Raw genomic sequence first — 49,824 nt, forward strand, 5'->3', positions numbered from 1 at the left:
CTACCGGATCAAGCCTGCCTTCCCTACCGGATCAAGCCTGCCTTCCCTACCGGATCAAGCCTGCCTTCACTTAGATAACGGATGGCACCGTTGTCATCTCGTTAAGGATTTACTCCTTGACGCTCGCCTGGCGGCCGAGTTGACTTCCAGCCACCTCGGCCGCAACGACGCGGCCTCGTCAGGGAGGCACCCCGTATGGCACCCCGTATGAACGCAATGACGCGCCGCGTCGTCATAGGCACCGCGACGGTTTCCATGGCACTCGCCATGACCGCCTGCGGCAAGGCCGGCGATGGCGAGGGCGGCGGCAGCGGCGGCGACAACAAGACCATTGGTCTGCTCCTTCCGGAGAACAAGACCACGCGCTACGAGACCTTCGACCGCCCGATCATCGAGGGCAAGATCAAGGACCTGTGCGCGGACTGCAAGGTCGACTACAACAACGCCGCGCAGGACACCGAGACCCAGAAGAAGCAGTTCGAGGCGCTGCTCACCAAGGGCGTCAAGGTCATCATTCTCGACTCCGTCGACTACAAGGCCACCAAGTCCTGGGTTAAGCGGGCCAAGGACCAGGGCGTCAAGGTCGTCGCGTACGACCGGCTCGCCGAGGGCCCGCTCGACGCGTACGTCAGCTACGACAACGAGAAGATCGGCCGCCTCCAGGGCGAGGGCCTGGTCAAGGCGCTCGGCGACAAGGCCAAGGACGCCAATGTCGTCATGATCAACGGCTCGCCGACCGACCCGAACGCCCCGCTGTTCAAGAAGGGCGCGCACAGCGTCCTCGACAAGCAGGTCAAGAAGATCGTCTACGAGCAGGACATCCCGGACTGGTCGCCGGACGAGGCCAACAAGAAGATGTCCGCCGCGATCGACGCGCTCGGCAAGGACGGCTTCGACGGCGTCTACTCCGCCAACGACGGCATGGCCGGCGGCATCATCTCCGCCCTCGGCAAGCGTGACGTGGACGTCCCGGTGGGCGGCCAGGACGCCGAACTCGCCGGTCTCCAGCGGATCCTGAGCGGCAAGCAGGCGTTCACGATCTACAAGCAGATCAAGCCGGAGGCCGAGACCACCGCCGAGATCGCCGTCCGCCTGCTCCAGGGCAAGGACTTCACCGACCTCACGCCCACCAAGGTCGACTCCATCAGCGGGGACTTCAAGGGCATCCCGGCGATGCTGTACGACGCGCAGGTCGTGACCAAGGACGACATCGCGGGCACGATCATCAAGGACAAGGTCTACAAGGCGAGCCAGATCTGCACGGCCGAGTTCAAGAAGGCGTGCGCCGACGCGGGCATCAAGTAAGCGTGGCGGGACAGCCGTTGCCCGCGTGCTCGGTTCTGCCCCACGCCCGGGGCCGTCACTGACCGGCGGCCCCGGGACCCCTCAGGCGCAAGCCTTCTAGCCCTAGCACCATCCCGCCTGCAACCAGGCGGTGAAGGAGATGATTCACGTGCCCGCTACGCCCGTGCTGGCGTTGCGTCGGGTCTCCAAGCGGTTCGGCGCCGTTCAGGCGCTCACGGACGTCGACCTGGAGGTCCATGCCGGTGAGGTGGTCGCCCTGGTCGGGGACAACGGCGCCGGCAAGTCCACGCTCGTCAAGACCATTTCAGGCGTTCACCCCATCGATTACGGGACCATCGAATGGGAGGGCAGGCCGGTGCAGATCAACCGGCCGCACGACGCCCAGGACCTCGGAGTCGCCACCGTCTACCAGGACTTGGCGCTCTGCGACAACCTCGATGTCGTCGCCAACCTGTTCCTCGGCACCGAGATGCGCCGCGCCACTGTCCTGGACGAGATCGCGATGGAGAAGCGCGCCAAGGAACTCCTGGACACGCTCTCCATCCGGATCCCCAGCGTCCGCATCCCGGTCGCGGCGCTCTCCGGCGGCCAGCGACAGGTCGTCGCCATCGCCCGTGCCCTGGTCGGCGACCCCAAGGTGGTCATCCTCGACGAGCCCACCGCGGCGCTCGGCGTCGAGCAGACCGCCCAGGTCCTCGACCTGGTGGAGCGGCTGCGCGAGCGCGGCCACGCGGTGATCCTGATCAGCCACAACATGGCCGACGTCCAGGCCGTCGCGGACCGGGTCGCGGTGCTCCGGCTCGGCCGCAACAACGGAGTCTTCGCCGTCGCGGAGACCAGCCACGAAGAGATCATCTCCGCCATCACCGGCGCCACGGACAACGCGGTCACGCGCCGACAGGCCCGTACCGCCGCGAACGGCAACGGCACGAACGGCAACGGCACGAACGGCAACGGTGCGAACGGCACGGTCACGAAGGAGGACGCGAAGTGAGCGACCTCACCAAGCAGTCGACCCCCGTCAGCGACGAGCCCGCCGAGACCGGCGCCGCCCCCGCCCCCGCCCCCGCCGCCGTCGACCCGCGGCTGCTCGTCCGCGAGCAGGGCATCAAGGGCTACTGGACCGAGTTCAGCCGCAAGATCCGCGGCGGTGAGCTCGGCTCGCTGCCCGTCGTCATCGGCCTGATCGTCATCGCGGTGGTGTTCCAGTCGCAGACCGACAGCTTCCTGTCGGCCAGCTCCCTCACGAACATCGCCGTCTTCACCTCCGGCCTCGGCATCATGGCCGTCGGCATCGTCTTCGTGCTGCTGCTCGGCGAGATCGACCTCTCCGTCGGCTCCGTCGCGGGCATGGGCGCCGCCGTGTGGGCCGTGCTCAATGTCAGCAACGGCTGGGGCGATCTGCCGTCGATCCTGGTGGCGATCGCGTCCGGCATGATCATCGGCGCCCTGCACGGCTTCTTCTTCGCCAAGGTGGGTGTGCCCGCCTTCGTCGTCACCCTAGCCGGGTTCCTCGGCTGGAGCGGCCTGCAGATCTGGCTGATGGGCCAGGAAGGCTCCATCAACACGCCCGAAGGCGGCCTCGTCGCCAAGCTCACCGGCTACTACTTCGAGGACAAGGCCGCCGCGTACGCCCTCGCGCTCATCGCCCTCGTCGCGTACGCCGCCTCGCAGCTCCTCGACGCCAAGCGCCGCAAGGCCGCCGGACTGCTCTCCCGCCCGCTCGGCGAGATCGTCACCCGCACGGCCCTGCTCGCGGTCCTGGTTCTCGCCGCCGCGTACGTCCTCAACGAGCGCGAGGGCTCCCGCGGTCTGCCGCTCGCCCTGGTGCTCTTCCTGGCCGTCCTGGTGATCGCGGACTTCGTGGCCCGCCGCACCACCTTCGGCCGCCAGGTCTTCGCGGTCGGCGGCAACGCCGAGGCCGCGCGCCGGGCCGGTATCAACGTCGACCGGATCCGGATCACGGTCTTCGCGATCTCCGGCATGCTGGCCGCCTTCGGCGGGCTCTTCATCGCCTCGCTCGCGGGCGGCGCGACCAAGAACCTCGGCGCCGGTAACACCCTGATGCTGGTCATCGCCGCCGCGGTGATCGGCGGCACCAGCCTCTTCGGCGGCCGCGGCAAGGTCTGGTCCGCGCTGCTCGGCATGCTGGTGCTCCAGTCCATCCAGCAGGGCCTCAACCTGCTCGGCATGGCCAGCGAGATCCAGTACATGATCACGGGTGCGGTGCTGCTCGCCGCCGTCGTGATCGACTCGGTCTCGCGCCGCACCCAGAAGACCGCGGGACGTACGTAGCGGGGCTCGTCCTCCGACGCCGGGCGGGCCTGACTGCGGTCGGGCCCGCCCGGCGTACGCGTGCGCACGTACCGCCTGGCGCACGCGTACGCATGTACGGCCTAACGGGTGGAGTACCCGGCGGCGGGCCGTGGAAGCGGAACATTAGACTCGACAGACCCGGCACAGCTCGAACAGCTCGACCGAACCACAGAACCTAGGGAGGCACGGGTGGCTTTGCTGACCCGTATCAAGGGGCCGCGCGATCTGGACCGCCTCAGCCACGAGGAGCTGCTGCAGCTGGCGGCGGAGATCCGGACCTTCCTCGTCGACGCCGTCGCCAAGACCGGCGGCCACCTGGGCCCCAACCTCGGTGTCGTCGAGCTCACGATCGCCCTGCACCGCGTCTTCGACTCCCCGAACGACAAGGTGCTGCTCGACACCGGCCACCAGTCCTACGTGCACAAGCTGCTCACCGGTCGGCAGGACTTCTCGAAGCTGCGCGCCAAGGGCGGCCTGTCCGGCTACCCCTCGCGCGCCGAGTCCGAGCACGACGTGATCGAGAACAGCCACGCCTCCACGGTCCTCGGCTGGGCGGACGGCCTCGCCAAGGCCAACGAGGTGCTCGGCAAGGACGACCACGTGGTGGCCGTGATCGGCGACGGCGCCCTCACCGGCGGCATGGCCTGGGAGGCCCTGAACAACATCGCGGCCGCCAAGGACCGCCCCCTGGTCATCGTCGTCAACGACAACGAGCGCTCGTACGCCCCCACCATCGGCGGACTTGCCAACCACCTGGCGACGCTGCGCACCACCGACGGCTACGAGCGCTTCCTGGCCCGGGGCAAGGACATCCTGGAACGCACCCCGGTCGTCGGCAGGCCCCTCTACGAGACGCTGCACGGCGCCAAGAAGGGCCTGAAGGACTTCATCGCGCCGCAGGGCATGTTCGAGGACCTGGGCCTGAAGTACGTCGGCCCGATCGACGGCCATGACATCGAGGCCCTGGAGTCCGCGCTGGCCCGCGCCAAGCGCTTCGGCGGCCCGGTGATCGTGCACTGCCTCACCGAGAAGGGCCGCGGCTACCAGCCCGCCGTGCAGGACGAGGCGGACCGCTTCCACGCCGTCGGCGTCATCCACCCGGACACCGGCCTGCCGGTCTCGGCCTCCGGCGCCGACTGGACCTCCGTCTTCGGCGACGAGATGGTCCAGCTGGGCAAGGAGCGCAAGGACATCGTGGCGATCACGGCGGCGATGCTCCAGCCGGTCGGCCTGAAGAAGTTCGCCAAGCAGTTCCCCGACCGGGTCTACGACGTCGGCATCGCGGAGCAGCACGGCGCCGTGTCGGCGGCGGGCCTGGCGACCGGCGGCCTGCACCCGGTCTTCGCGGTGTACGCGACGTTCCTGAACCGCGCCTTCGACCAACTCCTCATGGACGTGGCCCTGCACAAGTGCGGAGTCACCTTCGTCCTCGACCGGGCCGGGGTCACCGGAACCGACGGCGCCTCGCACAACGGCATGTGGGACATGTCGATCCTGCAGTGCGTGCCGGGCCTGCGCCTGGCCGCCCCGCGCGACGCCCAGGAGCTCCGCGCCCAGCTGCGCGAGGCCGTCGACGTCGACGACGCGCCCACGGTGGTCCGTTACTCCAAGGGCCTGGTCGGCCCAGCCGTCCCGGCGGTCGGCAAGGTCGGCGGCATGGATGTGCTGCGCCACTCGCGCGCGCAGCAGCCGGACGTCCTGCTCGTCTCGGTCGGCGCCCTCGCGCCGATGTGCCTGGACGTCGCGAAGCTCCTGGACAAGCAGGGCATTTCCACGACCGTGGTCGACCCGCGCTGGGTCAAGCCGGTCGACGAGGCGCTCGCGCCGCTCGCCGAGAAGCACCGCGTGGTGGTCACGGTCGAGGACAACGGCCGTGCGGGCGGCGTCGGTTCGGCCATCGCGCAGGCCCTGCGGGACGCGGGCGTGGACGTGCCGCTGCGGGACTTCGGCATCCCGCCGCGCTTCCTCGACCACGCCTCGCGCAAGGAGGTCATGGCGGAGATCGGCCTGACCGCCCCGGACATCGCCCGCCAGGTCACCGGCCTGGTCTCGAAGCTGGACGGCCGCTACGGCGACGCGGCGGCCCGGGACACGGTGGAACCGGCCCGCGACTGACGGCTCGGCCGCGTGGGGCGGGTGCTGGGGTTTCTTTCTTCCCCAGCCCCGCCCCTTCCCGCTGTATCCGACATGCGGCTAACGCCGCGTGGCAGGGAGCGCTGCCCCCTGCACCCCCGCTCCTCAAACGCCGGAGGGGCTGTTTCATGGCCCGTACACGGTCCGCGGCCCCACGCACTCCGCGCCCAACGCCCCCACCCTGCGCCGCAGTTCACGGTCGGCGGTGACGACGACACAGGCCCGTCCGGCGTCGGCGGCCGCCTCGCCGACCACGGTCACGATCCGGTCGTCCCCGCTGCCTTCGGCCGCCACGACCCGTACCCCGTCGACGGATTCGACGCCCCGGGCCGCCCCCTCGACGACCAGGACGACCTCCAATGGTCCAGGATGTCCGGGAATGCCCTCGGCCGCGTGCGGCACGAGCTGGTCCCGTAGCCGCTCGACGGCGGCGCGCCGGTCCTTCCACCAGCCGTCGGGCACGGAACCGATGGTGTTGGCGGCGTCTACGACGAGGAGGGTGTGCATGGGCCCATTGTCCGGTGCGCCGTGCGTACGGCAGAACGGGCCGCACCGGAAGCCCAAGCTTCCCGTACGGCCCGTCCGTTCAGGCGTGGAGGCGACGCGTCACGCCGGAACCGAGGCGACCCCCGGCTCCAGGAACCGCTTCCCGTTCACCCGCTCGCTGACGCCCTGCCGGTCCAGGTACGGCGTGATGCCGCCCAGGTGGAACGGCCAGCCCGCACCGGTGATCAGGCACAGGTCGATGTCCTGGGCCTCGGCGACGACGCCCTCGTCCAGCATCAGGCCGATCTCCTGCGCCACGGCGTCCAGGACGCGGTCGCGCACCTGCTCCTCCGTCAGGACGCTGTCGCCCTGCTTGAGGAGCGCCGCGACCTCCGGGTCCAGCTCCGGCTTCCCGCTGTCGTAGACGTAGAAGCCGCGCTTGCCCGCGTCCACGACGGCCTTCAGGTTCGGGGACACCTTGAAGCGGTCCGGGAACGCGCGGTTCAGGGTCTCCGAGACGTGCAGGCCGATCGCCGGGCCGACCAGCTCGAGCAGCACCAGCGGTGACATCGGCAGGCCGAGCGGCTCGACGGCCTTCTCGGCGACGGCCACCGGGGTGCCCTCGTCGATGACGTTCTGGATCTCGCCCATGAAGCGGGTCAGGATGCGGTTCACGACGAACGCCGGGGCGTCCTTCACGAGCACCGCGGTCTTCTTCAGCTTCTTCGCCACACCGAAGGCCGTGGCCAGCGAGGCGTCATCGGTCTGCTCGCCTCGTACGATCTCGAGCAGCGGAAGCACGGCCACCGGGTTGAAGAAGTGGAAGCCGACGACCCGCTCGGGGTGCTTCAGCTTCGACGCCATCTCGGAGACCGAGAGCGACGAGGTGTTGGTCGCCAGGATCGCGTGTGCCGGGGCGACCGCCTCGACCTCCGCGAACACCTGCTGCTTGACGCCCATCTCCTCGAAGACGGCCTCGATGACGAAGTCCGCGTCCGCGAAGCCCTCGGCCTTGTCCAGGACGCCGGTCACCAGGGCCTTGAGCCGGTTGGCCTTGTCCTGGTTGATGCGGCCCTTGCCGAGCAGCTTGTCGATCTCGCCGTGGACGTACGAGACACCCTTGTCGATACGCTCCTGGTCGATGTCGGTCAGGACGACCGGCACCTCGAGGCGGCGCAGGAACAGCAGCGCGAGCTGGCTGGCCATCAGACCGGCGCCGACCACACCGACCTTGCTGACCGGGCGCGCCAGGTCCTTGGACGGGGCACCGGCCGGGCGCTTGGCGCGCTTCTGCACCAGGTTGAACGCGTAGATGCCGCTGCGCAGTTCGCCACCCATGATCAGGTCCGCGAGCGCCTGGTCCTCGGCGTCGTAACCGGCCTGCAGGTCGCCGCTCTTGGCGGCCTCGATGATGTCGAGCGCGCGGTACGCGGCCGGAGCGGCGCCGTGCACCTTGCCGTCCGCGATGGACCGGCCCTTGGCGACGGCCTGGTCCCAGGCCTCGCCGCGGTCCACCTCGGGGCGCTCGACCGTCACGTCACCCTTGAGGACGTTCGCGGTCCACACCAGGGACTGCTCGAGGAAGTCCGCGCCCTCGAAGATCGCGTCCGCGATGCCGAGGTCGAAGACCTGCTGGCCCTTGAGCTGCTTGTTCTGGTTCAGCGAGTTCTCGATGATGACCGAGACGGCCTTCTCGGCGCCGATCAGGTTCGGAAGCAGCGCGCAGCCGCCCCAGCCCGGCACCAGGCCGAGGAAGACCTCGGGCAGCGAGAACGCCGGGATGGCCTTCGAGACCGTCCGGTACGAGCAGTGCAGACCGGCCTCGACGCCGCCGCCCATGGCCGCGCCGTTGTAGTACGCGAACGTCGGCACGGCGAGCCCGGCGAGGCGCTTGAAGACGTCGTGGCCGCCCTTGCCGATGGCCAGCGCCTCGTCGTGCGCCTTGAGCAGCTCGACGCCCTTGAGGTCGGCGCCGACGGCGAAGATGAACGGCTTACCGGTGAGACCGACACCGACGATGGCGCCCTCGGACGCCTCCTTCTCCACCTGGTCGATGGCCGCGTTGAGGTTCGCGAGCGACTGCGGCCCGAAGGTGGTCGGCTTGGTGTGGTCCAGGCCGTTGTCCAGCGTGATCAGGGCGAACTTGCCCGCGCCGTACGGCAGATCGAGGTGGCGTACGTGCGCCTGCGTCACGACCTCGTCCGGGAACAGCTCGGCCGCACCCTTCAACAGTTCAGTGGTGGTGGTGCTCACTTGGTGCCTCCGGCGTCCTTGTGGTGCGGGTTCTCCCAGATGACCGTGGCGCCCATGCCGAAGCCGACACACATGGTCGTGAGGCCGTAGCGGACCTCCGGCTGCTCCTCGAACTGCCGCGCCAGCTGCGTCATCAGGCGTACGCCGGAGGAGGCGAGCGGGTGGCCGTACGCGATGGCGCCGCCGTACTGGTTGACGCGCGCGTCGTCGTCCGCGATGCCGTAGTGCTCGAGGAAGGCGAGCACCTGCACCGCGAAGGCCTCATTGATCTCGAAGAGCCCGATGTCGCCAATCCCCAGGCCCGCCTTGGCAAGCGCCTTCTCGGTAGCGGGAATCGGACCGTAGCCCATGACCTCGGGCTCGACACCCGCGAAGGCGTACGACACGAGCCGCATCTTGACCGGCAGGTTGTTCTCGCGGGCGAAGTCCTCGGACGCGATGATCGAGGCGGTGGCACCGTCGTTGAGCCCGGCGGCGTTACCGGCCGTGACGCGGCCGTGGGTACGGAACGGCGTCTTCAGACCCTCGAGGTTCTCCAGGGTCGTCCCCGGCCGCATCGGCTCATCGGCGGTGGCGAGACCCCAACCGGTCTCACCGGCCTCCTCGTTTGTCCGCCGCACCGAGATCGGCACGAGATCCTGCTGGATCTTGCCGTTGGCGTACGCCTTGGCGGCCTTCTCCTGCGAGCGGACCGCGTACTCGTCGGCGCGGCGCTTGGTGATGCTCGGGTAGCGGTCGTGCAGGTTCTCCGCGGTCATGCCCATGAACAGGGCCGACTCGTCGACGAGCTTCTCGCTCACGAACCGCGGGTTCGGGTCGACGCCCTCGCCCATGGGGTGGCGCCCCATGTGCTCGACACCACCGGCAATGACGGCGTCGTACGCGCCGAAGGCGATGGAACCGGCGGTGGACGTGACGGCCGTGAGGGCGCCCGCGCACATCCGGTCGATCGAGTAGCCGGGGACCGACTGCGGCAGCCCGGCGAGGATGCCCGCGGTGCGGCCCAGGGTCAGGCCCTGGTCGCCGATCTGCGTGGTGGCGGCGATGGCCACCTCGTCGATCTGGGCGGGGTCGAGGTTCGGGTTGCGGCGCAGCAGCTCCCGGATGGACTTCACGACGAGATCGTCGGCGCGGGTCTCGTGATAGATGCCCTTCGGGCCCGCCTTGCCGAACGGGGTGCGGACGCCGTCGACGAAGACGACGTCCCTGACGGTACGAGGCACGATGGCTCTCCTCCAGGGGTGCGGGATCGCTGCCGCTGGGCGTGCTCCGGCGGCTACCCTGCTTATGCTACTTGCCGGTAACTCCTTGGAACAGGCCCCCCGCCCGGAGCGGCGAACGTCACACGGCACCAACAGCCGCGTACGGCAACGATCAGCCCGTCCGGCGTTTGAGGACGAGCGCGTTCAGCGCGTTATCTGCGGCGGGGGTCCGGGGGCGGCAGCCCCCGAAGCCGCTGCAAGCTGTCGGGAAGGGGCGGGTAGGGGAAAACCCCTCAGGCCGAGGCCGACCCCAACGCCTCCACCAACGCAGGCGTGACCTGCTCGATCTGCCACCCACGAGCCCCGTACTCCCGCAGCACCTCACCCACCGACTCCGCCGAAACCTCCGCCGGGGGCTCCCAGCACAGACGGCGCACCGTGTCGGGCGTGATCAGGTTCTCCTGCGGCATGTTGAGCCGCTCCGCGAGCTCCGAGACCGCCGCGCGCGCCGCGGAGAGCCGGGCCGCGGCCGCCGGGTCGCGGTCGGCCCAGGCGCGCGGCGGGGGCGGACCCGCCTGCGGCTGGCTCGGCTGCGGAAGCTCCGTGTCCGGCAGCACCTTGGCCCGGTCGACGGCGGCCTGCCACTGTTCGAGCTGACGGCGGCCCGCGCGGCCGAACCCGTTCAGGCGGGCGAGGGCGTGCGCGTTCGGCGGCATCGCGAGCGCCGCCTCCACGATCGCGGCGTCCCCGAGCACCTTGCCCGGCGAGACATCGCGGCGCTGGGCGACCCGGTCCCGCGTGTTCCACAGCTCGCGCACGACGGCCATCTGGCGCCGCCGCCGCACCTTGTGCATCCCGGAGGTACGCCGCCAGGGGTCCTTGCGCGGCGCCGGCGGCTCGGCCGAGGCGATGGCGTGGAACTCCTCGTGGGCCCAGCCGAGTTTGCCCTGCCGGTCGAGCTCTTCCTCCAGGGCGTCGCGCAGGTCGACGAGCAGCTCCACGTCGAGCGTGGCGTAGCGCAGCCAGGGCTCGGGCAGTGGCCGGGTCGACCAGTCGACCGCGGAGTGCCCCTTCTCGAGTACGTATCCGAGCACCGACTCGACCATCGCGCCGAGCCCCACCCGCGGGAACCCGGCGAGCCGCCCGGCCAGCTCGGTGTCGAAGATTCGGGACGGCACCATGCCTATGTCACGCAGACACGGCAGGTCCTGAGTGGCCGCGTGCAGCACCCACTCCGCGTCAGCGATGGCGTCATTGAGCCCGGTCAGATCCGGACACGCGATCGGGTCGATCAGCGCGGACCCGGAACCCTCCCGGCGCATCTGCACCAGATAGGCGCGCTGGCCATAGCGATAGCCGGAGGCACGCTCGGCATCCACGGCGACGGGTCCGCTTCCGGCGGCGAAGGCGGCCACCACCTCGGCGAGTGAGGATTCGTCGGCAACCACATCGGGGATGCCCTCGCACGGCTCGAGCAAGGGGATCGGCGACGCCTTGGCCTGAAGGCCGCCGTCGTCCGGAGGGGCGCCCCCGGTGGTTCGCAGTGATCTGTCTGCTGCGGTCTCTTGGGCGTCGGTCACCTGTCAAGAGTATCTGCACGGTGGGACGGCTGACCTGCACTCTTGCCTGAATCGGTGGCTGACCTGCGAAAACCCGTCCCGGCCCGGCTCACCGTTTCGTGGTGCTTCGCACTCGCATGTGCCTTCGGTGTGCCCGATCCGGTGACCTTTATCCGATCGATGAGGTCCGATCGAAGTCGGTGACGGATGGCTGCCGTGGGCCCCACTGGGGCTGCTGTGGCGTCGTCATGATCGCGGTCCCTCCTCGACGAGCGAGGCAGGCACCTCCGATTTCCGGTGCAACGTCAAGACTACGCCGGGCGGTTCCCGGTATCTGCGCATGCAGGCCGCCCGTCGACGGAACGTTCCGTCGACGGGCGGTGTGGTGGTGTAAATCGGTCAGTGGATGATTCCGGTACGCAGGGCTACGGCCACCATGCCCGCTCGGTCGCCGGTGCCGAGCTTGCGTGCGATGCGGGCGAGGTGGCTCTTCACGGTGAGGGCGGACAGGCCCATCGAGACGCCGATCGCCTTGTTGGACTGGCCCTCCGCCACCAGCCGCAGCACCTCCACTTCCCGTCCCGACAGCTCGCGGTAGCCGCCCGGGTGGCTCGGGGCGCCCGGGGGACGGCGGTGCATACGGGCCGCCGCCGCACCGATGGGGGCGGCGCCGGGGCGGGTGGGGAGCCCGACGTTGGTGCGGGTGCCGGTGACGACGTAGCCCTTGACGCCGCCCGCGAGGGCATTGCGTACGGCACCGATGTCGTCGGCGGCGGAGAGGGCCAGGCCGTTGGGCCAGCCCGCGGCTCGGGTCTCGGAGAGCAGGGTGAGGCCCGAACCGTCGGGCAGGTGGACATCGGCGACACAGATGTCGCGCGGGTTGCCGATGCGGGGACGGGCCTCGGCGATGGAGGACGCCTCGATGACGTCACGTACTCCAAGGGCCCAGAGGTGGCGGGTGACGGTGGAACGGACGCGCGGGTCCGCCACGACGACCATGGCGGTCGGCTTGTTCGGGCGGTAGGCGACCAGGCTTGCGGGCTGCTCGAGGAGAACGGACACCAGGCCTCCTGGGAAGGGCGGGACGGGACCGGCTCGGGGATGAAGCCGGGACGAACCGTGCTTTCAAGGTCACAGAGTCCTTCGGCAGCAAAGCTGCGGGCCTTTAGCGAATGATCACGATTTAGTGAGGGTCAATCCGGGAAAACCGGTGCAATTCGGACGCGCGATCGATCATCCGAAGATCGCCCGGAGTGAGCGGGGAGCGCGCGGGGAGCGAGCCGGATCGGCCGGAGCGCCCGGAGTTCAAGGGCCCCGGAGTCCTGCGGTCCGGGACCCGGAAGTCAGCTCGCCGCGCCGCGCACCCGTATTGCGTACGTCGTCAACGCGCGGTCGGAGTCGACCCGCGAGGGCCGGTCCGCTCAGCTCGAGCGCGGGCCCCGCCGCTGCGGCAGGGTGACCACCGAGGCGTCCGTCGGCCCCGACGGCGGCAGGCCCGCGATCTGGCAGAGCAGGTCGCACCAGGCGGCGAGGTGCGCCGCGGTGTCCGGCGCCCCGCCGTGGACCTCGCGCGGGGTCCAGGACGCCCGGATCTCGATCTGCGAGGCCGGTGGGCGCTGCGACAGACCGCCGAAGTAGTGCGAAGAGGCGCGCGTGACGGTGCCGCTGGCCTCCTCGTACGGCAGGCCGCGGCCCTGGAGCGCGCCGGTCAGCCAGGACCAGCAGACCTCCGGAAGCAGCGGGTCCGCGGCCATCTCCGGCTCCAGCTCCGCGCGGATCAGGGTGACGAGGCGGAACGTTCCCTGCCACGCCTCGTGCCCGGCCGGATCGTGGAGCAGCACAAGACGGCCGTCCGCCAGGTCCTCGTCGTCCTCGACGACGGCCGCCTCCAGGGCGTACGCGTACGGGGCGAGCCGCTTGGGCGCGCGGGTCTGCTCGATCTCGATCTCCGGCCGTGATACGGCCGTACGCAGCCCCTCCACGGCCGTGCGGAACGGGAGTGGTACGGCCTCGGCCGCCGTGTTCCCCTCCGTACCGTCCATCCCTTCAGCACCCTCCGCGAGTTGTCCCTGCGCCGCAGCCATGCGGGGAAGGTTAAGGGGAACCGGGCGTTCGCGCAGGGAAGGACACCCGGTTCCCGGCCGGGCACTTCGCGGCGCGTGCGAGACTTTCGGTTGTGAGTGCCAACAGCCGCCCGACGGGCCCCCAGCAGACCTCCGCCACCGACACCGACACGGTCGAGAACTCCGCCTTTCTCAGGGCCTGTCGGCGCGAGCCCGTGCCGCACACCCCGGTGTGGTTCATGCGGCAGGCGGGGCGCTCGCTGCCCGAGTACCGCAAGGTGCGCGAGGGCATCGCGATGCTGGACTCCTGCATGCGGCCGGAGCTGGTCACCGAGATCACCCTCCAGCCGGTACGGCGGCACGGCGTGGACGCCGCGATCTACTTCAGCGACATCGTCGTACCCCTGAAGGCCATCGGCATCGACCTCGACATCAAGCCGGGCGTCGGGCCGGTCGTCGAGAACCCGGTGCGCTCGCGCGCCGACCTGGAGCGGCTGCGGGACCTCACGCCCGAGGACGTCTCGTACGTCACCGAGGCGATCGGCATGCTCACGCGTGAACTCGGGTCCACGCCGCTGATCGGCTTCGCGGGCGCGCCCTTCACCCTCGCGAGCTACCTCGTCGAGGGCGGTCCGTCGCGCAATCACGAGCACACCAAGGCGCTGATGTACGGCGACCCGCGGCTGTGGGCCGATCTGCTCGACCGGCTCGCCGAGATCACCGGTGCCTTCCTGAAGGTGCAGATCGAGGCGGGGGCGAGCGCGGTGCAGCTCTTCGACTCCTGGGTGGGCGCGCTCGCCCCGGCCGATTACCGCCGCTCGGTGCTTCCGGCCTCCGCGAAGGTCTTCGACGCGGTGGCCGGGTACGGCGTGCCGCGCATCCACTTCGGGGTCGGCACCGGCGAGCTGCTCGGGCTGCTCGGCGAGGCCGGTGCCGACGTGGTGGGCGTCGACTGGCGGGTGCCGCTCGACGAGGCGGCCCGGCGGGTCGGGCCCGGCAAGGCGCTCCAGGGCAACCTCGACCCGGCCGTGCTGTTCGCCGGACAGCAGGCCGTCGAGGCCAAGGCGGACGAGGTGCTCGCCGCGGCCGCCGGTCTCGAGGGCCATGTCTTCAACCTCGGCCACGGGGTGCTCCCGACGACCGAGCCGGATGCGCTGACGCGGCTCGTGGAGTACGTCCACGAGAAGACCGTCGGCTGAGGCGAGAAGACCGTCGGCTGGCCGACTAACTAGCCGACCAAGGGGCATCCGTCACGTCGGCCCGGTCGCGGGAACCTTGGCCGAAAGTCGCTGCTCACCCCGCCTCCCGCACCGCCGTCACCGCCTTCCGGGCCGCCACCAGGACCGGGTCCCAGACCGGCGAGAACGGCGGGGCGTACCCGAGGTCGAGGGCGGTCATCTGCTCCACCGTCATCCGTGCGGTGAGCGCCACCGCCGCGATGTCCACGCGCTTGCCCGCGCCCTCCCGGCCGACGATCTGCACCCCGAGCAGGCGGCCGGTGCGGCGCTCGGCGAGCATCTTCACCGTCATCGGGTCGGCGCCCGGGTAGTACCCGGCGCGGCTGGTCGACTCGATGGTCACCGTGACGTACTGCAGGCCCGCCGCCCGAGCGTCCTTCTCGCGCAGCCCGGTGCGGGCGATCTCCAGGTCGCAGACCTTGCTCACCGCCGTACCGACCACGCCCGGGAACGTCGCATAGCCGCCGCCGACGCCGGAGCCGATGACCTGGCCGTGCTTGTTGGCGTGCGTGCCGAGCGCGATGTGCCGCTCGCGGCCCGAGACCAGCTCAAGGACCTCGACGCAGTCGCCGCCCGCCCAGATGTTGTCGTGGCCGCGCACGCGCAGCGCCTGGTCGGTGAGCAGCCCGCCGTGCTCGCCAAGGGGCAGGCCCGCGTCCCTGGCCAGGGCGGTCTCGGGGCGGACGCCGATGCCGAGGACGACCACGTCCGCCGGGTACTCGGCGTCGTCCGTGGCCACCGCGCGGACCCGGCCTCCCCCAAGCTCTCGGCTTCGCTCGAGCAGGGAGGTGCCCCCTTCGCCGGTGAGGATCTTGGTGACCTCGGTGTCGTTGACCATCTCGATGCCCATGCCGGTCATCGCTTCGTGCACCAGGCGGCCCATGTCCGGGTCGAGCGTGTTCATCGGTTCGGCGCCGCGGTTGACCATCGTGACCGCGTACCCGCGGTTCGTCAGGGCCTCCGCCATCTCCACGCCGATATAGCCCGCGCCGACCACGACCGCGCGCCGCCCCTCGGTGTCGCCCAGCGTGTCGAGGAGGTCCTGGCCGTCGTCCAGGGTCTGCACGCCGTGCACGCCCGGGGCGTCCATGCCGGGCAGTGGTGGGCGGATGGGGCGGGCGCCGGTGGCGATCACGAGTTTGTCGTACGTCGTCCAGGACTCGGCACCCGACTCCAGGTCACGCGCGAGGACCCGGTGCCCGGGCACGTCGAGCCGGACCACCTCCGTACGCATCCGCAGGTCGATGTCGCGGGCGCGGTGCTGCTCCGGCGTCCGCGCGATGAGGGCTTCCCGCTCCGGCACGTCCCCGCCCACCCAGTACGGGATGCCGCAGGCGGAGTACGAGGTGAAGTGCCCGCGCTCGAACGCGACGATCTCCAACGCGTCCGGGCCCTTGAGCCTGCGTGCCTGGGACGCGGCCGACATCCCCGCCGCGTCGCCGCCGATGACCACCAGTCGTTCGCTCATGCCCGCCACGCTACGACCGGGCGCCGACAACTGGGCGGTGAGCGTTCCGTTTTCCGGCTACTCCCGCAGGTGCGGGCCCGTACCGGTCGCGTTCGGGCCCCGTACCGAATCTGAGAGGCTGGACGCATGCGCGAAGCGGACACACGTACGAGCAAGGGGCAGGGCCGCGCCGAGCGGGCCGTCGTCATCGGCGGCGGCATCGCCGGACTCGCCGCCGCCCACCGGCTGCTCGGCACCGGGGCCCGCGTGACCCTGCTCGAGGCCTCCGACCGGCTCGGCGGCAAGCTGCACGCGGGCGAGATCGAGGGCGTCCGCGTCGACCTCGGCGCCGAGTCGATGCTCGCCCGCCGCCCCGAGGCCGTGACCCTTGCCCGCGAGGTCGGCCTGGCCGAAGCGCTGCAGCCGCCCGCCACCGCGAGCGCCGCGCTGTGGACCCGGGGTCGGCTCCGCCCGATGCCCAAGGGCCACGTCATGGGCGTACCTGGCGACGCCGACGCGCTCTCCGGAGTCCTCTCCGAGGAGGGCCTGCGCCGGATCGAGCGCGAGCCCGAACTGCCGCCCGCCGAGATCGGCGAGGACATCGCGGTCGGTGAGTACGTCGCCGCCCGGGTCGGGCACGAGGTCGTCGACCGCCTCGTGGAGCCGCTGCTCGGCGGGGTGTACGCGGGCGACGCGTACCGCCTGTCGCTGCGCATGGCCGTGCCCCAGCTGTACGAGGCCGCGCGCACATACGGCTCGCTGCTCGAGGGCGTACGGGCCATTCAGGAACGGGCCGCGCGGAACGCGCAGACCGGGCCCGTCTTCATGGGCATCGAGGGCGGCATCGGGCGCCTGCCGCTCGCCGTCGCGGAGTCCCTGGGCACGCGTGGCGCCGATATCCGGCTGCACGCGCGCGTGCAGGAGCTCCGGCGGACGGCGGCCGAGGGCGGTGCCGCCCGCTGGCGGGTCGTCACGGCCGACGGGCGGACCCTCGACGCCGACACCGTCGTGGTCGCGCTGCCCGCCCCGGCGGCCGCCGCCCTGCTCGCCGCCGAGTCGCCCGGCGCCGCCGCCGAGCTGCGCACCGTCGAGTACGCCTCCATGGCCCTGATGACCCTCGCCTACCGGCGCCGCGATGTGCGTCTGCCCGAAGGCAGCGGATTTCTGGTGCCGCCCGTGGACGGGCACACCATCAAGGCGTCCACGTTCGCCTCACAGAAGTGGGGCTGGATCGCCGCCGCGGACCCGGACCTGTTCGTGCTCCGTACTTCTGTAGGGCGGTACGGCGAACAGGCGGTCCTCGCGCGTGCGGACGGCGAGCTCGTCGACGTATCGCGGCACGATCTGCGCGAGGCCACCGGCCTGGACGCGCGTCCGGTCGCGGCCCGCGTGACCCGCTGGAACGACGGCCTGCCGCAGTACCCGGTCGGGCACCACGCGCGCGTGGCGCGGATCCGTGAGTACGTAGAAAAGCTGCCGGGGCTCGCGGTGTGCGGCGCGGCATACGACGGCGTCGGCATCCCGGCCTGCATCGCGAGCGCGTACGCCGCCGTGGACGGGCTGCGAGGGGACCGCCACGGACTAGATCAGCTCAGGGAGAACCCGGTGCAGAGTCTGCACGGCGGCGCGGGAGAATAGCCCCATGAGTGACGACGCCCCCGCCAAGGCCCCCAACGCAGGCAAGAAGGCCAAGGACCTCAACGAGGTCATCCGCTACACGCTGTGGTCCGTCTTCAAGCTTCGGGACGTGCTCCCTGAGGACCGTGCCGGTTACGCGGACGAGGTCCAGGAGCTCTTCGACCAGCTCGCCGCCAAGGACATCACCATCCGCGGCACGTACGACGTGTCCGGTCTGCGTGCCGACGCCGACCTCATGATCTGGTGGCACGCCGAGACCAGCGACGAACTGCAGGAGGCATACAACCTCTTCCGCCGCACCAAGCTGGGCCGCGCCCTGGAGCCGGTCTGGTCGAACATGGCGCTGCACCGCCCCGCCGAGTTCAACAAGTCGCACATCCCGGCCTTCCTGGCCGACGAGACGCCGCGCAACTACGTCTCGGTGTACCCCTTCGTGCGCTCGTACGACTGGTACCTGCTGCCGGACGAGGAGCGCCGCGCGATGCTCGCCGACCACGGCAAGATGGCGCGCGGCTTCCCGGACGTGCGGGCCAACACGGTGGCGTCGTTCTCGCTCGGCGACTACGAGTGGATCCTCGCCTTCGAGGCGGACGAGCTGTACCGGATCGTGGACCTGATGCGGCACCTGCGCGGCTCCGAGGCGCGCCGCCACGTCCGCGAGGAGGTGCCGTTCTACACCGGCCGCCGCAAGAGCGTCGCCGAACTGGTCGCCGGGCTGGCCTGAGTTCAGGGACGGCCTGCCGGGCCTGCCTACGGCTTGGGCTCCGCGCGCGGTGCGCACGCCGCCTTGTGGTCCGGCAGTCGGCCCGGCAGCCGGCCCTTCAGGAGGTACGCCTCCACGTGCCCGTTGACGCAGCGGTTCGCGCCGCCCGCGAGCCCGTGCGTGCCCGCGTCCCGCTCCGTCACCAGGGCCGAACCCGGCAGCCTGCGGTGCAGATCGAGCGCGCCCCGGTACGGCGTCGCCGCGTCCCGCTCGGCGGCCAGGATCAGCGTGGGCGGCAGCGTGCCCGGCACGGCGCCCACGTCGACCGGCTGCTGCCGGGGCGCGGGCCAGTAGGCACACGGCAGGTTCATCCAGGCGTTGTCCCAGGTCTCGAACGGGGCGATGCGGGCGAGCCGGGAGTTGTCCCGGTCCCAGGTCGCGAAGTCCTCCGGCCAGGGCGCGTCGTTGCACTCGACGGCGGTGTAGACGGCGTTGCTGTTCTCGGCGTCGGCCGCACCCTCCAGGTCCGGCGCGGCCTGCTCGGTCAGTGGCTTCGGGTCGCCCTTCAGATAGGCGGCCAGCGCCTGCGCCCGCTTGGGCCAGACCTTGTCGTTGTAGCCGGCCTTCAGAAACGCGCTCTGCAGCTGCGCGGGCCCCACCTTGCCGCCGGCCGGCCGGTGCGCGAGCTCGGCCCGCACCCGCGCGTAGTTCTGCGCCACTTTCTCGGGCGTCGCGCCCAGGTGGTAGGTCGCGTCGTGCCGGGCGACCCAGGCGCGGAAGTCGGCCCAGCGGGCCTCGAAGGCGAGCGACTGTTCCAGGTTGTTGCGGTACCAGATCTGCGCGGGGTCCGGATTGACCGCCGAGTCGAAGACCATCCGCCGCACGTGCGCGGGGAAGAGCGTCGCGTACACGGCGCCGAAGTAGGTGCCGTACGAGGCGCCCATGAACGTCAGCCTCCGCTCGCCCAGGGCGGCCCGCAGGACATCCAGATCGCGGGCGTTGTTGAGGGACGTGAAGTGCGGCAGCCGGTCGCCCGCGTTGCGGGCACAGCCGCGCGCGTACGCCTTCGCGAGCGCGATGCGCTTCTTCTTGTACGCCGCGTCCGGGTGCAGCGGGGCCCGGGACGGGGCCTCGGCGGACTTCTTCGGGTCCTGGCAGAACAGCGGCGCGGAGCCGCCGACGCCGCGTGGGGCGTAGCCGATGAAGTCGTACGCCTTGGCCACGCGCCGCCACTTGTCGGTCGCCGCCGCGAGCGGCCAGTACATGCCGGAGGCGCCGGGCCCGCCGGGGTTGAAGACCAACGCGCCCTGCCGCTCCTTCTTGGAGCCGGTGGCCTTCGCGCGGCTGACGGTCAGCTTGATCCGGTCTCCGTCAGGGGCGGCGTAGTCCACCGGGACGGTCACCGTGGCGCACTGCACCGGCGGCGGAAGCTGTTCCTCCGGTGCGCAGTGGCCCCACTTGAGGCCCGCGGCGGCCGCGCGTTCGGCGGCGACCATGGTGCCGAACGCCTCGGCCGGGCGCGGCGGCGCGGACGCACCGTCCGCCGGGGTCGCGAGCAGTCCGGTCAGGGCCAGCGATCCGGCGATTCCGTACAGGAGAGGCGCTCTCATCGCGTCTCGGCATCCCTTCGGGAGGCGGCAGACAGTGCGGCGCCTCGCGGTGGCGATGCGCGGTGGCGCCGCACTGTGGCGGCTCTGCGGGCGCAGAGCAAAAGGGATACTTCGTTCGGTGGGGGGCGAAGTAAAGCACCAGGTCCCCGGGTGTCGGACTAATGCCCCCGATGAGCCCAGGTCCTGTCGTCGGACTCCCGGCGTCGCCCGGCCGCGCGGACCGGCGCCTTCCGCTCCTGGCGGCCGGGCCCGATCGCGCCGAGCACCGAGCGCCCCAGGTCGTCCCGGGCCTCCGGGTCGACGACGGTGGCCAAGGCGGTGTGCGCGAGCAGGGGCCGCCGCTGCCCGGCCATCGGCACCAGGGTCGGATCGGCCACTCGGCGCGGGTTCCGGCCAGGAACGCCGCCTCGTTCAGGGCGAGGTGGTGCTGGGGCGGCTCGGCGTACTCATGGCGGCGTCCGCTCATCACCGAGAGGCGCCCGCCACCAGACCCGGTCCGCTCCTCGGGCAGCGGTCACCGCGACCGGCGCCCCGCACGCTCCGTCAGCGGCCCGGCATCAGCTCCCGCCGCCACAGGAGGAACCGCCTCCGCCCCCGCCTCCGCCTCCGCCTCCGCAGGACGAGCCACCCCCGCCGCCTCCGCCACAGGACGAGCCCCCTCCGCCCCCGCTCCCGCCCCCGCAGCCGGACCCGCCGCAGTTGGAGGAGCCACCGCAGGACGAGCCGCCGCAGGACGAGCCGCCCGAACCCCCGCCGCACCAGGAGGTCTCGCCGCTGGCGAGGAGGATCAGGCCCGGGTCGCTGCTGGTCGGCGAGGTGCGGGCGGCGGGCGCGCCGACACGGAACCTGCTCGCGGCCTTGAGCTGTCGGCGCGCTTCGCGGTCCGGCACCTGTTTCGGCCCGTTGAGCGCCACGAGATACGCGGTACTGGAGGGGTCGCCCAGGGCGGTGAAGTGGCGCAGGGCGGCCTGACCGGCCCTGGTCTGCCGGGACTTGGCGAGGTTCAGGCAGATCGCGCCGACGATGACGCCCATGATGATGCCCGGGAAGACCTTGAGCACCAGGGGGAACTCGAACTCGAATCCGGTGTACGAGCTGAACTGCACCACGGTCAGGACGATCGACACCGGGAGGCACACAAAGGAGACGGCGATCTGTGTGCCCGCCCAGCGGCGCAGGCGGCGCAGCACGTCCGGCCGGGAGAGCAGCCCGCGCTCCGCGAGCGAGTCGCCGAGCCCCTGCACGGCCGGGCTGCGCATCACGCCGATCCGCAGCCAGTGCAGGGCACCGTTGGGCGCCGCGGCGTGCGCGTCCAGGACCGCCTGCTCCACCGGGTGGTGGGCCACGGGGTGCCGTACTCCGGCCACCCCGGGCGCGGCGATGGCGAGCCGCCCGTCGTGGTGCATGGTGGCGAGCACGGTGTCCGCGACCCGGCCGGGGCCACCGGCCAGGAAGGCCGCCTCCAGCGGCTCGTGCACCAGGGCGCCGCCCGCCGCCGCGCCGGACCGGGCCCGGACGAGCGCGCCGACCAGAAGGGCCGACGAGCCGCACAGGATCAGATAGAACACGAGCGTGGGGTCCGTCATGGCGTCACCGTCCCAGGACCGAGTGGTGCTTGGCCGCGTGCTGAGCGCCCTTGCCCCTGCCTTGGACCGCGTCCTTGACCGCGTATCGGGCGGCCCGTGCGAAGCGCGCGAGCGGACGCCGGGACAGCGGCGCCGGGCCGGACCGCTCCAGCCACCAGTCGCTCAACTCCCGCCGCCTGGCCGGGTCTTCGGGCTGCTCGGCGAGGAGCAGATGCTCCGCGAAGTCGAGGGCGTCGCGGCGGTACCCGCCGGTCATCGGCCGGTTCTGCGCGTACGAGAAGAAGCTGCGCCGGTAGCCGTCACCGAGGATCCCGGGCAGCTCGGGCGCGACCTTCGCCACGACGTCGGCCCGCTTGCCGATGAGCGCCCGGCTCTGCACCGCGAGCCGCTGCCGGTCGAACCCCTCGGGCACGGGGGTGCCCGCGACGAGCGCGGAGAGGAGCGCGGTCTGAGCCAGGGCGAGGCGTTGGCGTGCTTGCGACCGCGCGTCGGGGCCGTTCTTCTCGGCCTTGGCCTCGGTCTTGGCCTCGGTCCTGGCCTCGATCTCGGTCTCGATCTGGGTCTCGGTCTCGATCCTGGTCTTGGTCTTGGTCTTGGCCTTGGCCGGTTCCGGGGCCGGGGTGCGGATCGCCACGGCAGTTGCGGTGGCGGTTGCCGTCGCGGCAGCGGTGTTCGCGGGCTCCACGGTGGGCGCGAGCGGTGCGCCTGAGGGCCGACCGACCGTACGCGGCACGGAATTGGAGCCCGCCGAGCGACCGCTCGTACGCGATCCGCTCGTACGCGACCCGGCAGCCCCCGAGAGCCGACCGGCACCGCCCGCGCCCCGCCCCGGCTCCGACGCGTCGCGAGCCACCCGCAGCGCCGCGGCGGTGCGGACCGTGCGGCGGATGTCGTCGAGCTCGCGCTCCAGCTCGTGCGGCTCGGGGAAGTTCTCGTCCCGCTCCAGGAGCACGCCCGGCGGCGTCACCCGGGACGCGAGATCCGCGAGCACGTCGAGGACCGGCTGCGGCACGGGGTGCGCGTGGCTGTCGTGCCATACGCCGTCCCGCTCGAAGCCGCCCGCGACATGGACGTACGCGATGGCCTCGACCGGCAGTTCGTCCAGGGCCGCGGCCGGGTCCTCGCCCCGGTTGACGTGGTTGGTGTGCAGGTTGGCGACGTCGATGAGCAGCCGTACGCCGGTACGCTCCACCAGCTCGCACAGGAACTGACCCTCGGTCATCTCCTCGCCCGGCCAGGAGATCAGGGCCGCGATGTTCTCCACGGCGAGCGGCACGGGCAGCGCGTCCTGGGCGATCCGGACGTTCTCGCAGAGCACGTCGAGCGCGTCCCGGGTGCGCGGCACCGGCAGCAGATGCCCGGCCTCCAGGGCGGGCGATGCGGTGCGCTCGCCGCCCGCGCGTACGAACGCGATGTGCTCCGTGACCAGCGGCGCACCGAGCGCCTCGGCCCGCTCGGCGAGCGCCGAGAGGCGCGCCGGATCGGGCCGTTCCGCACCGCCGAGGCCGAGTGAGACGCCGTGCGGTACGACGGTCACGCCGCGTTCGCGCAGCCGAAGGAGCGGGTCGGGGAGGTGTCCCGGGCAGACGTTCTCCGCCACGGCCTCGACCCAGTCGATCCCGGGCATGCGTTCCACTGCCTCGGCGATTTCCGGCCGCCAGCCGATTCCGGTGCCGAGTTGCTGCATCGTCCCCCTCCTTCGCCGTACGAGCGCCTTGGTCGGTCCTGCGGGCGCTCTACGAAAAACGTGTGCACGACGCTGTGCGTGGAAGTGTCATGGCCCCGGCACCGGCGGCCGAATCCACCAGGGGTGACGTTCAGAGCTTGATTTGAGGTTTCGGGGGCAACAACCAGCCCGTCCGGCTCTTTTGCGGACGAGCCCCGCACCCCCTAGGGGCGGTCCGTGGGGATCGGGGCGGTGCCGGGCGCGGACGGCCGGGAGGTGAATGACACGTCGCCGCTCGGCACGGCGGGCGCGGGCGACGGCGGTACCCCGGCGGAGGGCGGCGGGGGACCGGTCGGGCTGGCCGTGCCGCGGCCCGCGGCCTCGGCGGCCAGGGCGTCGTGGTCCACGAGCCCGGTGTTCTCCAGCATCGTGATGTGGTCGAGCACGGTCTGGTTCGCGTCGCTGGCCAGCTGCCGCACGAGGGTGTTCCGTGTGGTGTGCCGGACCTCGGCGATCAGCGAGAAGACCTTGCCGTGCGAGTTGCGCAGAATGTTCGCGAACTTCCTTTCGTACGTGACCCCGCGCGCCGCCGTCAGCTCGGTGAGCCAGCCCTGCTGCTCGTCCGTGGGCTGGTTCGGCAGCTCGACGCCGAGCCGTGCGGCGACCTCGCGCACTCGGCGGTCGAGGTCGGCGTGGCCGACGACGAGGTGGTCGCCGGCCGCCGCGATCGCCTCGGTGGGCGCCCGGTCTATGGCCTGCTGTCCGGCGGGCAGCTCCCACAGGCCCGCGAGTCTGACCTTGACCAGGAAGTCGCGGTCGGTGGCCGAGAGGGGGCCCCAGCGTGTGGGGACGCTACTGGCCTCGAGGTTGGCCTCGCCGGTGCCCGAGCGGTCGGCGTACGACCACACGGGGAAGGCGAGGGCTCCGAGCGTCGCGACCAGGGCGACGATGATGAGTACGGAGCCGTTGATCCGTCGGGGCGGTCGCAAGATGCCTCCCGGGGGTGCGGACGGGGGTGAGCGCACTGGGAGATACGGATAGCGGAACCGGGGCGTTCAACGCCAGCCCATCAGCCCGTCCGGTTTTGAGATCCAGCCCGTCCGCTTTGAGACCCAAGCCCGTCCGGCGAACGTGAGACGGAAGACGTGCCGGGCTCAGCGCAGCGCCGGATGGTCCGCGACCACCGTGCAGGAGCCCGGCGCGATTTCCGTGAACCCCGCGTCGCGGACGACCGGCAGGCCGCTCGCGGTGAGTTCGGGCCAGTGGGCCGGGTCCGCGGTGCGTACGGCGAGCGGGAAACCGGCCGCGCGCCAGGCCGTCCGGTCCTTCGGCGACAGTCCCCACCAGGCAAGCTGGGCACCGTGCCCGGCCTGGGCCATGGCCTTTCCGGCCGACATGGCGAGCTCCGGGCTCAGCCACAGGACGGGCACCGCCGCTTCGCCGGGGACCGGCACGGCGGGCGGCTCCGGGTCGTCGAGCTCGGTGCCGGAGACCTGGAGCCGGGCCAGGTCCTTCGGCCAGCCGTCCAGCGGGACCGGCGGGAAGACCCGTACCTCCGCGGTGTCGCCGGTGACCGTGATGCCGGGCAGCGCCTCCGCACGCCGCCACTCGGCGCCGCGCGCCCGGCGCACCACCTTGCGGATCCGCGCGTCCTGCCAGTCCCGGACCGCCTCCGCCCAGGGGCCGGTGCCCAGCGAGCGCTCGTCGCTGAGCAGCGCGAGGACCGCGCGGGCCGCGGTCTCCAGGGCGTCCGTGCGCGCGGGCGGCGCGGCCCTCTCCAGGCGGACGACGAGGGGCAGGACGAACTCCCTCACCTCGGTCGCCTCGGTGGCTGTCTCTCGGGCGCTGGTCTCCTGGCTGCTCACCTGTCCCAGTCTGCCAGGGGGCACCGACAGCACCGTCTGCGCGAGCGCGGGAGTGGAGCGTGGACGAAAGTCTGCGGGCCTTGTCCCAAAGGCTGTTGGCGACTGTCAGTGGGGCACGGGAAGATGCAGGGCATGAAGAGCGATCTGTTTGCCGCGCAGCACATGGCGCAGCCCGCGGCGGCGCCGGGGATGAGCCTGCAGAACTCCAAGTCGATCAGATACGTCGTGAACGGCGAGATGCTCGCCCGGCAGGGCTCGATGATCGCCTACCGCGGCAATCTGCAGTTCGAGCGCAAGGGCCAGGGGATAGGCGGCATGCTCAAGCGTGCCGTCACCGGCGAGGGGCTGCCGCTGATGGCGGTGCGCGGCCAGGGCGAGGCATGGTTCGCGCAGGAAGCGGCCACCTGCTTCGTGGTGGACATCGAGGCCGGGGACGCGCTCACCATCAACGGGCGGAACATCCTGTGCTTCGATCCGACGCTCTCGTACGAGATCAAGACCGTGAAGGGCGTCGGCATGACCGGAGGCGGCCTGTTCAACAGCGTCTTCACGGGCTCCGGCAAGCTCGGCGTGATCTGCGAGGGCGACCCGATCGTGATCCCGGTGTCCGCGCAGGCCCCGGTGTACGTCGACACGGACGCGGTGGTCGGCTGGAGCAGCCAGCTCGCCACGTCGCTGCACCGCTCGCAGAGCGTCGGCTCGATGATCCGCGGGGGCTCCGGCGAGGCCGTCCAACTCATGCTTCAGGGCGAGGGTTTCGTCATCGTGCGGCCGAGCGAGGCCACGCCGACCAATCCGACGCAGCATTGAGGAGCGACGTCACGACGGCGCTGCGCGGGGTGGGGCGGCGGTACGGCGGCCCGGCGAGGACGCAGCCGTGGGTGCTGCGCGGGGTCGACCTCGAGGTGCCCGCGGGCTCGCTCCTTCGGATCGCCGGGGACAACGGCAGCGGCAAGTCGACGCTGCTCCGGCTGCTCGCCGGGATCGACGCACCGAGCGAGGGCAGCGTCGTGGGGCGGCCGCGCACGGCGTACGTCCCCGAACGGTTCCCGGCGGCGCTGCCGTTCACGGCGGTCGGCTACCTGCGGCACCTGGGCCGGTTCCACGGCCTGTCGCGGCGCGCGGCCGACGCGCGCGCCACGGCGTGGCTCGAGCGCTTCGGCGCGGCGGAGCACGCCCTGACGCCGATGACCCGGCTCTCCAAGGGCAGCGCCCAGAAGGTGGCCGTGGCCCAAGCACTGCTCGCCGAGCCGGAGTTGCTGATCCTGGACGAGGCGTGGACGGGCCTGGACACCGAGGCACGGGCCGAGCTGGATCGCGCGGTCGCCGAACGGGTGGCGGCCGGTACCGCGGTGGTCTTCGTCGACCACGACCCGCGGCGGCTCGCGGGCGCGGCGACCGCGGAGTACCGGGTACGGGGGACGGGCCTGGTCCGTGTGACGGACACCGCGACCAGCGAGGCCGTCGCGGGGGACGTGGCGGGGGCCGAGCCGCGGGTCACCGTGCGCGCCCAGGCCCCACCGGGCACACCCCTGCCCTCCGGCCTGCCGCCCGGCACCCAAGCGGATGTGGACGCGACGGGCGCGGCCGTGATCACGGTCCCTCCGTCGGGCTCCGATACTCTGCTCCGCTGCCTCCTCACGGCCCAACCGCCGTGGCACATAAGGGAATTGGCGACCCGGGAGACGCACGCACCCATGCCCACACCCACACCCATGCCCACACCCACGCCCACACCGACATCCGCCCCTGTCGTTCCTACCCCCACCCACGAGGCCCGATGACCGCGCTGTTCGCGTACCAGGCGGGACTGCTCCTGCGCTCCCAACGCTGGCTTCCGCCCGTCCTGTTGTACGGAACCTTCCTCGCCGTCGGCACCCGCGCGGGCGACCCGGTGCTCGACGCGTTCGGCTGGGCCGCCGCCGGGCTGCTGCCCGTGACCGCCTGGCTGGCCCGGCTCTGCGCCACCCAGGAGCCGCCCGCCGCGCGGCACTGTGCGGCCGCCGCGACGAGCCCTTGGCGGGTGCACCTCGCCGGGCTGCTCGTGGCGCTCGGCTGCGGTCTTGTGCTCGGGGCAGCCGGAACGACGGTGCTCGCGGCCCTCGCCGACCCGAAGAGCACCGACCATCAGGTGGCGGTGCCGTTGCCGCCCGCGATCCTCGCGGGGCTGCTCGCCTCGGCGGTCTGCGCGCTGCTCGGCGCGGCGGTGGGCGCCCTGTGCACCCGACCGCTGCTGCACAGCACCGGCTACTCGGTCGGCGCCATCGGGCTCGGTTCGCTGTTCGCCCTGGTCACCACGGGCTCACCGGCGGCCTCGGCGGTCCGGGGCCTGATCACCGGGTCTCGTACCGGCACCGTGCACATCCCGGTCCTGCAACTGGCGACCGCGGCGCTCGCGGCGGGTGCGGTGGCGGCGGTGGCGTGCGGCCTGAGCTCCAGGCGGGCGTGACCGTAGGCGTACTCAGCCCGAGCACGCGTCGCGCTCGGCCTCCCGCCACTCGCACATGGGGCAGAGCGTCGCGCCCCTGGACGCCGCCGCGTACTCGGTCGGTTCCCCGCAGAGCACACAGTCGGCATACGGCGGCCCGTCGGCCCTGATCAGCCGGTCGTGCCGACCGGTCCACGGCGAGGGCGCGGCGGGCTCGCAGTACGCCACGTGGCCCGCCTGTGCGGCGCGCTCGGAATCGTTCATATCTCCAGCGTAGGTCGGCGGGTCAGCGCGGGCGCCGCTCCCGCCCTCCGTCCGCCGCCCCGATCAGCTCCGAGACCCGTACGAACCGATAGCCGCGCTCCCGCAGCTCCGGCACCACCTTGCGGATCGCCCGCTCCGTGACCGGCGCCGCGCTCCGTGTGCAGTGCAGCACCACGACCGAACCGGGCCGTACGCCGCGCAGCACCTCCTCGGCCACCGCGTCCGCGTCCGTGGCGAACGCGTCGCCGCTCACCACGTCCCACTGCACCGCCGTGACGCCCGCCGGGGCGATGGCACGCAGGGCCCGCTGGTCGTAACAGCCGCCGGGGAAGCGGAAGTAGGGCATCGGGTGCGTGATGCCCACCTTCTTGAACGCGGTGAAGGCACGCTCCACGTCGGCCCGCATCCGCTCCGGCGGCACCGTCGGAAGCCCGTAGCAGTCGCCCGTGAAGGCGTAGTGGCTGTACGAGTGGTTGGCGACCTCGAAGAGCGGGTCGTTCCCGATGGACCTGGCCTGGTCCGGATACTCCTCGGCCCACCGTCCGGTCATGAACACGGTCGAGGGCACCTTCAGGCGGCGCAGCGTGGCGAGCAGCCCGGGGTTGTCGAACCGTTCGCCGCGGGCGGCGCGGGCGCCCTGGTCGGCGGTCATGTCGGCGTCGAAGGTGAGCGCGACCGTCCTGCCGCCCTCGCGTCCGCCGCTCTTGAAGACCGGTGCGAGACCGGCGGGCCCCGGGGCGAGCGTGGGCGGCCGGGACGCGGCGGACGGCGCGGGCGAGGCGGTGGATGAGGCGGCGGGCGTACGGCCCGCGGTGCGCGCGGAACCGTCCGCCCCGCACCCGGTGAGCACGGCCAGCGAGGCGAGAGCGGCGACCAGGGCGAGCGGGGCGAGCGGGGGGAGTGGGGAGACTGGGGCGAGTGCCCCCTGAGACGTTCTCCGTACGAAGCTGATCACTCGGCGACCATAATCCGACAAAGGGGCTCTTTCGCCGAAGTGGCGCACGGGTGCGACCGAACGGCCGTCCGACATGCCCGGCCCGGGCGCCCGGGCTAGCGTGAGCCGAGGGGGTGCACGTCGGACTCGTACCACCGTCGCCACCGCACCGGAGGACCCAGGAGCCGCCCCGATGTCCGCGATCCCCGCCGCCACCGTGCCCAACCTCCGTGACCTGGGCGGCATTTCGCTGTCCGACGGCCGCGTGGTGCGGTCCGGGCGGGTGCTGCGCTCCGGGCAGCTGAACCGCTTCGACCCGGCCGCCGACCCGGTGGCGGCGAGCCTGGACATCCGTACCGTCGTCGACTTCCGCACCGATGCCGAACGGGCCGCCTATCCCGACCGGCTGCCCGACGGCACCCGGCTGCTCGTCGCCGACGTCTTCGCCGACCTGGTGGCCCAGCGCGACACGCCCGCCGCCGCACACCTCAAGCAGGTGCTCGCCGACCCGGTCCGGGCGCAGCGGGAGCTGGGCGGCGGCCGCGTCCAGACGCTGTTCGCCGACACCTACCGCGCGTTCGTCACGACCGACTCCGCGCGCTCCGCCTTCCGCACCCTGCTCGCCGAGCTCGCCGCGCCGCCCGACCCGGGCCCGCTGCTCTTCCACTGCACGGCCGGAAAGGACCGCACGGGGTGGGCGGCGACCGTGCTCCTCACCCTGCTCGGCGCCGACGAGGAGACGGTGCGCCGCGAGTACCTGGCCGTGAATCCGGCGGTACGGGAGGCCTTCGCCCCGCTCATCGAGGGGTTCACGCTCGCGGGCGGGGACCCCGAACTCGCCCTCGCCGCGATCGGCGTCGTTCCCGCGTACCTGGACGCCGCCCTCGAAGAGGTCGAGAGCCGCTACGGCTCCATGGAGAAGTACGTCCGCGACGGCCTCGGCATCCCGGACGAAGGCGTGACCCGCATCCGGAACCGCCTGGCCACCTGACGGGGCGTACGACGTAACCGGTGTAACCGGTTTAACTGGTACGGGCCGTAGCGGCGGCCCAGTTGGAGCCGCAGGGACGCGGAAGGGCCCCTCTCGCGGCGTAACGGACCTTGCTTCACGCCGCCGTGGAGGGGCCCTTCGTCAGGGGACCGTCAGTGGTGCCAGGGGCCCGTGACCGCGAACGTGGTGCCGGGGTCGTAGGCGTTCACGTACATCGTGGTCGCGCCGTACGGCGAGAACGTGACGCCCGCGAACTCTCCGTACGCCGGTTCCTCGGGCGTCCCGATGTTCTGCTGGTTGCGTGCCATCGGATAGACCTCGCCGCCCCGGGTGAGCCCGAAGACGTGCTGTGCGCCCTCGCCGTCCTCGCACACCATCAGGCCGCCGCTGGGCGCCAGGGCGATGTTGTCCGGCTCCTCGCCGGGCAGCTGCAGATCCGTGTCGGGCCCGAAGACGATCACCAGCGTGAGGGTGTTCCCCTCCGGGTCGTACCGCCAGATCTGGCCCCAGTGGTCCGCGCCCGAGCCCTCCGCGCTCTTGGCGAAGCTGGAGACGAAGTAGACGGACCGGCCGCCCCAGTAGCAGCCCTCCAGCTTCTGCGCGTGCGTGATGCCGCCCGGCCCGAAGTCCTGGAAACGGATGGGCGTTTCGGCGGCCAGCGGATCCGGTACGTCGATCCACTCGATGCCCTCGAAGCGCATGCCCGTCTCCTGCACGGTCGACAGGTCCGGCACCTCGGGCACCCGCATGGCCTGCAGTCGGCCGCCCGCGTGCAGGGAGCCGACGCCGCCGAGCGGCTTCTCGGGCAGGAAGCGGTAGAAGAGGCCGAAGGGCCGCTCGAAGGCGTCCTCGGTCTCGTAGACGACACCGTTGTGCGGGTCGAAGGCGACCGCCTCGTGCTGGAACCGGCCCATGGCCGTGAGCGGCTCCACGCTGGTCTTGTGCGGGTCCGAGGCGTGCACCTCGAAGATGAAGCCGTGGTCCTTGGTGTAGCCGTTGGTCCCGGCCTTGTCCTCGGTCTCTTCGCAGGTCAGCCAGGTGCCCCAGAGGCTGGGCCCACCGGCGCAGTTGACCGCCGTACCGGCGATGGCGACGCGCTCGTCGAGGACGTTGTCGCGGCGGTCGAGCGCGAGCGCCGTGCAGCCGCCCTTGCCCATCGGGTCGTACGTCAGGCCGTCCACGGTCGGTACCGCGAACTCGGCGTTGACCCGGTTCTCGTGATTGCGCACCAGGTGTACGCCGCCGTGGTGGCCCCGGAACGCGGCCATGCCGTCGCAGTTGCTCGGCACCTTGCCCTCACCGGAGCGCAGGGGGTCGCCCGAGCGCGAGAGCACCTTGTAGCGGAAGCCCTTGGGCAGATCCAGAAGGCCGTCCGGATCGGGCACGAGCGGGCCGTAACCGGAGCGGCCGTGGGCCGCCGCGGTCCCGGCGAAGAGTTCGGAAAGGGCTCCCGTGAAGGCGATCCCGGCCCCCAACGCCCCGGTGCGGGCGAGGACCTGACGTCTGGTCGCGGACGGGCGTGTCTCGGACATGGGCAACTCCCTGCTGGCGGACAGGAAAAGTGACCCGCCGTGTGTATCACGCAGTGAGAGCCGCGGGAACCATGCACGGAGAAACGGGTGAGCGGGGCGAGCCGGAGGCTCGTCGGTGAACTCCGGGCGGGGCCTGGATCACGCCGCGCCGTCCGCGTTGCCCGGACTGCCCGCGTTCCCCAGGCCGCCCGCGTCCCGAGCCAGCGCCGTGAGCCGGGAGATGGCGCGGAAGTACTTCTTCCGGTAGCCGCCCTTCAGCATCTCCTCGCTGAACAGCCGGTCGAACGGCAGGCCGGACGCGAGTACCGGCACCTCCCGGTCGTACAGCCGGTCGGCGAGCACCACCAGGCGCAGTGCCGTGGACTGGTCCGGCACCGGCTCCACGCCGGTCAGGCAGACCGCCCGGATCCCGTCGGTGAGCGCGCCGTACCGGCTCGGATGGACCTTGGCCAGGTGGTCGATCAGATGCGGGAAGTCGTCGAGCGAGGCGCCCTCGGTGGCGTACGCGGCCTTGGCCACCTGCTCGTCGGAGAGCGGCTCCGGTGCGGCGGGCAGGCCGCGGTGCCGGTAGTCCTCGCCGTCGATGCGCAGCGCGCGGAAGTGCGCGGAGAGCCCCTGGATCTCGCGCAGGAAGTCGGTGGCCGCGAACCGGCCCTCGCCGAGCTTGCCCGGCAGCGTGTTGGAGGTGGCGGCAAGCGCCACGCCCGCGTCGACGAGCTTGCCGAGCAGCGTGGAGACCAGGACCGTGTCGCCCGGGTCGTCCAGCTCGAACTCGTCGATGCAGAGCAGCCGGTGGCCGCTGAGGGTGCGCACGGTGTCCTGGAAGCCGAGGGCGCCGACGAGGTTGGTGAGCTCGACGAAGGTGCCGAACGCCTTGTACTCCGGGGCCGCCGGGGTGGCGTGCCAGAGCGAGGCGAGCAGGTGGGTCTTGCCAACGCCATAGCCGCCGTCGAGGTAGATGCCGCGCGGCCCGGCCGGCTGCTGTGCCTTGCGCCGACGGGCGAACAGGCCGCGCAGGCCGGGACCCTTGCCGGAGCCGCTGGCGTGCGCCCCGCCGAGCGTCGCCGCGAAGCCGCTGAGCACATCGACCGCCTCGGTCTGGCTCGGCTGCCGGGCGTCCGGGATGTACGTCTCGAAGCGGGCCGACCGGAAGCGCGGCGGCGGCACCATCTCGGCGACCAGGCGGTCGGCCGGGACGTGCGGCTCACGGGCGCACAGGGAGAGCGGGCCCGGGTCCGTTACGGCGTCGGGAGCGGGGCCCGTACCGGAGGCGGCGGCGGAGGAAGCGGCAGGGGAGGACGACACAGTTCATAACCTTAAAGGCCATGTAAGACTGCGACCCATGCGCAGCCTGTTCCCTGTGACCGACCAGACATCCGAAACGGGCCCGGAAGCGGGCCGCGAGTGGACCCTCGACGAACTGGCCGACTGGTACGCGTACCCACAGGACCTGCCGGTCGGCCCTGCCGGAACTGCCGGAACTGCCGGAAGCGCCGGAACTGCCGGACCCGCCGGACACGATGCCGCCCCCACCCCCACCATCTGGCTGCGCGCCAACATGGTGTCCACGCTGGACGGCGCCGCCCAGCACGAGGGCCGCTCGCAGCCCATTTCCTGCCCCGCCGACATGCGGATCTTCGGCACCCTGCGGGGGCTCGCGGACGCGGTGGTCGTAGGCGCGCAGACCGTACGTCAGGAGGCGTACCGGCCCGCGCGGGCGCGTGAGGTCTTCGCCGCGCGCCGGGCCGCCGCGGGCCAGGGCCCGGCCCCCACGATCGCCGTGGTCAGCGCGAGCCTCGACCTGGACTTCACGCTGCCTCTGTTCACCTCGCCCCTGGTGCCGACCCTGGTCCTGACCGGCGCGGCCGCCCCCGCCGACCGGATCCGGGCCGCCGAGAAGGCCGGTGCCGAGGTCGTGGTCGCCGGGGACGGCCCCGGCGTCGATCCGGTACGGGCGGTGCGCGCCCTGGGCGAGCGCGGGCTCACCCGGCTGCTCACGGAGGGCGGGCCCCGGCTGCTCGGCCAGTTCGTGGCCGGGGGGGTCCTGGACGAGCTCTGTCTGACGGTGTCACCGATGCTCGCGGCGGGGGACGCGCAGCGGATCGCAGGGGGACCGGCGATGGCGGTCCCGGAAAGGTTTTCGCTCGCGGCGGTCCTGGAAGAGGACGGCTTTCTGTTCACCCGCTACCGTCGAACGTAGATCAGCGGAATCACCCGTTCCGTTTAGCTTCCGCTGGGCACACTCAATCTCGCAGCCTCCCGTACGGGTACGGGGCAGGATGGTTTCGGCAAGGCCGGTGACGGCCTCCGGAGGAGAAGGGCGCCTGTCGTGTCGTTCAAGAGCGTATTGATGATCGAGAAGGGCCTTTCGTCCGTGGACGTGGAATTCGTCACCACGCTGCACGGCAACGAGGACGTTTCCTTCGTCGTCCTCATGCAGCCCCGCGGCGACCAGGACCGGCTCCTCCGCGCGATCGACGACGTCGCGATCGGCCGCCTGGAGGAGGCCGTGCACGAGGCCGTCGAGGGGGAGGGCGCGGAGGCCACGGCCCCGGCCAGGCTCGCCCTGGAACACTCCCTCCAGGAGCTGCGCGCCGCGGGCCACGAGGCGGTCGGCCATATCGTCGAGGACCATCCCATCGACCGCCTGAAGACCGTGGCCAAGGAGACCGAGGCGGACGAGGTGATCGTGCTGACGGCGCCGCACTACGTCGAGGAGTTCTTCCACCGCGACTGGGCCTCGCGCGCCCGGCACAAGGTCGGCGTCCCGGTGCTCAAGCTCTACGCACACAGCGAATAGGCTGGGGGCCGCCCTGCCCCGGGGTACAAGCCCGCGGGCCGGGGGCGCGACGACGTAGAACGCTATAGACGTCGTGGAACCGCTGTAGACGACGTAGAACCGCTGTAACGGCGCACGCCGTGGCAGCACTGCCGCCCAGGAGACGTACATGACCCCCGGCCTGCCCCCCGCCATGGACCGACCCCACTTCATCGGCATCGGCGGCGCCGGAATGTCGGGCATCGCGAAGATCCTCGCCCAGCGGGGCGCGCGGGTCGGCGGCAGCGACGCCCGTGAGTCCGCCACGGCGGCCGCGCTGCGCGAGCGCGGCGCCACGGTGCACATCGGCCACGAGGCCGCGCACGTGGCTGAGGGCACGACGAGCGTGGTGGTCTCTTCGGCGATCCGCGAGGACAACCCGGAGCTGGCCGCGGCCAAGGAGCGAGGCATCCCGGTGGTCCACCGCTCGGACGCCCTGGCTCGCCTGATGGACGGCCTGCGCCCGATCGCGGTGGCGGGCACCCACGGCAAGACCACGACGACCTCGATGCTGGCGGTCTCCCTCGCGGCCCTGGGCCTCGACCCCTCGTACGCCATCGGCGGCGACCTGGACGCGCCCGGCTCCAACGCCCACCACGGCGCGGGCGAGATCTTCGTCGCCGAGGCCGACGAATCGGACCGCAGCTTCCACAAATACGCCCCCGAAGTCGCCATCGTCCTCAACGTCGAGCTCGACCACCACGCCAACTACGCCTCGATGGACGAGATCTACGAGTCCTTCGAGACCTTCGCCGGAAAGATCGTCCCCGGCGGCACGCTGGTCGTCGCGGCGGACCAGCCCGGCGCCGTGGAGCTCACCCGCCGCCTGCGCGAGTCCGCGTCGCCGGTGCGCGTGGTGACGTACGGCGAATCGGAAACGGCCGACGTACGGATCACGAACATCACCCCGAAGGGCCTGACCAGCGAGGTCACGGTGGACCTGGACGGCCGCACGCTGACCTTCACGGTCTCCGTCCCGGGCAGCCACTACGCGCACAACGCGGTGGCCGCGCTCGCCGCCGGCACGGCCCTCGGCATCCCGTCCGCCGACCTCGCCGCGGCCCTCGGCAAGTACACCGGCGTCAAGCGCCGCCTCCAGCTCAAGGGCGAGTCGGCCGGGATCCAGGTCATCGACTCCTACGCCCACCACCCCACGGAGATGACCGCCGACCTCCAGGCCATGCGCGCCGGAGCCGCGGACTCCCGCCTCCTGGTCGTCTTCCAGCCCCACCTCTACTCCCGCACCCAGGAACTGGGCACGGAGATGGGCCAGGCCCTCGCCCTCGCGGACGCCTCGGTCGTCCTCGACATCTACCCGGCCCGCGAGGACCCGATCCCCGGCATCACCAGCACCCTGATCATCGACGCGGCCCGCGCCGCGGGTGCCGACGTCACCGCCGTCCACGACAAGGCCACGGTCCCCGAGGCCATCGCGGGAATGGCCCGCCCCGGCGATCTCGTTCTCACCATGGGCGCGGGCGACGTCACGGACCTGGGCCCGAAGATCCTGGCCCACCTGTCGAACTGAGGGGACCCACCATGGCGTACGACGTCGAAAAGCCCGACGAACAGTGGCGCGCGGAGCTGACCCCCGCCGAGTACGCGGTCCTGCGCCAGTCCGGCACGGAGCCCGCCTTCACCGGCGAGTACACGGACACCAAAACCAAGGGCATCTACTCCTGCCGCGCCTGCGGCGCCGAACTCTTCACCTCCGGCGAGAAGTTCGAGTCGCATTGCGGGTGGCCGAGCTTCTACGACCCCAAGGACACGGATGCCGTAGAGCTCATCGAGGACCACTCACACGGCATGGTGCGCACCGAGGTGCGGTGCGCTCGGTGCGGGTCTCACCTGGGGCATGTCTTCGAGGGTGAGGGGTATCCGACGCCGACGGATCAGCGGTATTGCATCAACTCGGTTTCGTTGCGGTTGGTGGCGGACGAGGCATGACGCAGCGGCGTTGGGCTCGCCCGCCCCTCGGCGCGTGGCCGACGGACGCGCTGGACGGTTCCCGGCGTACCCGCTGACTCGTCCGCCATTTGGCCTTGGACCGCAGTTGGCCCTTGACCGCAGTTGGCCTTTGACCGCGGGCGCTGCGGTCCCGGCAGAGTCGGTCGTCGAGTTCAGCGGCTCGTGCGCGACGCCGCTGTGGCCGGTGAGGTCGGGCAGTTCCGTCCGGGTTGTGACGACGAGGACGTGGAGGGTGTCGATCCAGCGGCCCCGCTGGAACGCGCCCTGACGGCGGGGCTGGTGGGGATCCGGGGCGGGCGTGTTCGGGATGCGCGGCGGGCGTGTCCGGGACGCGTAGAACGGCCGGAAAGCGATCAACTCGCGCTGCGGAGCCGGATACTGGCTGCCACGACCGGTTGGTGGCGACCAGGGGGAGTGGATCGGTGAACTCTGTCGGAGAAACACGCCGTTGGGGCGTGGGCGGTGGCCGGGGCGGGCGGCATGCGGTCGTCGTGGGCGGGAGCCTCGCGGGGCTGCTCGCGGCGCACGTCCTGGCCGGGCACGCCGACCGGGTGACCGTCGTCGAGCGCGACCGGTTCTCGGACGGCGGCAAGCCGCGGCCCGGCGTACCGCAGGGGCGGCACCCCCATGTCCTGCTGCAGGGCGGGCAGATGGCCCTGGAGTCGCTGCTGCCGGGCTTCCTGACGGAGCTGGGTGCGGCGGGCGCGCCGCGGGTGGGCATGCCGTCGGACATGGTGCTGTGGCAGGACGGGCGCTGGTTCCGGCGGGTGCCGGCGTCGACGCACATCTATACCGGTTCCCGCGCGCAGCTCGAGGAGCTGGTGCGACGGCGGGTCCTCGCCAACCCGGTGATCAGCGCGGTGGAGGGGACCGATGTCGTCGGACTCCTGGGTGACGCCTCGCGCGTGCGGGGCGTGCTGCTGCGGGACCGCTCCGGCGACGCCCGTGCAGAGCACCGGTCCCTCGATGCCGACCTCGTCGTCGACGCCTCCGGCAGCGGCACGAAGGCTCCGCAGTGGCTCACGGCGATCGGCGCCGAGGCCCCGCACGAGGAGACCATCGACACCGGGCTCGCTTACGCCTCCCGCGTCTACCGCGGCAGGAGCGGAGTCCTCGACGGCGAGACCCTCGGCTACTACGTCTACCCCGGTCCTGAGCAGGTCCATGGCGGCGGTGCGCTGCCACTGGAGGACGGCACCCACCTGGTCATCGTCTCGGGGCTGCGCGGCGACGAACCGCCCACGGACGACGACGAGTTCGTGAAGTACACGAAGAGGTTGCCGCATCCGCCCCTGCACCGATGGCTGGACGAAGCCGAACCGCTCTCACCGGCTTTCGGCTACCGGCGGACCGCGAACATCCGCCGCCGCTACGACCTGCCCGGCCGCCACCCGGCCGGATTCCTCGCCACCGGCGACGCCCTGTGTACCTTCAACCCGATCTACGGGCAGGGCATGGCCGTCGCCGCGATGAGCGCGGTCGCCCTGCGTGACGCGCTGGCCGACCGGCGCCGGACCCCCACGACGCGGCGAGTGCAACGGGCACTCCTCGCGGCGTCCCGGCAGGCGTGGGACATCTCCGCCGGGGCGGACCGCAAGATGCCGGGCGCGCTCGGCACCGCGGTCGTCGGCGGGCCCGCGGACCGCATCGCCGACCCGTACCTGCGCCGGGTCCAGGAGCGGTACATGGGCGACCCGGTCGTGGGGCGCGCTTTCCGCTCCGTACTGACCCTCTCCGCGCCCGTCACCGCCCTGTTCGCTCCGCCCGTGGCCCGCGCCGTCCTCTTCGGCCCGCCCGCACCTACGCCCACCGAGCCGCCGGAGACACCGGAGACACCGGAGGAACCAGAGCCCTGAGCGAGGTCGGCAGTCGACGGCTTGTTCGCGCCGGTCCGGTCCGCGCATCAGCCGTCCGTTCCGGAAACCCGGTGTCCGAAACGGTTCGTGAATGGTGTGAATCTGCGAACCTCGTTGGCCCTCCTTGCTCGCGCCCGGCCGGGCGGTGGCGGCGGCCCGAAGCCGCCCGCAGGTCCCGGGGGAGGTGGGGGAGGGGGAGGTCCCAGGTGGTGAGGAGGAGGAACGCGCAGATGAGGGCGAAGGTGAGGGGGACGGCGTGGGGCGGTTCCGTCGTCTTCGCAAGGTGCTTGTCCGCGAGGACTGGATCGACCCCGCCCCGGGATCGGCCACGACCTCGACCCGGTCACCTACGTCGAAAGGGCCCCCGACAGCTCGCCCGCGATGGCAGTGCCGTTCGGCTTCGCCAACTTGTACGTGATGCCGGAGCGGGGGTGGGGGACCTTCTCGACGATGACTGCCTCAGTGCGCTCGCCTCGGGTGTTGAGGACTCGTTCATCGCTGGCGCCCACAAAGCCGGCGAACAGCAGCGGGCAGGGAAGGAGGAAGAGCAGGGCGAACCGTCTCCGGGCCGAGTCGCGCAGCCGTATGAAGACGAGGGAGCTGACGCCGAGCAGGGGCAGGCCGATGGAGTATGCCGCCCGATCATTTTCATGCGCCGGCCTTTGCCTCCTCCTGTGCGTAGACCTCGATGGTCGACTTGCCGGCCATGAGTGCGACGACGGCGGCGAGTTCGCGTACCTGGTTGGCGTTGAGACAGTGGCCGATGACGAGCAGGCTTCGGCCGCCGCCCGGAGGTAGGGCGAGTGCCACGGCAAGACCGAGGGTCGCTTGCGGAGGCGGTCCGCCGGCGTCGGCGGCCACCGGCTGGGGGAAGAGGTTGACAGTGCCGTCCTCGAACACCTGCGGCGTGCTGATCATGCCGACGCCTGCGCCGATCGCGGTGGGGAAGCTCTCGAGGTAGACGTCCTTACCGGTGAGCTGTTGGCCCAGGAAGCGGGTGAGGACGGAGCCGATGTCGAGGTCCGCTTCGAGTGGCCCGACCTCGACGACGCCGCTGCAGATCTGCCAGAGCACATCGCCGTCCTCGGTCTGCGGCACGGCCACCAGGCCGCAAGAGAGCATGCCGTCGGCGAGGAAGATCCGCCGGGTGTTCATCACCCCCTCGACGATCGACTCATGGACATCCTGCCCTTGGTTGGGGTAGGCGAGCCGGGTCAGCTCCCGGAACCGCGCCTGCACGGCCTCCTCGTCACCGGGGTCCGCGAGAAGGTCGAACCAGTCAGAGGGGGCATAGAGCTGCACGTGGCCGAGCGGCGGCCCGGGCAGCGGAAGGGCTGCCGTTTCGTCGGAGATGGGCGTGGTCATGGCGTGGTCTCTTTCACCGCAAAAGGAACAGGAACTCGGTGCGTCAACGTCGTTGGCGTGGTGGCCGCTGACCTTCCGGCTCAGCGGGGGCCCGGGCCGCTGCCGGGAGGAGGCCCGTACGGCCCGGGAGGTGTCCCGTACGACCCGGGCGGTGGGGGCGGCGGAGGCGGCGGTCCGTACGGCGCGCCCGTGCCAGGGCCGCTCGGCGGCACCGAGGCGGCGTAGCGGCGCCGTCCCCGCTTCGCGGCGGTGTGGGTGCAGGCGGCCATGATGAGTGTGGAACCCGCTGAAAGCCCCAGCCACAAGGGGACGTTGGGAGCGGTGTTGCTCGGCCGCATCTCGTGCTGTGGGTCGTAGAAGACCCGGATGCTGTCCCCGACCTGGGCATTGCGGCAGCCGCCGATCGGGCCGGAAGTCTCCGTGCCGTCCTTGAAACGCAAGGTGCAGTAGGAGTTCTTCGGGGTGTCTTCTCGCGAGGCGACGGTCGCTGTGGTCCACTCGCCCCGCTCACTGAGCGCTCTGTCTTGTGCGTTGAGCATGGACCACCCCACCAGGAGGCACAGAGCGATGAGGTAGCTCCCGACGGCCCATGCCTTCGGGGCGCCCATGGCGACGAACCAGAGCAAGAAGAACCCCACGATGACGCCGAAGAACCGGCACCATTCGTCGAGACCATTGGACAGCAGCCCGAGAACGCCGGAGACCATCACTCCTGCGATGACTGCGGCAAGCGTGGCTGCCCACTCGAACCGGCCGGCTGTGGTGCGCCGGGAAAGCCGAATCAGCCAGCCCGGCCAGTACGTCTTCACGCCCATGCGACGAGCACCTCATTTGTCGGCGGGTCGATTGCAAGGACTGGCGCATGGCGGCTGACGTGGTCGACCGGCACCTTCCGTTGCGTGGTCACCTAGTTGCCTTCTTTGCTTCTTCTGGGTCGAGGTAAGCGGGGACCTCGTCCTTCCCAGGGCCTGGCGTCTGGTCGCCAGGAGCGACATATTTGCCGGATTCAATGATGTTCTGAGCCGCCCCACCCGGCCCAAAGCCCACCGCGTTCCCCATCCAGTTGCCGGTGAACTGCATCACTGAAGCGGTCATTTCCATGCCGCCCATGGCCCGGCCCGGCTGGGTGATCACCGTCTTGAAGAACCCGGCAGTCCCCGGTCCGGCGATCTTTGTGAGTGCCTTGCCGGCAGCGAAGGCGCCGCCGCCGAAGGCGAGGCCCGCGGCGTCGAGGAGGACCGTCTCGTCCGTGAGGGCCTTTGTGAAGCTCCCTGTCGTACCCACTGCCATGAGGTAGTGGCTGCCGAGGGCGAGCGCGCCGAGGCCGAGGGCGATCGGTCCCAGTACGGGGAAGGCCAGGGAGAGCAGACCCACGATGGCGCTCAGCGTGCCAGCGATGTCGCCGATCATCTTGAAGAGCCAGGCGTTCTCCTTGAGGAACTGCTTGATCTCCGCCATCGCCGCGTCCAGGGCCTTGCCGATGAGGTCGTCCAGCCGGCCAAGGGCCTCACCGATCTTCTCAAGCCAGCCCGGCTCGTTGGGAGCGATGTCCAGGGCCCGCTTGAGCCTGTCGGCGATCTCCTCGCCCCGCTCGCGGTACGTGTCGGCCAGGTCTCGGGCCTGTCGGCGGATGTCCTCAAGGGCCTCTTCGGTATCGCCCGCGGCTTTCTTCGCGTCGCCGCGCCGTTCCTCAAGGCGCTTGCGCTCCTTCTCCTCGGCCGCGCCCTTGGGCTCGCCCGAGGGGGTGTCGCCCAGCGCACTCAGCGCGCCCTTGGCTTCTTCCGCCCGCTTCTTGGCGGCCTGGGCCAGTTCCTCAAGCTCGTGGGCGCGTTTCTGCTTGGGCTTCATGTACGAAGCCCAGTCCTCCAGCGCCGACGCGGAGCGGGAGAACGAGTCCTCGGCCTTGTCGATCTTCGGGCGGAAGTCGTCGTCGAACTGTTCGCGGAACTTGTCCGCGGCCTTACCGCGCCATTCGCCACGGCCGGTGCCGCGCAGCACCTGTTGGATGTCGCCGAGGGCCTTCGCCGCGCGACGGACCGAGTCGGCGATCCAGTCGGCCGAAGCCCAGTCACCGGGACACGGGTTGAAGCCGAGGGCGGGGAAAGCTGCCTTGTCCTGCTCGCTGTGGCCCGGCTCGAAGGAACCGTACGAGTAGCTCACGCTGCCCCCTTGCCCTTGCCGGAGCCACCCTTGCTGCCCTTGCTCAGAGCGGCCTCAAGATCGCGGTCGAGGTCCGCGAACGACTTCTTGATCTTCTTCAGGGCTTCCGCGGCGGCATCGGAGAACTTGGCCAACTCCTTGATGCCGTAAGACCACTCCTCCCCGAACTCGTTCATCCGATCGGAGAGTTTCCGCACACCCATGTGGGAGGCCTTGACGTACTCCATCTCCTCGCCGGGCTTCTTCAGGATCCGAGAGATCTTCCGCAGGTCCTTGCGAGTGCTGTCCAGCATCTCGTAGTCGATGTACAGATCGGACATCTGCTTCCCCCCGTGAGCTCGTCATACGTTCAACGCGGGGATCACCCTAGGTGCAGACATTGACTGCGGAGCACTGAGCCCCTGGTCATGAGCGGTTTGCCCGCCAAGATCCTTTCCGTGCTCGGGCAGGGAACCGGGGATCGCCCCCCGGCTCACCACCCTGTGAGCAGCAGGCGGTTCGGGGCCTCCGCCGTCGCCGTCGTCGAGTCCAATGCCGTAGAGCCCCTAGTCATCTGGCGAAGTGCGGGCGCTTCGGGTAGCAGAAGTCGGCTGCCAGGGCCAGTGCGCGCAGAGGACGGCCAGGCCGTGCACCAGGCGGGTCACGTTGCGCGGTTCGTCCAGCCGGCGCGGGCCTGCGTGCCGGGGAACAGATGCGTGGCGGGAAACAGGGCGATGGAGCCGAGCGCGGTCAGGGCCAGCGGGACGGCCATGACGGGCAGGCTGGGGCTCGCCTGGCGGCAAGGGCGGCCCGCTCGCCCCCAGTTGCGCGGGCGGCGGGCGCAGGAACGCGCATACCGCGATGGGCGTAGCGTGCCTGCGTGCACGTGATGGACGATCAGGCCGCGTAGCCGGACCGGCAGGAGGGCCCTCTCCGCCAGGTCGAGGGCCGCAGCGCGTCGCCCAGTACCTGAAACCACATCGCTGGCATAGCCCCAGGGTTGACGCTCCCGGAGCGGACAGTCAACGGCTGGCCCGGGCTCGGCCGGGGTGACGCGGCCGAGCAGGTCGCCCAGCACGTCGGCGTCACCGTGACTTGGGCGCCGTGGTGCGGAACCGTGCGCGGTAGGCGGAGGGGGTCACGCCCAGATGGCGCAGGAACACTCGGCGGAGGGTCTCGTCGCTACCGAGGCCGCTGCGATGGGCCGCGGAGGTGACGGTCTCGCCCGCGTCAAGGAGTGTCTGGGCGGCTTCGAGGCGTACCGATTCCACGTAGCCGGCGGGTGTGTTGCCGATCTCCTCGTTGAAGAGCCGGGTGAGATGGCGGGCGCTGAGCCCGGCCCGCCGGGCGAGTTCCGGCAGCGAGTGATCCGCCGCCGGGTCGCCGGCGATCGACTTGAGCAGTGCGGTGAGTGTGCTGTGGCGCGGTGTGGGGGTACGTGCGGCGACGGAGAACTGCGACTGTCCGCCGGGGCGTTGGAGGAAGACCACCAGGTCACGTGCGACTTCACGGGCGAGATCGGGGCCTTCGTCGGCTTCGACGAGGGCCAGGGCCAGATCGAGTCCGGCGCTCACGCCTGCCGAGGTGTAGATCCGGCCGTCCCGTACGAAGATCGCGTCGCCGTCCACGTCGATGTCCGGGTGGCGCCGCGCCAGCGTCGTCGCGAACCGCCAGTGCGTGGTGGCGCGTCGGCCGTGCAGCAGACCCGCCTCGGCGAGCGCGAAGGCGCCTGTGCAGACGGACGCGGTGCGCCACGACGCGGAGTGCAGTGTGCGGACGGCGTCGAGGAGGCCGGCAGGCGACAGCTGTTGCGGGAGTCCGGGGGAGCCGGGCACGACCAGCGTGTGGATGCGCCAAGGCGGGTCGTCGACCGGGTCCGTGAGCAGTCGGGTACCGGCCGATGTGGTGACGGGCCCGCCTTGCGGGGACAGCAGGGTCACCGTATAGCGGGCGCCCAGGGCAGCCGCCGTGGTGAACACCTCCAGCGGAGCAGTGACATCGAGCAGGCGCACACCGTCGTAGGCGAGTACGGCGATGGTGCGGGGGTTCGGGCGTCCACGCGTGCTCATGGACCCAGGCTAGCGCCGTGGTGTGTCCAGATGTGTGGGATACGTGTCCCGATGGACATGGTGGCCGGACCGGCGGGAGCGGCAGGCTGAGGAGACCGGAGTAAGCCCGGGAGCAAGCCCCGGGAGTGAGCCTCGGGAGCAAGCCCCCGGAGCAACCGACGAGGAGCCGTCCGTGCCGACACGCATCGCCGACATCGAGATTCCCGACAGTGCGCTCGCCAAGGAGGCGACCGAGCTCGTCCGCGACACCGCAGGCCCGCTGCTGTACGACCACTCGCGCCGCGTCTTCCTCTTCGGCGCGCTGCGCGGCCGCCGCCGCGGCCTGGCCTTCGACTCCGAACTCCTTTATGTGGCAGCCCTGTTCCACGACCTGGGGCTCACGCAGGACTACGCCGCATCCGAGCAGCGCTTCGAGATCGACGGCGCGGACGCGGCACGCGACTTCCTACTGCGGCACGGCCTGACGCCCGAGCACGCACGGACCGTGTGGACGGCGATCGCCCTCCACACCACCCCGGAGATCCCCTACCGGATGGAGCCCGAGGTGGCCCTGGTGACCGCGGGCGTCGAACTCGACGTGCTTGGGCTCGGGTTCGACGAGATCACGGACGCACAGCGGGACGCGGTCGTGGCCGCGCACCCGCGCTCGGACTTCAAACGCCGGATCCTCGCGGCGTTCACCGAGGGCATCGCACATCGCCCTGCCACCGCGTTCGGCAACGTCAAGGCCGACGTACTCGCCCACTTCTCACCCGGCTTCGTCCGTACCGACTTTGTGACCGTCATCGAGAGCTCGCACTGGCCTGAGTGATCAGGAACTTTGAGCCATCAGGAACTTTGAGTGATCAGGAACCCGGAAAGGGCACGCATATGTCCAGAACATCCCGTCCCGAAACTTCCCGTCCCGAACCCTCCGGTTCCGGCATGTCGAGCTCCCCTCCGGACGCCCAAGCCCGGCCTCCCGTACCGCCGTTCAGCGAGGCCGACGCGCTCGCCAAGGTGCAGGCCGCCGAGGACGCGTGGAACACCCGTAACCCCGATCGGGTCGCGCTCGCCTACACAGTGGACTCGGTGTGGCGCAATCGCGACGCCTTCGTGACCGGAAGAGAAGAGATCCGCCGATTCCTCGCCGAGAAGTGGCGCAGGGAGCTCGACTACGCCCTGCGCAAGGAGCTGTGGTCCTTCGGCGACTACCGGATCGCCGTCCGCTTCCAGTACGAATGGCGGGACACGTCCGGCGGGCACTGGCGCTCCTACGGCAATGAGCTGTGGGAGTTCGACGCCGCGGGTCTGATGCGGCGGCGCGAGGCGAGCATCAACGACGTGCCGATCCGAGCGGAAGAACGACGCATCCTGGGGCCTCGACCGCCGCAGCAGCGTGGGGTTCCGCTGCCACTTGCGTGACGCGGAAGTGACCCGGAAGGGGCGCGGAAGCGCGTACTGGGACCGGCCCGGCTCAGCCGGTCCCAGTACGCGGAGGGCGTCCTCATCAACCTGACCACTCCCCGGGGCGCGCCTCGGGTGGTCGACCGGTGGAGTGACAGTTCCCGTTGCAGATCGGCGGAGCAACCGCCCCCGCCCGCGCCCGCCCCCGGAATCTGCTGCGCCGATGCACGAGGCACGAAGCACGAAGCACGAAGAGGATGTTCAGCCCCTGACGCGCACCTGGGGGCGGCAGCTGGTCGCGGCGCGTACGACGGCGTGCGGGGTACCCAACCCCAGGTGATCCTCTCTACGGTGGTCTTCCGTCTCCGGTGGACCGTACCGGGCGGGACAGAACATAGGGGGATGTGTGGAAGCCGAGTTGACGGCCCTGGCGGCATCGGCGGCAACCGCTCTGGTCGGGCTCATGGTGACCGAAGGGTGGGGGCAGGCCAAGGCTCGGGTGGCGCGGTTCTTCGCGCGGCGCCAGGGCAGTGGCGACAGCGGCGAGGACCGGGACGAGCTCGACGACGCGCGGCGGGAGCTCGAGGAGGCGCGGGGGCGCGGAGACGACGCGGGTGCCGCGCGCGTGGAGGCCCTGCTGCGGGAGCGGATCGGAGAGCTGCTCACCTCGGAGGCCGGGGCCGAGCACGAGCTGCGGCGGCTGCTCGCCGAGCTCGGGCCGCCCGCGGCGCAGGCCGCCATCAGCGGCGGAGCACAGTACGGGCCGGTCGTGACCGCCGCGAGCATCCAGGGCGGGATCACCTTCACGGTGCCGCCACCGCCGGAGACCGGTTCCGCGGTCAAGCCGGACCAAGTTCCCGCGCAGACCGTCAACTTCATCAACCGTACGGCCGATCTCTCCGTCCTCAGAAGGTGGTTGGCGGGCGACGGCGGCACCTCCTCCCGGGTCGGGGTCTCGGTGCTCGACGGGCTGCCCGGCGTCGGCAAGACCGCGACCGCCAAGGAGTACGCCCACCGGTGCCGGGACCTCTATCCCGATGGCCAGATCTACGTCGACTTCGCCGCGCTGCGAGCGGAAGGGCACGGCGGCGGGGACGTGTCCGAGGCCGTGCGCAGCGGGCTGCGGGCGCTCGGCGTCGGCAACGAGCACATCCCGGAATCGCTCGCCGACCGCATGAGCCTCTTCCGCACCAAGTCCGCCGGGCGGCGGCTCCTCGTCGTCCTCGACGACGTGAACCAGCCCGCACAGGTCCGTGCCCTCGTCCCCAAAGAGCCGGGCAGCGCGGTCCTCGTCACCAGCAACGTCCGGCTCGGCGAACTGGCCGCCCTCGACGGCGCCCGCCTGCTGTCCCTGAGCCCGCTCGATCCCGACAGCGCCCTCAGGCTGCTCAAGGACCGGCTCAAGGACCGGGTTGAGGACCGGCTCGAGGACCGGGTCGGCGGACCGGGGGCCGTCGACGCGGAACTCCCGGCGGCCGAGCGGCTCGTCGAACACTGCGGCAGGCTGCCGGTGGCCCTGCACATTGTGGCGTCCAGGCTCAACGGCTCCCCCGGACTGTCGCTGAGCAGGCTGGCCGACGCCCTCGACGACGAACGTAACCGGCTGGCCGGATTGTCCCTGAGGGGGGAGATCTCCATGTCCGCGGTCCTCGGCGACGCCTACCGCCAGCTGCCGCCCGACGCCGCCCGCGTCTTCCGCCTCCTGGGGTGGCTGCCCGGCCGGGCCTTCGACGCGGGCACGGTGTCGGCGGTGGCCGACGTACCCACCGAGGCCGCCCGGCCGCTGCTCGCGCAGCTGCTCGACGCCAGCCTCCTCGAAGAGTGGCCGGACTCGGACGGCCGGTACCGCATGCACGACCTGGTCCGCCTGTACGCCCGCGAACGCGCCGACGAGGAGGAGCCCCAGGCCGAGCACCTGGCCCTGATCGACCGGGTGGCGGCCCACTACCTCACACTGACCGCCTTCGCCGACCGGGCGCTGCGCGCGGACCGGCTGCGCATCGCCGACCTCGAGCCCCTGCTCGCGCGGGCCCCCGACCCGTTCACGGCACCGGGCGCCCCCGAGCCGCTGCACTGGCTGGAGGCGGAACGGGCCGAGATCCTCGCCGCACTCAGGGAGGCCTCGCGCTGCGAACTGCACACCCGCGTATGGCAGTTGGCCGAGGCGTTCACCGCGCTCTTCCTGAACCACCGCCACCTGGGGGAGTGGCGGGAATCCCTGGAGCTGGGGGCCGCCGCGGCCGCCGCCGCCGTGGTACCGGCCGCCGAGGCGCGCCTGCGGAGCCTGCTGTCGCGACCGCTGATGGACCTGGGTGAGTACGACCGAGCGTGCGCCGAACTGGAGGCTGCCGACGCCTGCGCCGAGATCGCGGACCACACCGTGCTGCGGGCCTCCGTCCTGGAGTTCACCGGACGCTACTGGGACCGCTTCGACCCACCGCGGGCCGTGGCGTCGTACCGGCAGGCGCTCGAACTCAACACCAGCGTCGAGGAGGAGCGCGGTGCCGCGATCGCTCTTCTCTTCCTGGGGCAAACGCAGAGCGGCCTCGACGATCAGGGTGCGCGCCAGGAGGCACTGGAGTCCCTGCGCGAGGCACGTCGTCGCCTCACGGCTCTCGGGGACCGGCGGATGGCGGCCCGCGCGACGCTGGCCCTCGGCATCACCTACGCCCGGCTCGGCGACCCGGACGAAGCGGCCGCCTCGCTGCGCGCGGCCGCGGACGTGCTGAACGAGCTGGGAGCCCACCACTACGAGGCCCAGGCCCTGGTTGCGCTCGCCGACGTCGAGGAGCAGACCGGCGCGGGTCCCGAGGTCGTACGGGAGCACCTGGCCAGGGCGTTGGCGATCTACGAGGCCGGCGGCAGCCCGAAGGCCGAGGAGATCCGGGCCCGGCTCCGCCGACCTGGTGGCGACGGCGGCGACGGCGGCGGCAGTGGCGCCCTGGGCTGATCCCTTGAGCTGGTCTCTGGGGCTGGTCTCTTGGGGCCGGTCTTTTGGGGCTGATCTTTTGGGCTGGTGTCGGTTTCAGGGGGATGCGTCCGGCGGGGGTGTGCGCAGGGTCAGGTGCAGGTCGCGGCCGTCGCTGAGGCGCAGCGTCACCACGGTTCCCTCGGGGCGGCGGCCCGCCCGCAGGCACGTGTAGACGGCGGCGGCCGCCCACGCCGGGGCGGGTGCGGGCGCACCGGCCGCGACTCCGGCGGCCTCGACCGTCCCGGCATCGCGTATACCGACCCACGTCGCACCGGTCTCGTACGCGTCGCCGATCTGAGTCGCCGCGAGCAAACAGCCCGGAAACCGCGCCAGGGTGTCACGGATCCAGCGCTCCCCGGCGCTCGCGGACTCCGACGGCCGCTCGTGCAGCAGGACCGAGGCGCTCTCGGTCAGACGGCGGTCGGGTTCGTCCGTGCGGCAGGCCAGGTGTGTGTCGGGCGCGTTGCCGGTTTCGTGCGCTTCGGAGGCTTCGATAGCCGCGCGCGTCCTGTGCGTCCCGTGCGTCCCGTGTGCCCACTGAGTCCCGTGCGTCCCCTGCGCCTCGTGCGTTTCGCGGGGCGTGGCGGTGGCGGTGGCGGTCGCTGCCGCCGGATAGCGGTGTACGTCGATACGCAGCCGCTCCGCGTCGAGCGAGGCCGTGCAGCGGACCGTCCAGGAGAGCACCTCGGTGGCGGGTTGCTCCGCCTCGGGGAGTACGCGCAGCGGAGCCGGGCCGTGCGTGGGCTCGGGAAGCCGGAGCAGTCGGTAGAGGGACGCGCGGAGCCGGGGCAGGGCATGGCCGGGCTCCGCGAAGGCATGTCGCGTCGTCAGCTCCGCCGAGCGGTCCGGGTCGTGGCCCTCGGCAACGCGCTCGACCTGGTCATGGAGGTCGGCCTCGGGGTCGAGGTGGGGCGTGCGGGCGCCGAGCGCCGCGATGGCGGTGCCGGGCACCGCATCGTCCCCGAAGGCCGCGAGCAGTACGGGTTTGCCGAGCGCCGCACCGTACAAGGTCACCGAGCCGTGGTCGCCGACGACCAGGTCGGCGGCGACGAGTCCGGCTCGCCAGGTGTGCACCGGCGGGAGCAGGATCAGGCCCGAGTCCAGCGCGGACGCCAGGAGCCTGCGCAGCTCCCAAGCGCCGTGCGCCGACCAGACGTTGGGGTGGACGATCGCCGCGACCCGGTACGCGTCGTACGGCAGCTCGGCGAGCAGCCGGGTGGGCAGGTCGGAATGCCGACCGAGCAGCGAGGTGCCGCCCCAGGTGGAGCTGACCACGACCAGGCGGTGGCGGTCCGGCACCCCCAAGGCCCGCCGGTACCGGGCCTTGCGGGGCAGCGAGGTGTGCAGCTCGTCGAAGCAGGGATCGCCTACGAGCAGGGTGTGACCGGCCGTCTTGGGGTGCGAGGCGAGCAGTTGCGCCTCCTGGTCCGGGTGCGAGACGGCCAGCCAGGCGCGTCCGGCCTCCAGGAGAGCATCGGGGACCACGCCGGAGAGCCGGGTGTGCGGAGTCCGGGAGTCCGGCACGTACTTCTGGAAGCCCACACCGTGCGGCAGGACCAGGACGGGGCACTCGCCCTCGGGCACATTGATGTTCTCGCTCGCGGATACGATCAAATCCGGCTCGTACCAGCCCAGTTGTTCCCAGGGCATGATGCGGCAGCCGGAGTCGCGGAGCAGGTCGAGGACGCCCTCGTTGAACGCGGACGTCGGGTCGTACGCGAAGACGAGGGTGATGCGAGGGTCGTCGCGCAGCAGGGTCGGCAGCGTCTCCAGGATCCGCGTGGCGGAGGTGACGGTGCGCACGGCGGCGACGACCGTCCGCTCGCCGTGGAAGGTGCTCCACCGCTGTGCGTCGTGACCGATGGGGACACGGAGGGGCTGGCTACTCTGCATGGCCACCCCGAAACGCTACGTCCCCCTCACCCGCATTCCGGCTCGCGGCTCGCGGCTCGCGGCTCGCGGCTCGCGGCTCGCGGCTCGCGGCTCGCGGCTCGCGGCTCGCGGCTCGCGGCTCGCGGCTCGCGGCTCGCGGC

The 49,824-nt window shown here is 71.5% G+C and carries 41 protein-coding genes and 1 pseudogene; 19 read left to right on the top strand and 23 right to left on the bottom strand.

The genetic code is table 11. The annotated features are described in order from the left end of the window. Positions 1-207 precede the first annotated feature (207 nt). The 4 genes from ACWD10_RS09495 (at position 208) to dxs (ending at position 5,736) form a co-directional block, all read left to right on the top strand. Positions 208-1,305, top strand: coding sequence for a substrate-binding domain-containing protein (locus ACWD10_RS09495; RefSeq protein ID WP_451088720.1), 1,098 nt, complete (start codon positions 208-210; stop codon positions 1,303-1,305). 139 nt (positions 1,306-1,444) lie between these two features. After that, positions 1,445-2,299, top strand: a complete 855-nt coding sequence (locus ACWD10_RS09500; protein ID WP_451088722.1) for an ATP-binding cassette domain-containing protein — start codon at positions 1,445-1,447, stop codon at positions 2,297-2,299. Further along, positions 2,296-3,600 (top strand): sugar ABC transporter permease, encoded by a 1,305-nt coding sequence (locus ACWD10_RS09505; protein WP_451088724.1) that lies wholly within the window; start codon positions 2,296-2,298, stop codon positions 3,598-3,600. The genes ACWD10_RS09500 and ACWD10_RS09505 overlap by 4 nt, the downstream gene beginning before the upstream one ends. A gap of 210 nt (positions 3,601-3,810) precedes the next feature. Then, positions 3,811-5,736 carry a 1-deoxy-D-xylulose-5-phosphate synthase gene (gene dxs, locus ACWD10_RS09510; RefSeq protein ID WP_451088726.1) on the top strand — a complete coding sequence of 642 codons (1,926 nt, stop codon included), beginning with the start codon at positions 3,811-3,813 and terminating at the stop codon, positions 5,734-5,736. Between the two features lie 144 nt (positions 5,737-5,880). Here the strand turns inward: dxs and ACWD10_RS09515 are convergent, their stop codons facing one another. From ACWD10_RS09515 to ACWD10_RS09540, 6 genes are all read right to left on the bottom strand, one after another. Beyond that, on the bottom strand, positions 5,881-6,261 hold the full coding sequence (locus ACWD10_RS09515) for an NTP pyrophosphohydrolase (RefSeq protein ID WP_451088728.1): 381 nt from the start codon (positions 6,259-6,261) through the stop codon (positions 5,881-5,883). 99 nt (positions 6,262-6,360) lie between these two features. After that, positions 6,361-8,493 (bottom strand): 3-hydroxyacyl-CoA dehydrogenase NAD-binding domain-containing protein, encoded by a 2,133-nt coding sequence (locus ACWD10_RS09520; RefSeq protein ID WP_451088730.1) that lies wholly within the window; start codon positions 8,491-8,493, stop codon positions 6,361-6,363. Then, positions 8,490-9,716 (bottom strand): thiolase family protein, encoded by a 1,227-nt coding sequence (locus ACWD10_RS09525; RefSeq protein WP_451088732.1) that lies wholly within the window; start codon positions 9,714-9,716, stop codon positions 8,490-8,492. Before ACWD10_RS09525 ends, ACWD10_RS09520 begins: the two co-directional genes overlap by 4 nt. A 272-nt stretch (positions 9,717-9,988) precedes the next feature. Next, positions 9,989-11,275 (bottom strand): HRDC domain-containing protein, encoded by a 1,287-nt coding sequence (locus tag ACWD10_RS09530; protein WP_451088734.1) that lies wholly within the window; start codon positions 11,273-11,275, stop codon positions 9,989-9,991. A 378-nt stretch (positions 11,276-11,653) separates the two neighbouring features. Then, positions 11,654-12,316, bottom strand: a complete 663-nt coding sequence (locus ACWD10_RS09535) for a response regulator transcription factor (protein WP_128374800.1) — start codon at positions 12,314-12,316, stop codon at positions 11,654-11,656. 359 nt (positions 12,317-12,675) lie between these two features. Continuing rightward, entirely contained in the window at positions 12,676-13,338 is a 663-nt protein-coding gene (locus ACWD10_RS09540; protein ID WP_451088736.1) for a DUF3000 domain-containing protein, read from the bottom strand. Between the two features lie 92 nt (positions 13,339-13,430). Between ACWD10_RS09540 and hemE the strand changes: the two genes are divergently transcribed. Further along, on the top strand, positions 13,431-14,516 hold the full coding sequence (gene hemE / locus ACWD10_RS09545; protein ID WP_451088738.1) for a uroporphyrinogen decarboxylase: 1,086 nt from the start codon (positions 13,431-13,433) through the stop codon (positions 14,514-14,516). 94 nt (positions 14,517-14,610) lie between these two features. Here hemE and ACWD10_RS09550 read toward each other — a convergent pair whose 3' ends face one another. After that, entirely contained in the window at positions 14,611-16,023 is a 1,413-nt protein-coding gene (locus ACWD10_RS09550; RefSeq protein ID WP_451088740.1) for an FAD-dependent oxidoreductase, read from the bottom strand. A gap of 126 nt (positions 16,024-16,149) precedes the next feature. Here ACWD10_RS09550 and hemG point away from each other — a divergent pair, with 126 nt between their 5' ends. Then, on the top strand, positions 16,150-17,640 hold the full coding sequence (hemG, locus tag ACWD10_RS09555) for a protoporphyrinogen oxidase (RefSeq protein WP_451088742.1): 1,491 nt from the start codon (positions 16,150-16,152) through the stop codon (positions 17,638-17,640). A gap of 4 nt (positions 17,641-17,644) precedes the next feature. Beyond that, positions 17,645-18,364 carry a hydrogen peroxide-dependent heme synthase gene (hemQ, locus tag ACWD10_RS09560; RefSeq protein WP_451088744.1) on the top strand — a complete coding sequence of 240 codons (720 nt, stop codon included), beginning with the start codon at positions 17,645-17,647 and terminating at the stop codon, positions 18,362-18,364. A 26-nt stretch (positions 18,365-18,390) separates the two neighbouring features. On the opposite strand, the gene ACWD10_RS09565 is transcribed toward hemQ, so the two are convergent. The 6 genes and pseudogenes from ACWD10_RS09565 to ACWD10_RS09590 all read right to left on the bottom strand — a co-directional run bounded on the left by ACWD10_RS09565 (position 18,391) and on the right by ACWD10_RS09590 (position 25,070). Further along, the gene (locus tag ACWD10_RS09565; RefSeq protein WP_451088746.1) at positions 18,391-19,953 is read right to left on the bottom strand and encodes an alpha/beta hydrolase; all 1,563 of its coding nucleotides are present in this window, start codon (positions 19,951-19,953) and stop codon (positions 18,391-18,393) included. Positions 19,954-20,162: 209 nt separating this feature from the next. Next, a pseudogene (locus ACWD10_RS09570) lies at positions 20,163-20,380 on the bottom strand (TIGR04222 domain-containing membrane protein); the annotation flags it as partial. A 130-nt stretch (positions 20,381-20,510) separates the two neighbouring features. Further along, positions 20,511-21,539: a TIGR04222 domain-containing membrane protein gene (locus ACWD10_RS09575; protein WP_451088748.1), complete on the bottom strand. Its 1,029-nt coding sequence runs from the start codon at positions 21,537-21,539 to the stop codon at positions 20,511-20,513. A 4-nt stretch (positions 21,540-21,543) separates the two neighbouring features. Then, on the bottom strand, positions 21,544-23,226 hold the full coding sequence (locus tag ACWD10_RS09580; RefSeq protein WP_451088750.1) for a DUF692 domain-containing protein: 1,683 nt from the start codon (positions 23,224-23,226) through the stop codon (positions 21,544-21,546). Positions 23,227-23,429: 203 nt separating this feature from the next. Beyond that, entirely contained in the window at positions 23,430-24,194 is a 765-nt protein-coding gene (locus ACWD10_RS09585; protein WP_451088752.1) for a DUF4142 domain-containing protein, read from the bottom strand. A gap of 165 nt (positions 24,195-24,359) precedes the next feature. After that, positions 24,360-25,070, bottom strand: coding sequence for a peptidyl-tRNA hydrolase (locus ACWD10_RS09590; protein ID WP_451088754.1), 711 nt, complete (start codon positions 25,068-25,070; stop codon positions 24,360-24,362). A 132-nt stretch (positions 25,071-25,202) separates the two neighbouring features. Here ACWD10_RS09590 and ACWD10_RS09595 point away from each other — a divergent pair, with 132 nt between their 5' ends. The 3 genes from ACWD10_RS09595 to ACWD10_RS09605 are packed head-to-tail and all read left to right on the top strand — an operon-like array spanning position 25,203 to position 27,519. Then, positions 25,203-25,880, top strand: coding sequence for an AIM24 family protein (locus tag ACWD10_RS09595; RefSeq protein WP_451088756.1), 678 nt, complete (start codon positions 25,203-25,205; stop codon positions 25,878-25,880). After that, a complete protein-coding gene (locus tag ACWD10_RS09600; RefSeq protein ID WP_451088758.1) occupies positions 25,877-26,854 on the top strand; it encodes an ABC transporter ATP-binding protein in 978 nt (325 codons plus the stop codon). The genes ACWD10_RS09595 and ACWD10_RS09600 overlap by 4 nt, the downstream gene beginning before the upstream one ends. Beyond that, the gene (locus tag ACWD10_RS09605) at positions 26,851-27,519 is read left to right on the top strand and encodes an ABC transporter (RefSeq protein WP_451088760.1); all 669 of its coding nucleotides are present in this window, start codon (positions 26,851-26,853) and stop codon (positions 27,517-27,519) included. The genes ACWD10_RS09600 and ACWD10_RS09605 overlap by 4 nt, the downstream gene beginning before the upstream one ends. A 12-nt stretch (positions 27,520-27,531) precedes the next feature. Here the strand turns inward: ACWD10_RS09605 and ACWD10_RS09610 are convergent, their stop codons facing one another. Continuing rightward, complete coding sequence (locus ACWD10_RS09610) at positions 27,532-27,762, bottom strand: hypothetical protein (protein ID WP_451088761.1); 231 nt, start codon at positions 27,760-27,762, stop codon at positions 27,532-27,534. Positions 27,763-27,784: 22 nt separating this feature from the next. Next, positions 27,785-28,639 (bottom strand): polysaccharide deacetylase family protein, encoded by an 855-nt coding sequence (locus ACWD10_RS09615; protein WP_451088816.1) that lies wholly within the window; start codon positions 28,637-28,639, stop codon positions 27,785-27,787. A 250-nt stretch (positions 28,640-28,889) separates the two neighbouring features. Between ACWD10_RS09615 and ACWD10_RS09620 the strand changes: the two genes are divergently transcribed. Continuing rightward, complete coding sequence (locus ACWD10_RS09620) at positions 28,890-29,687, top strand: tyrosine-protein phosphatase (protein ID WP_451088763.1); 798 nt, start codon at positions 28,890-28,892, stop codon at positions 29,685-29,687. 152 nt (positions 29,688-29,839) lie between these two features. Here the strand turns inward: ACWD10_RS09620 and ACWD10_RS09625 are convergent, their stop codons facing one another. Both ACWD10_RS09625 and zapE read right to left on the bottom strand, forming a co-directional pair. Continuing rightward, complete coding sequence (locus ACWD10_RS09625; protein ID WP_451088765.1) at positions 29,840-31,219, bottom strand: alkaline phosphatase PhoX; 1,380 nt, start codon at positions 31,217-31,219, stop codon at positions 29,840-29,842. Positions 31,220-31,357: 138 nt separating this feature from the next. Continuing rightward, entirely contained in the window at positions 31,358-32,524 is a 1,167-nt protein-coding gene (gene zapE, locus ACWD10_RS09630) for a cell division protein ZapE (protein WP_451088767.1), read from the bottom strand. 37 nt (positions 32,525-32,561) lie between these two features. Here zapE and ACWD10_RS09635 point away from each other — a divergent pair, with 37 nt between their 5' ends. The 5 genes from ACWD10_RS09635 to ACWD10_RS09655 all read left to right on the top strand — a co-directional run bounded on the left by ACWD10_RS09635 (position 32,562) and on the right by ACWD10_RS09655 (position 37,861). Next, positions 32,562-33,419, top strand: coding sequence for a pyrimidine reductase family protein (locus ACWD10_RS09635; protein ID WP_451088769.1), 858 nt, complete (start codon positions 32,562-32,564; stop codon positions 33,417-33,419). A 150-nt stretch (positions 33,420-33,569) separates the two neighbouring features. Continuing rightward, positions 33,570-34,019: an indole-3-glycerol phosphate synthase gene (locus ACWD10_RS09640; RefSeq protein ID WP_451088818.1), complete on the top strand. Its 450-nt coding sequence runs from the start codon at positions 33,570-33,572 to the stop codon at positions 34,017-34,019. A 148-nt stretch (positions 34,020-34,167) separates the two neighbouring features. Next, entirely contained in the window at positions 34,168-35,565 is a 1,398-nt protein-coding gene (gene murC / locus ACWD10_RS09645) for a UDP-N-acetylmuramate--L-alanine ligase (protein WP_451088771.1), read from the top strand. 11 nt (positions 35,566-35,576) lie between these two features. Further along, positions 35,577-35,984: a peptide-methionine (R)-S-oxide reductase MsrB gene (gene msrB / locus ACWD10_RS09650; RefSeq protein ID WP_451088773.1), complete on the top strand. Its 408-nt coding sequence runs from the start codon at positions 35,577-35,579 to the stop codon at positions 35,982-35,984. A gap of 512 nt (positions 35,985-36,496) precedes the next feature. Next, entirely contained in the window at positions 36,497-37,861 is a 1,365-nt protein-coding gene (locus tag ACWD10_RS09655) for an FAD-dependent oxidoreductase (RefSeq protein ID WP_451088820.1), read from the top strand. A 648-nt stretch (positions 37,862-38,509) separates the two neighbouring features. Here the strand turns inward: ACWD10_RS09655 and ACWD10_RS09660 are convergent. The 5 genes from ACWD10_RS09660 to ACWD10_RS09680 all read right to left on the bottom strand — a co-directional run bounded on the left by ACWD10_RS09660 (position 38,510) and on the right by ACWD10_RS09680 (position 43,434). Beyond that, positions 38,510-39,226: a hypothetical protein gene (locus ACWD10_RS09660; RefSeq protein ID WP_451088775.1), complete on the bottom strand. Its 717-nt coding sequence runs from the start codon at positions 39,224-39,226 to the stop codon at positions 38,510-38,512. A gap of 80 nt (positions 39,227-39,306) precedes the next feature. Then, complete coding sequence (locus tag ACWD10_RS09665; RefSeq protein ID WP_451088777.1) at positions 39,307-40,041, bottom strand: hypothetical protein; 735 nt, start codon at positions 40,039-40,041, stop codon at positions 39,307-39,309. An 88-nt stretch (positions 40,042-40,129) separates the two neighbouring features. Continuing rightward, positions 40,130-41,386, bottom strand: a complete 1,257-nt coding sequence (locus ACWD10_RS09670) for a putative T7SS-secreted protein (RefSeq protein WP_451088779.1) — start codon at positions 41,384-41,386, stop codon at positions 40,130-40,132. Then, on the bottom strand, positions 41,383-41,706 hold the full coding sequence (locus tag ACWD10_RS09675) for a hypothetical protein (protein WP_451088781.1): 324 nt from the start codon (positions 41,704-41,706) through the stop codon (positions 41,383-41,385). The genes ACWD10_RS09670 and ACWD10_RS09675 overlap by 4 nt, the downstream gene beginning before the upstream one ends. Positions 41,707-42,450: 744 nt before the next feature. After that, positions 42,451-43,434, bottom strand: a complete 984-nt coding sequence (locus ACWD10_RS09680; RefSeq protein ID WP_451088783.1) for a GlxA family transcriptional regulator — start codon at positions 43,432-43,434, stop codon at positions 42,451-42,453. A 172-nt stretch (positions 43,435-43,606) separates the two neighbouring features. Here ACWD10_RS09680 and ACWD10_RS09685 point away from each other — a divergent pair, with 172 nt between their 5' ends. From ACWD10_RS09685 to ACWD10_RS09695, 3 genes are all read left to right on the top strand, one after another. Beyond that, positions 43,607-44,245: an HD domain-containing protein gene (locus tag ACWD10_RS09685; RefSeq protein ID WP_451088785.1), complete on the top strand. Its 639-nt coding sequence runs from the start codon at positions 43,607-43,609 to the stop codon at positions 44,243-44,245. A 113-nt stretch (positions 44,246-44,358) separates the two neighbouring features. After that, entirely contained in the window at positions 44,359-44,838 is a 480-nt protein-coding gene (locus ACWD10_RS09690) for a nuclear transport factor 2 family protein (protein ID WP_451088787.1), read from the top strand. 388 nt (positions 44,839-45,226) lie between these two features. Next, positions 45,227-47,770, top strand: coding sequence for an ATP-binding protein (locus ACWD10_RS09695; RefSeq protein WP_451088789.1), 2,544 nt, complete (start codon positions 45,227-45,229; stop codon positions 47,768-47,770). Between the two features lie 75 nt (positions 47,771-47,845). Here the strand turns inward: ACWD10_RS09695 and ACWD10_RS09700 are convergent, their stop codons facing one another. Further along, positions 47,846-49,684 (bottom strand): hypothetical protein, encoded by a 1,839-nt coding sequence (locus tag ACWD10_RS09700; RefSeq protein WP_451088822.1) that lies wholly within the window; start codon positions 49,682-49,684, stop codon positions 47,846-47,848. Positions 49,685-49,824: the final 140 nt, after the last annotated feature.

The sequence above is a fragment of the Streptomyces sp. NPDC002851 genome (assembly GCF_053591935.1).

Excerpts from the sequence above, each read along its gene's own strand:
- ACWD10_RS09495 (WP_451088720.1), top strand. The coding sequence starts at position 208 with ATGAACGCAATGACGCGCCGCGTCGTCATAGGCACCGCGACGGTTTCC.
- ACWD10_RS09500 (WP_451088722.1), top strand. The coding sequence starts at position 1,445 with ATGATTCACGTGCCCGCTACGCCCGTGCTGGCGTTGCGTCGGGTCTCC.
- ACWD10_RS09515 (WP_451088728.1), bottom strand. The coding sequence starts at position 6,261 with ATGCACACCCTCCTCGTCGTAGACGCCGCCAACACCATCGGTTCCGTG.
- ACWD10_RS09540 (WP_451088736.1), bottom strand. The coding sequence starts at position 13,338 with ATGGCTGCGGCGCAGGGACAACTCGCGGAGGGTGCTGAAGGGATGGAC.
- ACWD10_RS09550 (WP_451088740.1), bottom strand. The coding sequence starts at position 16,023 with ATGAGCGAACGACTGGTGGTCATCGGCGGCGACGCGGCGGGGATGTCG.
- hemG (WP_451088742.1), top strand. The coding sequence starts at position 16,150 with ATGCGCGAAGCGGACACACGTACGAGCAAGGGGCAGGGCCGCGCCGAG.
- hemQ (WP_451088744.1), top strand. The coding sequence starts at position 17,645 with ATGAGTGACGACGCCCCCGCCAAGGCCCCCAACGCAGGCAAGAAGGCC.
- ACWD10_RS09565 (WP_451088746.1), bottom strand. The coding sequence starts at position 19,953 with ATGAGAGCGCCTCTCCTGTACGGAATCGCCGGATCGCTGGCCCTGACC.
- ACWD10_RS09575 (WP_451088748.1), bottom strand. The coding sequence starts at position 21,539 with ATGACGGACCCCACGCTCGTGTTCTATCTGATCCTGTGCGGCTCGTCG.
- ACWD10_RS09580 (WP_451088750.1), bottom strand. The coding sequence starts at position 23,226 with ATGCAGCAACTCGGCACCGGAATCGGCTGGCGGCCGGAAATCGCCGAG.
- ACWD10_RS09595 (WP_451088756.1), top strand. The coding sequence starts at position 25,203 with ATGAAGAGCGATCTGTTTGCCGCGCAGCACATGGCGCAGCCCGCGGCG.
- ACWD10_RS09605 (WP_451088760.1), top strand. The coding sequence starts at position 26,851 with ATGACCGCGCTGTTCGCGTACCAGGCGGGACTGCTCCTGCGCTCCCAA.
- ACWD10_RS09610 (WP_451088761.1), bottom strand. The coding sequence starts at position 27,762 with ATGAACGATTCCGAGCGCGCCGCACAGGCGGGCCACGTGGCGTACTGC.
- ACWD10_RS09620 (WP_451088763.1), top strand. The coding sequence starts at position 28,890 with ATGTCCGCGATCCCCGCCGCCACCGTGCCCAACCTCCGTGACCTGGGC.
- ACWD10_RS09625 (WP_451088765.1), bottom strand. The coding sequence starts at position 31,219 with ATGTCCGAGACACGCCCGTCCGCGACCAGACGTCAGGTCCTCGCCCGC.
- ACWD10_RS09635 (WP_451088769.1), top strand. The coding sequence starts at position 32,562 with ATGCGCAGCCTGTTCCCTGTGACCGACCAGACATCCGAAACGGGCCCG.
- ACWD10_RS09640 (WP_451088818.1), top strand. The coding sequence starts at position 33,570 with ATGATCGAGAAGGGCCTTTCGTCCGTGGACGTGGAATTCGTCACCACG.
- murC (WP_451088771.1), top strand. The coding sequence starts at position 34,168 with ATGACCCCCGGCCTGCCCCCCGCCATGGACCGACCCCACTTCATCGGC.
- msrB (WP_451088773.1), top strand. The coding sequence starts at position 35,577 with ATGGCGTACGACGTCGAAAAGCCCGACGAACAGTGGCGCGCGGAGCTG.
- ACWD10_RS09660 (WP_451088775.1), bottom strand. The coding sequence starts at position 39,226 with ATGACCACGCCCATCTCCGACGAAACGGCAGCCCTTCCGCTGCCCGGG.
- ACWD10_RS09665 (WP_451088777.1), bottom strand. The coding sequence starts at position 40,041 with ATGGGCGTGAAGACGTACTGGCCGGGCTGGCTGATTCGGCTTTCCCGG.
- ACWD10_RS09675 (WP_451088781.1), bottom strand. The coding sequence starts at position 41,706 with ATGTCCGATCTGTACATCGACTACGAGATGCTGGACAGCACTCGCAAG.
- ACWD10_RS09680 (WP_451088783.1), bottom strand. The coding sequence starts at position 43,434 with ATGAGCACGCGTGGACGCCCGAACCCCCGCACCATCGCCGTACTCGCC.
- ACWD10_RS09690 (WP_451088787.1), top strand. The coding sequence starts at position 44,359 with ATGTCGAGCTCCCCTCCGGACGCCCAAGCCCGGCCTCCCGTACCGCCG.
- ACWD10_RS09700 (WP_451088822.1), bottom strand. The coding sequence starts at position 49,684 with ATGCAGAGTAGCCAGCCCCTCCGTGTCCCCATCGGTCACGACGCACAG.